The sequence below is a fragment of the uncultured Sphingosinicella sp. genome (genome assembly GCF_963974575.1).
Lineage (GTDB): Bacteria > Pseudomonadota > Alphaproteobacteria > Sphingomonadales > Sphingomonadaceae > Sphingosinicella.
Map to the genome: position 1 here is coordinate 220,919 of NZ_CAXBBQ010000001.1, position 56,409 is coordinate 277,327.

At 66.0% G+C, this 56,409-nt stretch carries 57 protein-coding genes and 2 tRNA genes (2 of these 59 only partly in view); 37 read left to right on the forward strand and 22 right to left on the reverse strand.

The genetic code is table 11. The features are described 5' to 3' along the window. Both hslV and hslU read left to right on the forward strand, forming a co-directional pair. Positions 1-485: the 3' portion of an ATP-dependent protease subunit HslV gene (gene hslV, locus AAC014_RS01150; RefSeq protein WP_339703133.1), read on the forward strand. It extends 67 nt beyond the left edge of the window; the window shows 485 of its 552 coding nt (coding positions 68-552); its start codon lies off the left edge, out of view; it ends in the stop codon at positions 483-485. Beyond that, positions 482-1,813, forward strand: a complete 1,332-nt coding sequence (gene hslU, locus AAC014_RS01155; RefSeq protein ID WP_339703136.1) for an ATP-dependent protease ATPase subunit HslU — start codon at positions 482-484, stop codon at positions 1,811-1,813. Before hslV ends, hslU begins: the two co-directional genes overlap by 4 nt. A 4-nt stretch (positions 1,814-1,817) precedes the next feature. Here hslU and AAC014_RS01160 read toward each other — a convergent pair whose 3' ends face one another. The 4 genes from AAC014_RS01160 to AAC014_RS01175 all read right to left on the reverse strand — a co-directional run bounded on the left by AAC014_RS01160 (position 1,818) and on the right by AAC014_RS01175 (position 5,326). Next, the gene (locus AAC014_RS01160) at positions 1,818-2,786 is read right to left on the reverse strand and encodes an I78 family peptidase inhibitor (RefSeq protein WP_339703139.1); all 969 of its coding nucleotides are present in this window, start codon (positions 2,784-2,786) and stop codon (positions 1,818-1,820) included. 58 nt (positions 2,787-2,844) lie between these two features. Continuing rightward, positions 2,845-3,375 carry a Smr/MutS family protein gene (locus AAC014_RS01165; protein WP_339703142.1) on the reverse strand — a complete coding sequence of 177 codons (531 nt, stop codon included), beginning with the start codon at positions 3,373-3,375 and terminating at the stop codon, positions 2,845-2,847. After that, on the reverse strand, positions 3,359-4,582 hold the full coding sequence (locus AAC014_RS01170) for an MltA domain-containing protein (protein WP_339703145.1): 1,224 nt from the start codon (positions 4,580-4,582) through the stop codon (positions 3,359-3,361). The genes AAC014_RS01165 and AAC014_RS01170 overlap by 17 nt, the downstream gene beginning before the upstream one ends. 87 nt (positions 4,583-4,669) lie before the next feature. Then, positions 4,670-5,326: a Tim44/TimA family putative adaptor protein gene (locus AAC014_RS01175; protein WP_339703945.1), complete on the reverse strand. Its 657-nt coding sequence runs from the start codon at positions 5,324-5,326 to the stop codon at positions 4,670-4,672. Positions 5,327-5,540: 214 nt separating this feature from the next. On the opposite strand from AAC014_RS01175, the gene secB reads away from it, so the two are divergent. The 22 genes from secB to AAC014_RS01285 all read left to right on the forward strand — a co-directional run bounded on the left by secB (position 5,541) and on the right by AAC014_RS01285 (position 23,531). After that, on the forward strand, positions 5,541-6,071 hold the full coding sequence (gene secB, locus AAC014_RS01180; protein ID WP_339703147.1) for a protein-export chaperone SecB: 531 nt from the start codon (positions 5,541-5,543) through the stop codon (positions 6,069-6,071). 22 nt (positions 6,072-6,093) lie between these two features. Then, a complete protein-coding gene (gene murJ, locus AAC014_RS01185) occupies positions 6,094-7,656 on the forward strand; it encodes a murein biosynthesis integral membrane protein MurJ (RefSeq protein WP_339703150.1) in 1,563 nt (520 codons plus the stop codon). A gap of 35 nt (positions 7,657-7,691) precedes the next feature. Further along, positions 7,692-8,711, forward strand: a complete 1,020-nt coding sequence (gene trpS / locus AAC014_RS01190) for a tryptophan--tRNA ligase (RefSeq protein ID WP_339703153.1) — start codon at positions 7,692-7,694, stop codon at positions 8,709-8,711. 82 nt (positions 8,712-8,793) lie between these two features. Next, a complete protein-coding gene (locus tag AAC014_RS01195) occupies positions 8,794-9,447 on the forward strand; it encodes a DUF4136 domain-containing protein (RefSeq protein ID WP_339703156.1) in 654 nt (217 codons plus the stop codon). A 91-nt stretch (positions 9,448-9,538) separates the two neighbouring features. Beyond that, the gene (locus tag AAC014_RS01200; protein ID WP_339703159.1) at positions 9,539-10,489 is read left to right on the forward strand and encodes a hypothetical protein; all 951 of its coding nucleotides are present in this window, start codon (positions 9,539-9,541) and stop codon (positions 10,487-10,489) included. Further along, the gene (locus tag AAC014_RS01205; protein ID WP_339703162.1) at positions 10,486-10,944 is read left to right on the forward strand and encodes a universal stress protein; all 459 of its coding nucleotides are present in this window, start codon (positions 10,486-10,488) and stop codon (positions 10,942-10,944) included. Before AAC014_RS01200 ends, AAC014_RS01205 begins: the two co-directional genes overlap by 4 nt. A gap of 83 nt (positions 10,945-11,027) precedes the next feature. Further along, complete coding sequence (locus AAC014_RS01210) at positions 11,028-11,585, forward strand: NifU family protein (RefSeq protein ID WP_339703165.1); 558 nt, start codon at positions 11,028-11,030, stop codon at positions 11,583-11,585. A gap of 36 nt (positions 11,586-11,621) precedes the next feature. Then, the gene (locus tag AAC014_RS01215) at positions 11,622-12,215 is read left to right on the forward strand and encodes a malonic semialdehyde reductase (RefSeq protein WP_339703168.1); all 594 of its coding nucleotides are present in this window, start codon (positions 11,622-11,624) and stop codon (positions 12,213-12,215) included. Further along, positions 12,215-12,826, forward strand: a complete 612-nt coding sequence (tsaB, locus tag AAC014_RS01220; RefSeq protein ID WP_339703170.1) for a tRNA (adenosine(37)-N6)-threonylcarbamoyltransferase complex dimerization subunit type 1 TsaB — start codon at positions 12,215-12,217, stop codon at positions 12,824-12,826. The genes AAC014_RS01215 and tsaB overlap by 1 nt, the downstream gene beginning before the upstream one ends. Beyond that, positions 12,823-13,281: a GNAT family N-acetyltransferase gene (locus AAC014_RS01225; protein ID WP_339703173.1), complete on the forward strand. Its 459-nt coding sequence runs from the start codon at positions 12,823-12,825 to the stop codon at positions 13,279-13,281. Before tsaB ends, AAC014_RS01225 begins: the two co-directional genes overlap by 4 nt. Positions 13,282-13,384: 103 nt before the next feature. Further along, complete coding sequence (locus tag AAC014_RS01230) at positions 13,385-13,804, forward strand: MucR family transcriptional regulator (protein WP_339703176.1); 420 nt, start codon at positions 13,385-13,387, stop codon at positions 13,802-13,804. A 79-nt stretch (positions 13,805-13,883) separates the two neighbouring features. Next, complete coding sequence (locus AAC014_RS01235; RefSeq protein WP_339703179.1) at positions 13,884-14,309, forward strand: Fur family transcriptional regulator; 426 nt, start codon at positions 13,884-13,886, stop codon at positions 14,307-14,309. 14 nt (positions 14,310-14,323) lie between these two features. Further along, on the forward strand, positions 14,324-15,631 hold the full coding sequence (gene miaB, locus AAC014_RS01240; protein ID WP_339703182.1) for a tRNA (N6-isopentenyl adenosine(37)-C2)-methylthiotransferase MiaB: 1,308 nt from the start codon (positions 14,324-14,326) through the stop codon (positions 15,629-15,631). Between the two features lie 2 nt (positions 15,632-15,633). Continuing rightward, positions 15,634-16,638 carry a PhoH family protein gene (locus tag AAC014_RS01245; RefSeq protein ID WP_339703185.1) on the forward strand — a complete coding sequence of 335 codons (1,005 nt, stop codon included), beginning with the start codon at positions 15,634-15,636 and terminating at the stop codon, positions 16,636-16,638. After that, positions 16,631-17,137, forward strand: a complete 507-nt coding sequence (ybeY, locus tag AAC014_RS01250) for an rRNA maturation RNase YbeY (protein WP_339703188.1) — start codon at positions 16,631-16,633, stop codon at positions 17,135-17,137. The genes AAC014_RS01245 and ybeY overlap by 8 nt, the downstream gene beginning before the upstream one ends. 13 nt (positions 17,138-17,150) lie before the next feature. Then, entirely contained in the window at positions 17,151-18,062 is a 912-nt protein-coding gene (locus AAC014_RS01255; RefSeq protein WP_339703190.1) for a hemolysin family protein, read from the forward strand. Beyond that, entirely contained in the window at positions 18,059-19,549 is a 1,491-nt protein-coding gene (gene lnt / locus AAC014_RS01260; RefSeq protein WP_339703193.1) for an apolipoprotein N-acyltransferase, read from the forward strand. The genes AAC014_RS01255 and lnt overlap by 4 nt, the downstream gene beginning before the upstream one ends. A 63-nt stretch (positions 19,550-19,612) precedes the next feature. Continuing rightward, positions 19,613-20,005 (forward strand): helix-turn-helix domain-containing protein, encoded by a 393-nt coding sequence (locus tag AAC014_RS01265; protein WP_339703195.1) that lies wholly within the window; start codon positions 19,613-19,615, stop codon positions 20,003-20,005. Positions 20,006-20,085: 80 nt separating this feature from the next. Next, positions 20,086-21,303, forward strand: a complete 1,218-nt coding sequence (gene metK / locus AAC014_RS01270; RefSeq protein WP_339703198.1) for a methionine adenosyltransferase — start codon at positions 20,086-20,088, stop codon at positions 21,301-21,303. 108 nt (positions 21,304-21,411) lie between these two features. Continuing rightward, positions 21,412-21,948: a sigma-70 family RNA polymerase sigma factor gene (locus tag AAC014_RS01275; RefSeq protein ID WP_339703201.1), complete on the forward strand. Its 537-nt coding sequence runs from the start codon at positions 21,412-21,414 to the stop codon at positions 21,946-21,948. Next, positions 21,945-22,532 (forward strand): hypothetical protein, encoded by a 588-nt coding sequence (locus tag AAC014_RS01280; RefSeq protein WP_339703203.1) that lies wholly within the window; start codon positions 21,945-21,947, stop codon positions 22,530-22,532. The genes AAC014_RS01275 and AAC014_RS01280 overlap by 4 nt, the downstream gene beginning before the upstream one ends. 21 nt (positions 22,533-22,553) lie before the next feature. Beyond that, a complete protein-coding gene (locus AAC014_RS01285; RefSeq protein ID WP_339703947.1) occupies positions 22,554-23,531 on the forward strand; it encodes a M23 family metallopeptidase in 978 nt (325 codons plus the stop codon). Positions 23,532-23,533: 2 nt separating this feature from the next. Here the strand turns inward: AAC014_RS01285 and AAC014_RS01290 are convergent, their stop codons facing one another. Next, positions 23,534-23,848, reverse strand: coding sequence for a 4a-hydroxytetrahydrobiopterin dehydratase (locus tag AAC014_RS01290; RefSeq protein ID WP_339703949.1), 315 nt, complete (start codon positions 23,846-23,848; stop codon positions 23,534-23,536). A gap of 20 nt (positions 23,849-23,868) precedes the next feature. Between AAC014_RS01290 and AAC014_RS01295 the strand changes: the two genes are divergently transcribed. After that, a complete protein-coding gene (locus tag AAC014_RS01295) occupies positions 23,869-24,267 on the forward strand; it encodes a metallopeptidase family protein (RefSeq protein WP_339703206.1) in 399 nt (132 codons plus the stop codon). Here AAC014_RS01295 and AAC014_RS01300 read toward each other — a convergent pair. Further along, positions 24,256-24,966 (reverse strand): NAD-dependent deacylase, encoded by a 711-nt coding sequence (locus AAC014_RS01300; RefSeq protein WP_339703951.1) that lies wholly within the window; start codon positions 24,964-24,966, stop codon positions 24,256-24,258. The two genes, AAC014_RS01295 and AAC014_RS01300, sit on opposite strands and share 12 nt — an antisense overlap. A 70-nt stretch (positions 24,967-25,036) precedes the next feature. On the opposite strand from AAC014_RS01300, the gene dapB reads away from it, so the two are divergent. After that, on the forward strand, positions 25,037-25,837 hold the full coding sequence (dapB, locus tag AAC014_RS01305; protein ID WP_339703210.1) for a 4-hydroxy-tetrahydrodipicolinate reductase: 801 nt from the start codon (positions 25,037-25,039) through the stop codon (positions 25,835-25,837). On the opposite strand, the gene AAC014_RS01310 is transcribed toward dapB, so the two are convergent. After that, complete coding sequence (locus tag AAC014_RS01310) at positions 25,838-26,287, reverse strand: DUF2244 domain-containing protein (protein WP_339703213.1); 450 nt, start codon at positions 26,285-26,287, stop codon at positions 25,838-25,840. 48 nt (positions 26,288-26,335) lie between these two features. On the opposite strand from AAC014_RS01310, the gene nth reads away from it, so the two are divergent. The 4 genes from nth (at position 26,336) to AAC014_RS01330 (ending at position 28,321) form a co-directional block, all read left to right on the forward strand. Beyond that, positions 26,336-26,971: an endonuclease III gene (gene nth / locus AAC014_RS01315; protein ID WP_339703216.1), complete on the forward strand. Its 636-nt coding sequence runs from the start codon at positions 26,336-26,338 to the stop codon at positions 26,969-26,971. 152 nt (positions 26,972-27,123) lie between these two features. Next, positions 27,124-27,519: a hypothetical protein gene (locus tag AAC014_RS01320; protein ID WP_339703219.1), complete on the forward strand. Its 396-nt coding sequence runs from the start codon at positions 27,124-27,126 to the stop codon at positions 27,517-27,519. Between the two features lie 70 nt (positions 27,520-27,589). Continuing rightward, positions 27,590-27,666 (forward strand) — tRNA-Arg (locus AAC014_RS01325). Positions 27,667-27,766: 100 nt separating this feature from the next. Further along, positions 27,767-28,321, forward strand: coding sequence for a GNAT family protein (locus tag AAC014_RS01330; RefSeq protein ID WP_339703222.1), 555 nt, complete (start codon positions 27,767-27,769; stop codon positions 28,319-28,321). Positions 28,322-28,398: 77 nt separating this feature from the next. Here AAC014_RS01330 and AAC014_RS01335 read toward each other — a convergent pair whose 3' ends face one another. After that, the gene (locus AAC014_RS01335; RefSeq protein WP_339703225.1) at positions 28,399-29,079 is read right to left on the reverse strand and encodes a GNAT family N-acetyltransferase; all 681 of its coding nucleotides are present in this window, start codon (positions 29,077-29,079) and stop codon (positions 28,399-28,401) included. Then, on the reverse strand, positions 29,076-29,573 hold the full coding sequence (locus AAC014_RS01340) for a MarR family transcriptional regulator (protein ID WP_339703228.1): 498 nt from the start codon (positions 29,571-29,573) through the stop codon (positions 29,076-29,078). The genes AAC014_RS01335 and AAC014_RS01340 overlap by 4 nt, the downstream gene beginning before the upstream one ends. Before the next feature lie 242 nt (positions 29,574-29,815). Here AAC014_RS01340 and AAC014_RS01345 point away from each other — a divergent pair, with 242 nt between their 5' ends. From AAC014_RS01345 to AAC014_RS01360, 4 genes are all read left to right on the forward strand, one after another. Then, positions 29,816-31,195 (forward strand): L-serine ammonia-lyase, encoded by a 1,380-nt coding sequence (locus tag AAC014_RS01345; RefSeq protein ID WP_339703953.1) that lies wholly within the window; start codon positions 29,816-29,818, stop codon positions 31,193-31,195. Positions 31,196-31,202: 7 nt separating this feature from the next. Further along, positions 31,203-31,781: an NAD(P)H-dependent oxidoreductase gene (locus AAC014_RS01350; protein WP_339703231.1), complete on the forward strand. Its 579-nt coding sequence runs from the start codon at positions 31,203-31,205 to the stop codon at positions 31,779-31,781. 4 nt (positions 31,782-31,785) lie between these two features. Then, positions 31,786-32,955 (forward strand): serine hydrolase, encoded by a 1,170-nt coding sequence (locus AAC014_RS01355; RefSeq protein WP_339703234.1) that lies wholly within the window; start codon positions 31,786-31,788, stop codon positions 32,953-32,955. An 82-nt stretch (positions 32,956-33,037) separates the two neighbouring features. Beyond that, positions 33,038-33,823, forward strand: a complete 786-nt coding sequence (locus AAC014_RS01360; RefSeq protein ID WP_339703237.1) for a GNAT family N-acyltransferase — start codon at positions 33,038-33,040, stop codon at positions 33,821-33,823. 3 nt (positions 33,824-33,826) lie between these two features. Here AAC014_RS01360 and AAC014_RS01365 read toward each other — a convergent pair whose 3' ends face one another. The 3 genes from AAC014_RS01365 to AAC014_RS01375 are packed head-to-tail and all read right to left on the reverse strand — an operon-like array spanning position 33,827 to position 39,175. Beyond that, on the reverse strand, positions 33,827-37,009 hold the full coding sequence (locus AAC014_RS01365) for an error-prone DNA polymerase (protein ID WP_339703240.1): 3,183 nt from the start codon (positions 37,007-37,009) through the stop codon (positions 33,827-33,829). Continuing rightward, a complete protein-coding gene (locus AAC014_RS01370) occupies positions 37,006-38,514 on the reverse strand; it encodes a DNA polymerase Y family protein (RefSeq protein WP_339703242.1) in 1,509 nt (502 codons plus the stop codon). The genes AAC014_RS01365 and AAC014_RS01370 overlap by 4 nt, the downstream gene beginning before the upstream one ends. Next, a complete protein-coding gene (locus tag AAC014_RS01375) occupies positions 38,414-39,175 on the reverse strand; it encodes a hypothetical protein (protein WP_339703245.1) in 762 nt (253 codons plus the stop codon). Before AAC014_RS01375 ends, AAC014_RS01370 begins: the two co-directional genes overlap by 101 nt. A gap of 152 nt (positions 39,176-39,327) precedes the next feature. Here AAC014_RS01375 and AAC014_RS01380 point away from each other — a divergent pair, with 152 nt between their 5' ends. Further along, a complete protein-coding gene (locus AAC014_RS01380; protein ID WP_339703248.1) occupies positions 39,328-43,116 on the forward strand; it encodes an autotransporter-associated beta strand repeat-containing protein in 3,789 nt (1,262 codons plus the stop codon). A 37-nt stretch (positions 43,117-43,153) separates the two neighbouring features. On the opposite strand, the gene AAC014_RS01385 is transcribed toward AAC014_RS01380, so the two are convergent. Then, entirely contained in the window at positions 43,154-43,810 is a 657-nt protein-coding gene (locus AAC014_RS01385; RefSeq protein ID WP_339703249.1) for an SdpI family protein, read from the reverse strand. Further along, positions 43,792-44,091: a metalloregulator ArsR/SmtB family transcription factor gene (locus tag AAC014_RS01390; protein WP_339703252.1), complete on the reverse strand. Its 300-nt coding sequence runs from the start codon at positions 44,089-44,091 to the stop codon at positions 43,792-43,794. The genes AAC014_RS01385 and AAC014_RS01390 overlap by 19 nt, the downstream gene beginning before the upstream one ends. A gap of 135 nt (positions 44,092-44,226) precedes the next feature. Between AAC014_RS01390 and AAC014_RS01395 the strand changes: the two genes are divergently transcribed. Then, a complete protein-coding gene (locus AAC014_RS01395; RefSeq protein ID WP_339703255.1) occupies positions 44,227-44,616 on the forward strand; it encodes a YbaN family protein in 390 nt (129 codons plus the stop codon). Here the strand turns inward: AAC014_RS01395 and mdoH are convergent. From mdoH to AAC014_RS01435, 8 genes are all read right to left on the reverse strand, one after another. After that, positions 44,567-46,411 (reverse strand): glucans biosynthesis glucosyltransferase MdoH, encoded by a 1,845-nt coding sequence (gene mdoH / locus AAC014_RS01400; protein ID WP_339703258.1) that lies wholly within the window; start codon positions 46,409-46,411, stop codon positions 44,567-44,569. The genes AAC014_RS01395 and mdoH overlap by 50 nt on opposite strands. Positions 46,412-46,493: 82 nt before the next feature. Next, positions 46,494-48,038 (reverse strand): glucan biosynthesis protein, encoded by a 1,545-nt coding sequence (locus AAC014_RS01405; protein WP_339703261.1) that lies wholly within the window; start codon positions 48,036-48,038, stop codon positions 46,494-46,496. A gap of 97 nt (positions 48,039-48,135) precedes the next feature. After that, positions 48,136-49,182, reverse strand: coding sequence for a phytase (locus AAC014_RS01410; protein ID WP_339703264.1), 1,047 nt, complete (start codon positions 49,180-49,182; stop codon positions 48,136-48,138). A 3-nt stretch (positions 49,183-49,185) separates the two neighbouring features. After that, on the reverse strand, positions 49,186-50,583 hold the full coding sequence (locus AAC014_RS01415; protein WP_339703267.1) for a metallophosphoesterase family protein: 1,398 nt from the start codon (positions 50,581-50,583) through the stop codon (positions 49,186-49,188). Between the two features lie 72 nt (positions 50,584-50,655). Continuing rightward, positions 50,656-53,496, reverse strand: a complete 2,841-nt coding sequence (locus AAC014_RS01420; RefSeq protein WP_339703270.1) for a TonB-dependent receptor — start codon at positions 53,494-53,496, stop codon at positions 50,656-50,658. Between the two features lie 83 nt (positions 53,497-53,579). Continuing rightward, positions 53,580-53,702, reverse strand: coding sequence for a hypothetical protein (locus tag AAC014_RS01425; protein WP_339703272.1), 123 nt, complete (start codon positions 53,700-53,702; stop codon positions 53,580-53,582). Next, positions 53,669-55,819 carry a catalase/peroxidase HPI gene (gene katG / locus AAC014_RS01430; RefSeq protein WP_339703955.1) on the reverse strand — a complete coding sequence of 717 codons (2,151 nt, stop codon included), beginning with the start codon at positions 55,817-55,819 and terminating at the stop codon, positions 53,669-53,671. The genes AAC014_RS01425 and katG overlap by 34 nt, the downstream gene beginning before the upstream one ends. 214 nt (positions 55,820-56,033) lie before the next feature. Continuing rightward, positions 56,034-56,108 (reverse strand) — tRNA-Gly (locus tag AAC014_RS01435). A gap of 160 nt (positions 56,109-56,268) precedes the next feature. On the opposite strand from AAC014_RS01435, the gene AAC014_RS01440 reads away from it, so the two are divergent. Next, positions 56,269-56,409 carry the 5' end (the start) of a tetratricopeptide repeat protein gene (locus tag AAC014_RS01440; protein WP_339703275.1) on the forward strand. It continues 765 nt past the right edge of the window, so only the first 141 of its 906 coding nucleotides appear in the window; it begins with the start codon at positions 56,269-56,271; the stop codon falls past the right edge of the window.

The window sequence follows — 56,409 nt, forward strand, 5'->3', positions numbered from 1 at the left end:
CAGGCGACGGGCAGGTCAGCCTCGGCAACACCGTGATGAAGGGCGACGCGAAGAAAGTGCGCCGCCTTGGCGACGGCAGCGTGATCGGCGGCTTCGCCGGCGCGACCGCCGACGCCTTCACGCTCTTCGAGCGGCTGGAGGCGAAGCTGGAACGCTTCCCCGGCCAGCTGAAGCGCGCGGCGGTGGAACTCGCCAAGGACTGGCGGACCGACCGCTACCTCCGCAGGCTGGAGGCGATGATGATCGTCGCCGACCGCGAGGTGACGCTGGTGCTGACCGGCACGGGCGACGTGCTGGAGCCCGAGCACAACGTGACCGCGATCGGATCGGGCGGCAATTACGCGCTTTCCGCCGCGCGGGCGCTGGTCGACATCGACGGGCTTTCGGCGGACGACGTGGCGAAGAAGGCCATGGCGATCGCTGCCGAAATCTGCGTCTTCACCAACAACAACCTCACCATCGAAACACTGGAGGCGGCCCAATGAACGTCGAAGCTCCCATCCGACCCGCCGAGACCATCGCGGCGCTGACCCCGAAGGACGTGGTGGCGGCGCTCGACCGCTATATCGTCGGCCAGAACGACGCGAAACGCGCAGTCGCGGTCGCCCTGCGCAACCGCTGGCGGCGCCAGCAGCTGCCCGAAGACATGCGCGACGAGGTGAGCCCCAAGAACATCCTGATGATCGGGCCGACGGGTTGCGGCAAAACCGAGATCAGCCGCCGCCTCGCGAAGCTCGCCGAGGCACCGTTTCTGAAGGTGGAAGCCACCAAGTTCACCGAGGTCGGCTACGTCGGCCGCGATGTCGAGCAGATCATCCGCGATCTGGTGGAGGAGGCCATCCGCCTGGTCCGCGAACAGAAGCGCAAGGGCGTGCGCGAGCAGGCCGAGCAGGCTGCCGAGGCGCGCGTTCTCGATGCGCTCGTCGGCAAGGACGCGAGCGGCGCGACACGCGACCGCTTCCGCGAGAAACTGCTGGCGGGAGAGCTTTCCGAAAAGGAGATCGAGATCGAGGTCGACGAGGCGCCGCAGATGCCCTTCGAGATTCCCGGCATGACCGGGCAGGTCGGCATGATCGACCTGGGCGGCATGTTCGGCAAGCTGGGCGGCCAGCGCACGAAGAAGCGCAAGCTGAAAGTGCGGCAGGCGTGGGAAGCGCTCGTCAATGAGGAATCCGACAAGCGGCTCGACCAGGAAGAGGTGAACCGCGAGGCGATCGTCTCCGCCGAGCAGAACGGCATCGTGTTCCTCGACGAGATCGACAAGATCGCGGTTTCCGATGTGCGCGGCGGGTCTGTTTCCCGCGAAGGCGTGCAGCGCGACCTGCTGCCGCTGATCGAGGGCACGACGGTCGCCACCAAGTATGGCCCGGTGAAGACGGATCACATTCTCTTCATCGCTTCGGGCGCGTTCCATGTCGCGAAACCTTCGGACCTGCTGCCCGAACTTCAGGGCCGCCTGCCGATCCGGGTGGAGCTGAAAGGCCTGACGGAAGCGGATTTCCGCCGCATCCTGACGGACACCGAGGCATCGCTGGTGAAGCAGTATTCAGCATTGATCGGCACCGAGGGCGTGAACCTCGAGTTCGCCGACGACGCGATCGACGCCATTGCGCGGATCGCGGCGCAGGTGAACGACCGCATCGAGAACATCGGCGCGCGGCGGTTGCAGACCGTGCTCGAAAAGCTACTCGAGGAGATCAGCTTCGACGCTTCGGAGCGCGGCGGATCCGCGGTGAAGATCGATGCTGCCTACGTGGACGCGCAGCTTTCCGACATCACGCGGGACAACGATCTGTCGAAGTACATTTTGTAGTCGATTACCCGCACGAAACGCGGGTGATCTTTCCACCTTCGTCGGTGGCGATGGTCAGCCGGTCCGGCCGGAAGTCCATCGTCACCGCGCCGTTCGGCGGCACGACGCGCGCGGTGCGGGCGCCGGTGGCCTGTTTGATCTTCGCGACGGTTGCATCGTCGGCGGGCTGGCCGATGAAGCTTTGCGCCTTCTCCACATCACAGACCATGGCGCCTTCCGGCTTGGTGAACTTGTAGACGACGCGGTCGGTCTTGCCGCGGACGGTGGGATCGAACACCGACTTCGCGAGGTCATCGCCGGACACGCGGAGCACATCCGATTCGCCATCGAAGGCGAAGCCGGCGCGCTCGAAATCGGCGCGGATCACGGCGGGATCGATGCGGTGCGTCTTGTCGACCTCGGCGCGCGTATCGCCGCTTGCCGGGCCGACATGATCGATCACCCCGACAATGCCGCCCGGCTTCATCGCGCCGTAGAGCTTCGCGAGCACGTCCGCCGGTTCCACGCGCACGAAACCGTATTCGGCGCTTTCCCAATAGGTGTCGTGATAGACGAGATGCAGCAGCGCGAAATCGAAGCTGGCGGGCGCAAGCGCAAGGCTGGGCAGCGGCATCGCGAATGCCGAAGCGTTCTTCACGCGGGCACGGACGCCCGCCCACGCGGCTTTCGCCTTATCATCCGCGGCGATGCCCGGCGGGTTCCACGCAACGACGGCGCCCTTCGGGCCGACAGCACGCGCCATGATCTCGCTGTAGTAGCCGCTCCCGGCCATAAAATCGAACGCACGGTCACCGCGTTCGAGCCCGAGGAACTTCAGGACTTCGGCAGGCTTTCGGCTCTCGTCGAGCTTCGTTTCGTCGGCCGGGCGATCCTTCGCGGCAACGGCGGCGGTGATGGCGGCAGGCGCGGCCTCTACGGGCAATGCGGGCATAAGCAGCGCGGCGGCAAGCAGCAGGAACGTCTTCGATTTCATCGGTGATCTCCCCTGAGTCCTGTTTCCGATCATGCCACCGGGGGAGATGACGGTACAGCTACCGCTTGCGCCGCAGGATCACATACCATGCGCCGCCACCGCCGTGGCGCGGGTGCGCGGGGCGGATCGCGGCGATAAAGGGCCTGAGCGCCGGAGTCGCGGCCCAGCGGGAGAAATTGGCGGCGATGACGCCGCGCGGGCGGCCGTCTTCCCCGGCGGGACGGGTCTTGCCGGTGATGACGAGCAGCGTGCGCACATCGTCGCGCCATGCCCGTTCCAGCGCGCCCGCGAGCGCCGCATAGGCTTCGTCCTGCGTGTGGCCGTGGAGATCGACGGTGCGCTCGGCCTCTATGCTGCCTTTACGAATGCGGCGATCCCAGCCGCCGTCGAGCGAGGCGTCCTCGGGCGCGGCGGCGGCGCGCTCGCGGGAAATTGCGGGCGCCTCGACCGGCTGCGGACGGACGTTCACGCGCGGACGCGGCGTTTCAGGCGGGGGTGCGGTGCGCGCTTTCAGCGGGCGGACGGAGGCAGTGACCTTCGCCCAGAGTGCGGCTTCGGCCTCCGAAGGCGGTTCAGGCCGCCGGGCCACGGAGAAGCCGCGCCGCCGCCGCTTTCGGCAGCAGAATGAAGGCAGCGCCCTCGCTGGAAAGTCCACCCGCAATGGTTCGCGCACGATCGCCCGCGCCCCAGAACAGATCGAAACGGTTCGCGCCCTTGATGGCGCCGCCGGTATCCTGCGCCACCATCAGCGCCGCGAACGGCTTCATGCCGCGATCGACATCGGTGTAGCGCGTTGAAAGCCAGACGGGCGCGCCCAGCGGCACGAACATCGGATCGGCGGCAAGGCTGCGTTCAGGCGTGACAGGCGCGCCCATCGCACCGAGCGGGCCTTCCCCGGTGAGTTCCTTGAAGAAGATGTAGCTCTTGTTCTCGTGCATGATCTTGCGGCCATCCTCGGGGTTGGCGCGCAGCCAGCGCATGATGCCCTGCATCGACGCCTCGCCGGGCGCGAGCACGTTCATCTCCCTGAGCCGCCGGCCGATGCCGACGTATTCGCGGCCGTTCTGGCCCGCATAGCCGATGCGCATGACGCTGCCGTCGGGCAGGCGCAGGCGGCCTGAACCCTGGATCTGGAGGAAGAAGAACTCCACTTCGTCCGCCGCCCACGCAATCTCGAGGTTGCGATCGAAAAGCGCACCGTTGTCGATATCCTCGCGCGTCCAGTAGAGCTGGTAGGCGCCGGTTTCGTCGATGCGGCCGGTCGCTTTCTTCATCTGACCGGGATTCGCCGGATCGGGTTGATCGACGCGCGTCAGATCGTCCGGAAGCCCGTAGATCGGCACCAGATAGCCGGGTCCCCGCGTGCGCGACCCTGCGATTTCCGGCTCGTAATAGCCCGTGACGAACGCCGCGCCGGTGCCGACGCGCACGGGCGTGAAATTCAGCTCGAAGAACGCGCGCGGATCGGTGGCGGCGGGCACGAGGTTGCAGGCCGTCTCCCAGTCCGCCGTGATGGTGAGGCCGCTGACGTCGGTGCGGCGCGTGACGGCGCGGCAGGATTTGCGGAAGGCGGCGAGGGTGGCCGCGAAATCGTTGCTTTCCCAACCCGGAATGTCCGCGAAGGTGGCCGGCGCCGCGCCGAGCGCGGCGGCTGTCGCCGGCCCGGCGGGGGCGGCAGGCGTCGGCGCAGGCTCGGCGCCCGGCGAAACCGGCCCCGTGGGCGTGGCGACGGGGCGCGGCGACGCGCACGCGGCGATCGCGAGCAGCAGCAGGACGGGGAAAAAGCGATGACGCACGCGAAACTCCAGCAAACCTGAACGAGGCGAAGGGCTAGCGGATTTCGGCGGCGTCTGGAATCCGCATTCGTCGAAACGACGCCGTAATCAGGCGTCTTCGTCTGTATCGATGAGCAGCCAGTTCGGGTCTGCAGCGCCGGTGTGGCGGCTGAATGTCCAGACATCGTGCGACTGCACGGCATCCGAGAGCGAGCCGCTGACGACGTTTCCGGCCTTGTCGCGCGTGACGGCGACGAGATCGGCATCGAAGCGCAGCGTTACCTCCGCCATCGCACCGCGAAGCTGCGCGGCAACGATTTCGACCTTTTCGAGCGACACGAGCCGGTTTTCGAGGGTGAGACCTTCTTCTTCACGCGCCTTGATCGCTTCGGCGAACTGATCGGCGATATCATCGGAGACGAGATCGCGGAGCGCGTCGGCGTCGCCCTTCCAGAAGGCTTCGAGCACCATGCGGTACGCCGCCTTCGCTCCTTCGGCGAAACGCGCCGGATCGAACGTGGGGTCGGCAGCGGCGATCGCGTTCAGCGATTCTTTCAGCGCAGGCGACATGTCGGCGGGAAGTTCAAGCGGCGCGGCAGGCGGAAGGTCGTAGCTGCCGGCACGCGGCGGCGTCTGCTGTTCTGCCGGGCTGCGGCGCACGACTTCGCCGGCGGGCTCTTCATGGCCTGTGCGGCGGCCAAGCACGTTGACCAGCCGAAGGGCGATGAACCCCGCGAGCATCGCCAGAACGACGATCTCGATCAGTCCGCTGCTGTCGCCCATAATTCTACCTTCAAGCGCCCTTCCAAACGCGTTTGCTTAACAGCGCCGCGCCGCACAGTCCACGCAGCTTAACCTGTTTTCGGTTAAGATAGGCTATTCCGGGCCGCATACAAGGAACAGCGCTGCCTTGCGCCGGTTCCATGCGCCTGCTAGCGAGCCCGCCGTATTCCTGTCCAACAGAATTGAGATCTGCATCATGGCCGAGAACGAAACGGGCGACGAAGGCTACATCAACGGCAACGGCAACGGCGGCGAAGCCCCGGCCGAAGCCCTGCCGCAGGTGAGCATCCTGGCGCAGTATGTGAAAGACCTGTCGTTCGAGAATCCCGGCGCGCCGGGATCGCTGCAGCAGGGCGCGGGCCAGCCAAAGATCGAGATCAACGTGAACGTCGGTGTCCGCCAGCAGGGCGAAGGCGTCTATGAGGTCGAGCTGAAGCTTTCCGCGAACGCCACCTTCGAGACCGGCAAGACCGCGTTCATCACCGAGCTGCTCTACGGCGGCCTGTTCGGCCTGCAGAACGTGCCGGAAGAGCACCTCGAGCTGTTCCTCGTCGTCGAGGCGCCGCGCCAGCTGTTCCCGTTCGCCCGCCGCATCTTCGCGGACGCGACGCGCGACGGCGGTTTCCCGCCGCTGATGCTCGACCCGATCGACTTCGCCCAGCTTTATTTCGCCCGCCAGCAGCAGGCGGAGCAGGCAGACCAGTCGGGCGAGATCGGACACGCCTGAGGCCAGGCAGGAGAACGCCACCATGTCGCTCGTCAAGAGCGTCGGCGTCATCGGAGGGCTGACCCTCGTCAGCCGCGTGTTCGGCTTTGCCCGCGACATGCTGCTCTCCCGCCTGCTTGGCGCGGGCGCGGGCGCGGACGCCTTCTTCGTGGCGTTCAAGCTGCCCAACATCTTCCGGCGCCTGTTCGCCGAAGGCGCGTTCAGCGCCGCCTATGTGCCGATGTTCAGCAAGGAACTGCACGGACCGGGCGGCAGGAAGGCGGCTGAGCGATTCTCGGCGAACGTGCTCTCTGTGTTCCTGCCCGTGCTGCTGCTCTTCACGGCGCTGTTCGAGATTTTCATGCCCGGCGTCGTCTGGCTGATGGCGAGCGCCTACAAGGAGGTGCCGGGCAAGTTCGAGCTGACGGTCGAGCTGACGCGAATCGCCTTTCCCTACCTACTGCTCATCAGCCTCGTGTCGTTGCTGTCGGGCGTTCTCAATTCGATGTCGAAGTTCGCCGCAGCCGCCGCCGCGCCGATTCTGCTCAACATCTGCCTGATCGCCGGCGTGCTGTTCTTCGGCAGCACGACGGGCGACAATGCGGAAACCGCGCGGGCGCTCGCCGTGGCCGTAACGGTGGCGGGCATCGTGCAGTTCTTATGGTTGCTGTGGGCGGTGCGCCGCGCGGGGCTGACGCTGCGCCTCCGCTGGCCGCGACTCGACCCCAAGGTGAAGGAACTTGGCCGCATCATCGTGCCCGCCACGTTCGGCGCGGGCATCTACCAGCTCTCGCAGCTGATCGACACGTTCTTCGCGACGCGACTCGAAGAGGGTGCGATGAGCTTCCTGAATTATGCAGACCGGCTGAACCAGCTGCCGCTCGGCGTCGTCGGCATCGCGCTTGGCACGGCCATCCTGCCCGCGCTCAGCCGGCTGATTGCGCGCGCGGACGCGGACGGCGCGCAGAAGCTGCAGGGCACGGCGGTCGAGCTTTCGATGCTGCTGACGCTGCCCGCCGCCGTGGCGCTGGGCGTCGCGGCGCACCCGATTGTCGAGGCGATCTTCCTTGGCGGGCGATTCACGGCGGAGCATGTGGCCGTCACCTCCGGCGTGCTCGTGGCGCTCGTCGCCGGGCTTCCCGCCTACGTGCTCATCAAAGTGCTGACGCCGGGCTTCTTCGCGCGCGGCGACACGAAGACGCCTGTGAAAACGGCCGCAGCCGCGCTCACCTTCAACGTTGCCGTCATCCTCCTCGTCATCGACCGCTTCGGCATCGTGGGGCTTGCCGCCGCGACCGCGGTTTCGAGCTGGTTCAACTGCGCGCTGCTCTACACGATCCTGCACCGGCGCGGGCACTTCACGCTGACCGGCGCCGTGATCCTGCGCGTCGGCAAACAGTTCGTCGCGGCGCTCGTGATGGCGGCCGGACTCTGGTGGGTGACGAACACGCTCGGCGATGCCTTCACCGGCGGGGCTTTGGCGCGAGCGGGCGCGCTCGCGACGGTCGTTCTGACCGGGGCGGGGCTCTATTTCGGGACGCTCTGGGCGATCGGCGGCTTTCACCACGAACACCTCGCCAAGCTGAAACGCGGCAACGGCGCTTGACCAGTAGCCCGCGCGGGGCCTAACGGCGGCGCGCTATGACACAGACTTTCGCACCGCGCGTCTTTTCCGGCATCCAGCCGACCGGCAACCTGCACCTGGGCAATTACCTGGGCGCAATCCGCAACTGGGTGGACATGCAGCACGAGCACGAATGCGTCTTTTGCATCGTGGACCTGCACGCGATCACGCTGTGGCAAGAGCCCGAAGCGCTACGCCGGGGCATCCACGAGATGGCCGCCGCGCTGCTCGCGAGCGGCATCGATCCCGACCGCGCCGTGCTGTTCAACCAGAGCCAGGTGCACATGCACGCGGAACTCTGCTGGATCCTGATGTGCACCGCGCGCATGGGCTGGATGCAGCGCATGACCCAGTTCAAGGAAAAGTCGGGCAAGGACAAGGAAGGCGCCTCGGTCGGCCTGTTCGGCTACCCGGTGCTGCAGGCTGCCGACATCCTCGGCTACAAGGCCACGCACGTGCCGGTGGGCGAGGACCAGAAGCAGCATCTCGAACTGTCCCGCGACATCGCGCAGAAGTTCAACACCGACTACGGCGTCGAGCTGTTCCCGCTTCCCGAGCCCGTGATCCAGGGCCCGGCGACGCGCGTGATGTCGCTGCGCGACGGCACCGCGAAAATGTCGAAATCCGATCCTTCGGATATGAGCCGCATCAACCTTGCCGACGATGCCGACGCGATCGCGCAGAAGATCAAGAAGGCGAAAACGGACCCCGAGCCGCTGCCCGGCGATGTGGCTGGCCTTGAGTCGCGGCCCGAGGCGCGGAACCTCGTTTCGATTTACGCGGCGCTTGCCGGAACCACCGCGCAGGCGGTGCTGACGGAGTTCGAAGGCAAGGGCTTCGGCGCGTTCAAGCCCGCGCTCGCCGATCTGACGGTGAGCGTGCTGGCGCCGATCACCGCGCGTTTCCGAGAGCTTTGCGCCGATCCGGGCTACCTCGACGCCGTGCTGGCGAAGGGCGCGGAACGCGCCGATGCCATCGCGGCACCGATTCTCGTAGAGGTGAAACGCACCGTCGGCTTCCTCGGCAAAGGGCTTTGAAAATTCAGGGATCGTTCAGCCGCGCACATGCACTATATAGAGATAGCGTGGGTGCGAACGAGAAAGCCCGTAGGTGATGAGCATGAAACTGCCGAAGATCCTGTTGTCGCTGGGGCTGCTGGCGCTGGTTGCCGCCTGCACGACGCCCTTCACTGCCGATGTTTCCCGTTTCCAGCGCCTGCCGGCGCCGTCGGGCGAAAGCTTCACGATTGAAGCGCGAGACCCGGCGCGCGCGGGCGGGCTCGAGTTCGCGCAATATGCGTCGTACGTCGAGAATAACCTCGTTCAGCAGGGTTATCAGCGCGCGGCCTCGCCCGAGGCGGCAACGCTTGTCGTCAAGCTCGACTATGGCGTGAACGACGGCCGCGAGAAGATCGACACCCGCTACACCGGCTTCGGCGCGGGCTACGGCTGGGGCGGCTGGGGCTGGCCCTATTACAGCCGCTATCGCTATCACCCCTATTACTGGGGTTCGTTCTACGATCCCTTCTGGGGCCCGGGCTTCGGCGGCGGCACCGAGGTTTACAGCTACACCGTCTACCGCTCGTTCCTGGACATGGACATCGTGCGCAAGAACGGCACCCCGGTGTTCGAGGGCCGCGCCGAATCGACGACGCGCTCGTCCGACCTCACCAAGCTGGTGCCCAACCTCGTAGAGGCGATGTTCCAGGGCTTCCCCGGCAATTCCGGGCAGACCGTGCGCGTGAAGATCGACCAGAAGAAAAGCGGTTACTAAGCGATCGCGCTGCGACAGGGCCTTCCCTGCTGCAGCGCTCATCGCCCAAAACCGGTTCCCACATTTGCCCGCGATGTTCTAAGAACAACGCGTGGGTATATTTGACATCTTCCGCCGCCAGACGGTGAATCCCGTTACAGCCGCCAGCGCGGACGCGAGCGGCACCAGTCTCATCGGACGGTTCACGGCGATGCCGCGCTGGATGCTGCTGATTCTCGGCGCGTTCTTCGCGGCAATTCTCTACTGGGGCGTCCTCGGCAGCCTGCTGTCGGACACGCGCGCTGATCTTACCGTGCGCCCGGATACGACGGTGCTGCCGCCCGGCGGAAGCGTTGCGGTCGCGACGGCCGCGATGCTGCTGGATCGGGCGCTGGACAAGGGCTGGACACCGAACGACAGCCTGCTGCGCCCCACGGGACTGCTCGAAGACATGCCCGCCTTCCAGCGCGGGCAACATTCGGCGATCAGCGCATTCGTCACCAGCTTCGATCAGGGCGTCGGCGGTGACCCCGAGCTCAGCGAAGCGGCGGACGCACTGAAGACAGCGCCGGAGCGCGGCTGGCTGCACAGCGATTTCCCCTTCATCGGCGGTTCCGCAGAAGGCCGCTACCGCGAGGCGGTGGATGCGCTGGCGCGCTACAACCGTGCGGTCGCCGAAAGCGAAGCGCCGGACGAGGGCGATGCACGCGAACTCCGGCTCGCCCTGCTCAGCCTTCACGCCGCGCTCGGCGAGGAGGCCGGCGCGGTCGACCGCATGATCGACGACAGCCGCGCGGGCAGCGCCGATGCACAGTATAACGAGGTCCGCGGTTCAGCCTATGCCGCCGCCATGCTGATGCGTGGCCTTCGCGAGGATTTCGGCACGACGATCGGTCAGCGCCAGCTCGCCGCGACGTGGGCCGAAACGACAGAGGCACTGGATGCCGTTTCCGAAAAGCGCCCGACGTTCGGGGTCGGTCGGCAGGATCTCGTCGAACAGGGCTATTTCCTGATGCGCGGGCGCGAATCGCTGCGCACGCTTGCGGCAGGCCTTGCGCGATGACGGAGCCCAACTACCTCGTCGTCGTCGACGACACGGACGAATCGGCGCTCGCCATGCGCTATGCCGCACTCCGCGCGAAGATGACGGGCGGCAACATCATGCTCGCGCATATCGTACCCAAGCCGGAATTTCTGCTTTCCGGCGGACTTCAGGACATGATCGCCGCCGAGGCACAGGAAGCGGCCGAAGCGCTGCTGAGCCGCAAAGCCGAAGAGGTTATGGCGCTTTCGGGCCAACGTCCGGCGCTCGTGATTCGCGAGGGCAAGGCGATCGATGAGGTCAGCCAGATGCTCACCGAAAACAATGTCCACGCGCTGATCCTCGGCGCCGCCGCCAAGGGCGCGCCGGGACCGCTCGTCAGCCACTTCTCGGGCGAACGCGCGGGCAACCTTCCCTGCGTGGTGGTGATCGTTCCGGGGGGCCTCGATCCAGACGCGCTTGACCGTCTGGCTTGATCCGGCGGGCAAGGCACGCCACATGAGACGCGTATCGGAATAAGACACTCGCCCCAGGACTCCCACCCCCAAGGATTCCAACCATGTTCATTGAAACCCAGGCCACACCCAATCCCGCAACCGTGAAGTTCCTTCCGGGCCGCGCCGTGATGCCTTCGGGAACCATAGATTTCAGTTCGCCTGAAGCCGCCGAAGCCTCGCCGCTCGCGACCGCGCTGTTCAGCCTCGGCGACGTGACCGGCGTGTTCCTCGGCAGCGACTTCATCTCAGTGACGCGCGCCGAAGGCGGCAGCGACTGGCGCGAGCTGAAGCCGCAGGTGCTCGGCATCATCGTCGATCATTTCGCGAGCGGCGCGCCGCTGCTGAATGAAAACGCCACTGCTGAAGACGAAATCGAGGACGATCCCGAAACCGCGGACATCGTCGTGCAGATCAAGGACCTGCTGGAAACGCGCATCCGCCCCGCGGTCGCGAACGACGGAGGCGACATCATCTACAAGGGCTTCCGCGAAGGTGTCGTCTACCTGCAGATGCAGGGCGCGTGCTCGGGCTGCCCGTCATCGACCGCAACACTAAAAAACGGCATCGAAAACCTTCTGAAATACTATGTGCCTGAAGTAACGGACGTCCGCGCCGTCTGATCGGTGCGGCGACGATAAAAACAGGGAGTCCCCCCCATGACCGATCATCTGCTGAGTGACCGCGACCTCGACCTTATCTTCCGCAGCGCGAGGACGCATAACGATTGGTCTGACCGCGCGGTCAGCGACGTGCAGCTGCGCGCCATCTACGACCTGATGCGCATGGGCCCCACGTCGGCGAATTGCGAGCCGGCGCGGATCGTGTTCGCGAAGAGCGCGGAAGCGCGTGAAAAGCTCGCCGCCTGCGCATCGGGCAACAATGCCCCGAAGATCCGGCAAGCGCCGGTGACCGCGATCATCGGCATGGACATGAAGTTCTACGACCAGCTGCCCAAGCTTTTCCCGCATACCGATGCGCGCAGCTGGTTCACCGGCAATGATGCGCTCATTCGCGAAACAGCGTTCCGCAATTCATCGCTGCAGGGCGCCTATTTCATCATCGCCGCACGCGCGATCGGCCTGAATTGCGGGCCCATGTCGGGCTTCGACAAGGCGAAGGTCGATGCGGCCTTCTTTGCGGGCACCGACATCGAAACGAACTTCATCTGCTCGGTCGGTTACGGCACCGAGAAGGACCTGTTCCCGCGCAGCCCGCGCCTGTCGTTCGAAGAGGCCGCGTCCATCATCTGATGCTGCTCGCCATTGAAACCGGCACAGCCGCCTGTTCGGTCGCGCTGATCGACGGGACCACCATCGTTGCAGCGCGGCACGAGATCATCGGCCGCGGCCATGCCGAGCGGCTTGTGCCGCTTGTCGAGGCCGTGCTTGCCGAGGCGGGCAGGCGCCCCCGCGCCATCGCCGTTGACGTGGGGCCGGGCAGCTTCACCGGGCTTCGCGTCGGCATCGCCGCAGCGCGGGGTTTCGGGCTCGTCTGGGCCGTGCCGGTTTACGGCTATTCATCGACGGTGCTGATCGCTGCAACTGTGCTGGCCACGCACGATGCCGCGCCGCTCACCGTCGTGATGGACGCCGGGCGCGGTGAGGTGTTCGTGCAAACCTTCGATCGAGACCTGAAACCGGCCGCGCCTGCCGCCGCACGGCCGATCACCGTCGTCGCAGTGCACGCAGGGACTCTTGCGGGAACGGGGACACCCTTGCTGAGAGACGCCGGCAGCACGGCGACGATCCTTTCCGAGGCGCCCCCCGATGCACGCAATGTGAGGCTGCTGCCGCCAGAACTCCGCAGCTTGCCGCCGACACCGCTCTATGTGCGCGCGCCTGATGCGAAACTGCCGGCATGAGGCACTACCGGGCCGTGACGATCGACGACGTCCCCGCGCTCGCGGCGCTGATGTCGCGCGCGTTCGATCCGCAGTATGGCGAGGGCTGGAACGGTAGCCAGCTGCTCGGCACGCTCGCGATGTCCGGCACGCGCGCCGAAATGGCGGTGGCGGACGGCGTCCCCGCCGGTTTCGCGCTGACGCGCCTTGCCGCCGAGGACTGCGAGCTTCTGCTGATCGCGGTTGAGCCCCTGCGCAGCGGGCAGGGTATCGGAACAGAACTTCTGAAAAGATCGATTGATCTTGCGAAACACGCGCAGGTCCGGCGCATGTTTCTGGAAGTTCGCTCAGGTAACAATGCTGCACGCGGGCTTTATGAACGTCACGGATTTATCTGCGTCGGACAGAGAAAAGATTATTACGTAGGTGAGAATCATTTGCGTTTCGATGCAATGACCATGGCGCTGACGCTCTAGATATTTCGCGCGCCCGCAAACCACGTTAAATCTTGCGAAAATCATCCGAACGCTACATAAATCCGGGCACCAACAACAAAAACGGTCGGGGTCATCGGGAATTATGAACGAACACAGCGATAATCATCAGGAACTACTTGCACTTACGGCAGACATTGTGTCGTCGCATGTCGCGAACAATACGGTGGCGGTTTCGGACCTGCCGGTCCTTATCGAGAACGTCTATTCGACGCTTGTAAAGCTTGGCGGGGTGGTGGAGCCTGCGAAGCCGAAGCAAGAGCCCGCGGTTTCTATCCGCGCGTCGATCAAGCCGGACTACGTCATCTGTCTTGAAGACGGCAAGAAGCTGAAGATGCTGAAGCGCCACCTGATGACGCACTACAACATGACCCCGGACGAGTATCGCGCGAAGTGGAATCTTCCCGCCGACTATCCGATGGTCGCTCCCAACTATGCATTGCAGCGCCAGGCGCTCGCCAAGAAGATCGGTCTTGGCACGAAGCGCGCCGGCAAGCGCAAGTAGCGCGAGCCGCCGCATTCAACGGCATTGAAGGGACAGGGACGGACTTGTCCGTCCCTGTTTCCGCGCCTAAACTCCGACAATGACAAAGATCGATATCGAAGCCATTTGCGCCGAGCGCGGCCTCCGCATCACAGAGCAGCGGCGCGTGATCGCGCGCGTGCTTTCCGATGCGGCCGACCACCCTGACGTGGAAGAGCTGTACCGGCGTGCTTCGGCGATCGATTCCGGCATTTCCATCGCCACCGTTTATCGCACGGTGCGTCTCTTCGAAGAGGCCGGCATCCTTGAACGTCACGACTTCCGCGACGGGCGTTCGCGCTATGAGCCGACCCCCGAGGAACATCACGATCACCTTATCGATGTTGAAACCGGCGCGGTCATCGAATTCCACGACAATGCGCTCGAAGAGCTGCAGCGTCTCATTGCCGAACGCCTCGGCTTCGAGCTCGTCGATCATCGGCTGGAACTCTACGGCCGCCCGCTCAAGACGAAGCCGGCAAACTGAAATCCGGACCCGGCGTGTCTGATCCCCGTTCCTATTTCGTCAAGACGTTCGGCTGCCAGATGAACGTCTATGACAGCGAGCGCATGGCCGAACTGCTGGAGGCGGAAGGCCACACGCAGGCCGCTTCGGCGGACGATGCCGACATCGTCGTGCTCAACACGTGCCACATCCGCGAGCGCGCGAGCGAGAAGGTCTATTCGGAAATCGGCCGCCTGAAACACCGCGACGGGCCAAAGCCGATCGTGGCGGTCGCAGGATGCGTGGCGCAGGCCGAAGGCTCAGAGATCGTACGTCGCGCGCCGTCGGTCGATGTCGTTGTAGGGCCGCAGGCCTATCACCGGTTGCCCGATCTGATCGCGCGGGCGAAGGAGCGACCGGTCGAGACCGACCTGCCGACGCTGGAGAAATTCGAAGCGCTCGGGAAGCGCCGCAAGGCGGCGCCTTCGTCGTTCCTGACGATCCAGGAAGGCTGCGACAAGTTCTGCACCTATTGCGTCGTGCCCTATACGCGCGGCGCCGAGGTTTCGCGACCGGCCGCCTCCATTCTTGAGGAGGCACGGCGTCTTGCCGGAGAGGGCGCGCGCGAGATCGTGCTGCTTGGCCAGAACGTCAACGCCTACCGTCACGACCATACCGATTTCGCGGCGCTCATCGCCGAGGTGGCGGCGATCGAGGGGATCGCGCGCATCCGCTACACGACGAGCCATCCCGCCGATATGACCGATGCGCTGATCGATGCGCACGCAGCCACGCCCAAGCTGATGCCTTACCTGCACCTCCCCGTGCAGTCCGGCTCCAACCGCGTGCTGAAGGCGATGAACCGCTCGCACACGACCGAGACCTATCTCGCCATCATCGAGAAGCTGCGCGCCGCGCGGGCGGATATGGCGATCTCGGGCGATTTCATCGTCGGCTTCCCCGGCGAGACCGAGGCCGAGTTCGAGGAAACGCTCGCGATCATCCGCGCGGCAAACTACGCGCAGGCCTATTCGTTCAAATATTCGGCGCGCCCGGGCACGCCCGCAGCGGAGATGGACGGGCAGATCGACGAGGACGTGAAATCGGACCGTCTGCACCGGCTGCAGGCGCTGGTGCAGGAACAGCAGCTCGCGTTCAACCGCGCCGCGCTCGGCCGCACCATGCCCATCCTGCTGGAACGCCCCGGCAAGCGCGACGGGCAGCTGATCGGCAAGTCGCCGTGGCTGCAATCCGTGTATGTCGATGCGGTTGGCACACACATCGGAGACATTGTGACGGTGGAGATTGAGGGCGCCTTCGCGAACAGTCTTGCAGGACGCATCGCATTCGCCGAAGCTGCCTGACGATGGCAAAAAAATCCGCTCCGCTCTCCCCGCCCGCCGCCAACGACCGTGTCCGACTCGAACTGGATTTCGACCGCGCCGAACTGCTCGGCGCACTGTTCGGCCAGTACGACCAGAACCTGATCGCTATCGAGAACCGCCTTGGCGTCTATATCGCCGCGCGCGGCAACCGGCTTTCGATCGAAGGCGAGGCGCACGCGGCGGCACGGGCGCGCGACGTGCTGACAGGGCTTTATAACCGCCTCGCGCTTGGGCAAGGCGTCGATATCGGCGATGTGGAGGGCGCGCTCGCATTGTCGCAGGATCCGTCTCTGGAGGGTCTGGTTCGCGCCGAGGACGGTGGCGGCTCACCGATCATCATCCGCACGCGCCGCAAGACCATCGTGCCGCGTTCGCCGACGCAGCTCCGCTATATGGAAGCGCTCGCGCGGCAGGACATCATCTTTGCGCTTGGCCCTGCCGGCACCGGCAAGACCTATGTGGCGGTGGCGCAGGCAGTGAGCCAGCTGATCGCGGGCTCGGTCGACCGGCTGATCCTGTCGCGCCCGGCGGTGGAAGCGGGCGAACGACTCGGCTTCCTGCCCGGCGACATGCGCGAGAAGGTCGATCCCTACCTCCGCCCGCTCTACGACGCGCTCTACGACATGCTGCCCTCCGAGCAGGTGGAGCGGCGCATCGCCAGCGGCGAGATCGAAATCGCCCCCATCGCCTTCATGCGCGGGCGCACGCTCGCCAACGCCTTCGTGATCCTCGACGAGGCGCAGAACACGACGCCCGAGCAGATGAAGATGTTCCTCACCCGCTTTGGGCAGGGCAGCCGCATGGTCGTGTGCGGCGATCCGAAACAGATCGACCTGCCGAACCCGGGCCGTTCCGGCATCAACGACGCCACGCAGCGCCTTGAAGGCATCGATGGCATCGCCGTGGTGCGCTTCGGCGCCGCCGACGTCGTGCGCCACCCGATCGTCGGTCGCATCGTGGAGGCCTACGAAGGCCCCAATGCTTGACGTTGCCGCAGGCATAGCCGGCGGCGCGTGGCCGGACGCCGACTGGACGACCCTTGCCGAAGCCGCCTGCCGCACCGCGCTCGCCGAGACCCCCTACGCGGGTCTTATCGATGCGAGCTTCTGCTGCGAAATCTCGATCCGGCTGACGGATGACGACGAGGTGCAGACGCTGAACGCGCAGTACCGTGGCAAGGACAAGCCGACGAACGTGCTGTCGTTTCCGATGGTGCAGGCAGACCTGCTGGAGAGCCTTGCCAACAGCGACGACGGCGAAGTGCTGCTCGGCGATATCGTGCTCGCCGACGGCGTCGTGGCGCGCGAAGCCGCCGAGCGCGGCATCATGATCACCGATCATGCGACGCATCTCATCGTGCACGGACTGCTGCATCTCGTGGGCTACGACCACGAGCAGGAGGCCGAAGCCGACGCGATGGAGGAGATGGAGCGCCGCGCGCTTGCATCGCTGGGGATTGCCAACCCCTACGCCGGCGAGGCATGACGGCTGGGAAACGATGAGCGACGAACCTCCGAGTAGCAGCGGCGACCAGCCGTTCCGACCCCTTCTCCGCGCCTTGCGGAGCCTGATCTTCGGCCGTGGCGGCGAAGCCACGCTGCGCGAGAGCATCGAGGAAGCCCTCGAGGACCACGCCGGCGACACCCCCGAAGGCGACGATCTTTCCGAAACCGAACGCCTGATGCTGCGGAATCTGCTGGATTTCGGGGAACGGCGCGTTGGTGACGTCATGGTGCCGCGCGGCGAGATCATCGCCTGCGATGTCGAGGACAATTTCCAGACACTGGTCGCAGCCTTCGTCGATGCGGGCCACAGCCGCCTGCCGGTTTTTCGCGAATCGCTCGACGACGTGATTGGCATGATTCACGTGAAGGATGTCTACGCCGTGATCGCGGGCGAAGGCCGCAGCGCCGTGGTCGATGCCGAAACGCTGCTGCGGCCGGTGCTGTTCGTGCCGCCCGCTATGCGCGTGCTCGATCTGCTCGCGCGGATGCGGCAGGGGCGCACGCACATGGCGATCGTCGTGGATGAATACGGCGGCACCGACGGGCTCGTGACCATCGAAGATCTCGTGGAGGAAATCGTCGGCGACATTTCTGACGAGCACGACGAGGAAGAGGCCGAAGCGATCACGCCGCTGCCGGACGGCGGCTTCGAGGTGGACGCGCGCGTTGATATCGAGGCGCTGGAGAAGGCGACCGGGGCGCCGCTTTCGGAGGCGGCGGACGGTGACGTCGATACGGTGGGCGGGCTGGTGTTCATGCTTGCCGGACATATCCCCGCGATCGGCGAGATCGTGGAGCATCCGGGCGGATGGTCGTTCGAGGTTACCGCCGGCGACGAGCGCAAGATCGAGCGCGTGCGCGCGTATCCGCCAGCAGCGGTTACGGCCGCGGCCCGCGGCGCGTGAGACATCCCGCGGGGCGGGCTGGCCTCCTGTTCCTTGCCGGAATCGCGAGCAGCCTTGGGTTTGCGCCGTGGAATCTCTGGCCGCTGACGCTGATCGGGATCGCCTGGCTGATCCGGGAAACCGCGACGACCGAGACGCTGCGTCAGGCGGCGAAGGCGGGATGGGTGTTCGGGTTCGGGCACTTCCTGCTGGGGACGCACTGGATCGCGCAGGCGTTTCAGTATCAGCAGGACATGCCCGCGTGGACGGGATGGATCGGCGTGGTGCTGCTGTCCGCCTACCTCGCGGTGTTCCCGGCGATAACGGTCGCGGTGGCGAGACGGTTTGGCACGGGGCTGCCGCGGGTGCTGGGCTTCGCGGGGTGCTGGACGATCGCGGAGGCCTTGCGCGGTGTTCTCTTTTCCGGCTTCCCGTGGAATCCGCTCGGCGCGGTCGCGCTGCCGATGGCGGGGCTGGGGCAGGGTGCGGCGCTTATCGGCGGGCTCGGGCTTTCGGCTGTGATCCTGCTGGCGGCGGGCGGACTCTCTCTCCTCCTTGAGCGGCAATGGCGCGCGGGCGCCGCGATCATCGGGCTGACGGCGGCGGCGGCGCTTGCCGGGCTGATCCCCCTGAGGACGCCCACGCCGCTTACGACCACGCGCCTCAACATCGTGCAGGCCGACATCGGACAGGACGAGAAATGGTCCGAAGACGGCGTCGCGCGCGCGGCCGCCAAATATCTGAAGCTGTCGCCCGCACCGACACGCGCGGCGCGTCTGCTCATCTGGCCAGAAGCCGCGATCCCCGACCTGCTCGACGAAATGCCCGCGATGCGGCGGAGGCTCGGCGCGCATCTGGGCCCCAACGACCTAATGCTGCTCGGCGCGCTGAAAGCGATCCGCACGGACGACGGCACCGCGATCGCGGCGCGCAACAGCCTGTTCGTGCTCGACAGCGAAGGCGCCATCCTCGCGCGCTACGACAAGAAACGGCTGGTGCCATTCGGCGAGTTCCTGCCCGCGCGCACGCTGCTCAACGCGATCGGGCTCGACCGGCTCGCGCCCGGCGCACTCGACTTCTGGCCCGGACCGGGGCCGCGTACGCTGCCGCTGCCAAGCGGCTTCCCGGCGGTCGGCCCACTGATCTGCTATGAAGTGATCTTCGACGGCCGCGTGACCGAGGCCGGATACCGCCCGGCGTGGCTGCTGAATGTTTCCAACGACGCCTGGTTCGCGGGCGCGGGCGCCGAAATGCACCTTGCGCAGGCGCGCCTGCGGAGCATCGAGGAGGGCCTACCGATGGCGCGCTCCACCCCCACCGGGATCAGCGCGGTGATCGACGCGAACGGCCGCGTGACGGCTTCGATGCCGCGCGGGCAGGCGGGCACGATCGACGCGCGGCTGCCGGAGGCGAACGCGCCGACGCTGTTCAGCCATGCGGGGCGCATCCTGCCGCTGCTGCTTGCCGCAATGCTGATGCTTTTGGGCTGGAGACTTGGAAAGCGCTGACAGCTTGCACGCCGGAACGGATGCAAATACACCCGCTATGGTTGTATCTCACCCGCCGGAGCCATGTCGAACGAGACCGTCCACCCTGTCGACCTTCACGTGGGCAAACGCCTGCGCGAAAGCCGCACGGCGTGCGGGGTGACGCAGGCCGAACTCGGCGCGGACCTCGGCATCAGCGCGCAGCAGGTGCAGAAATACGAAAACGGCAGCAACCGCATCAGCGCCAGCAAATTGTTCGAGATCGCCGGACGGCTCGGCACCGGCATCGACTGGTTCTTCGAGGGGCTGGCCGCACCGACGGCGCCGCGCCTTGCCGAGCCTGCCGCGCCCTTTGAGGCCGAACCGACGGCGCACGACCAGACACGCGCGCTCATCGCCGCGTTCAGGGCGCTGCCCGACGACACGGCACGCGCGGAGGCGCTGGAATACGTGCGAAATCGCGCCGAACAGACATAAACGATTCTTTATGTCCGCTTGCGCAGGCCGCGCAGCGGCGCTAGAGCGGAACCGTCCAAGAGCTGTTTCAGGAAAGATGCATGGCGCGCAGCGACTATCTCTTCACGTCCGAATCGGTTTCGGAAGGGCACCCCGACAAGGTCGCCGACCAGATTTCAGACGCGATCGTCGACCTGTTCCTGTCGAAAGACCCCGAAGCGCGCATCGCCTGCGAAACGCTGACGACGACGCAGCTCGTCGTGCTGGCGGGCGAAATCCGCTGCAAGGGTGTGTACGAAAACGGCGCATGGGTGCCGGGCGCGCTCGACGAGATCGAGACGACTGTCCGCGAGACGGTGAAGCGCATCGGCTACGCGCAGGACGGCTTCCACTGGGAGCAATTCCGCTTCGAGAACCACCTGCACGGCCAATCCGCGCATATCGCGCAGGGCGTGGATGAGGCGGGCAACAAGGACGAGGGCGCGGGCGACCAGGGCATCATGTTCGGCTACGCGACCGACGAGACGCCCGACCTGATGCCTGCGACGCTGGATTACAGCCACAAGATTCTTGCGCGGCTGGCGGCGGACCGCCACTCGGGCGCGGCGCCGTTTCTGGAGCCGGACAGCAAGAGCCAGGTGACGTTGCGCTACGCGGGCGGCGTGCCGGTGGAAGCGACCGCGCTCGTCGTTTCGACGCAGCACGCGCCGGGCTATTTCTGGCACGGCGGCGAGGGCGACCCGGAGAAGTTCAAGGTTCTGCACGACTATGTGATGGGCGTGTTCAAGGACGTGCTGCCGGACGGCTTCGTAACCGAAAAGACCGCGATCCACGTGAACCCAACGGGCCGCTTCGAGATCGGCGGACCGGACGGCGACGCGGGGCTCACGGGGCGCAAGATCATCGTGGACACCTACGGCGGCGCAAGCCCGCACGGCGGCGGCGCGTTCAGCGGCAAGGACCCGACGAAGGTCGACCGCTCGGCGGCGTACATCACGCGCTATCTGGCTAAGAACATCGTTGCGGCCGGGCTCGGCAAGCGCTGCACGATCCAGCTTTCCTACGCGATCGGCGTCGCCGAGCCGCTGTCGCTTTATGTCGACCTGCACGGCACGGGCACGGTGGACGAGGCGAAGCTGGAAGCGGTGATCCCGCAGCTCGTGCGCCTGACGCCCAAGGGCATCCGCGAGCACCTGGGCCTCAACAAGCCGATCTACAGCCGCACCGCCGCCTACGGGCATTTCGGGCGGAAGCCGGAGGGCGACTTCTTCCCGTGGGAGAAGACCGATCTGGTGGCGAAGCTGAAGGCTGCGATTTAGGCCGCACGCGCCTCTTTGACGGAGGCCGCCGCTCCACGGCGAATTTCTTTGTAAGACATCCCGCATCGCTGCGACTGTCCCTTCACGAGCCATGCGTGGAGTTTTTGGATGAGCGGCCCAGTAGGCCAGGGCGAGCGGCAGGATGCGCTGTATGCGGACGCGGCAGCGGCGCATGGCGGCATGATTGCGCGGCTTTCGGCGGGCTATGAGGCGGATCCGGCGCTGCGCGAGGATCTGGAGCAGGAGATTCACCTGCAGCTCTGGCGGAGTTTCGCAAGCTTCGCGGGGCAGTGCAGCCTTTCCACATGGATTTACCGCATCGCGCACAACGTGGGCGCGCGGCATGTGCACCGCGCTGTGCGGGCGAAGCCCGGCGCCTTCGTGGACCTTGACGGCATCGACATCGCCGACGGCCGCGCAGGGCCGGAGGAACGCGCCGACACCGGGGCGACGCTTGAGAGACTCTATGCGCTGATCTGGCGGCTGCGACCCATCGACCGGCAGGTGCTGCTGCTTCACCTTGAAGAGGTGGACGCCGCCGCGAGCGCAGAGATCACCGGGCTGACACCGGGCGCAGTCGCCACGCGCATCCATCGCATCAAGGCGCTGCTCGCCCGCCAATTCGCGGAAGGGAATCGGCCGTGACCGACACGAACGACACAAACGCAATGGGCGCATTGTGGAAGGCGCAGGCCGTGCAGCCGCGCGTGCTGCCCGCAGACGAGATTCACCGGCGGCACGCCGCGCTCGAACGCCGCCTGGGTCGGCGGAACCTCATCGAGTATCTGACGGCCGCGATGATGATCGTTGCTGTTGTGGGCCTCGTTCTCCTCGACATACGGCTCGGCGCGTTCGGCACGGGTTCGATCGGCCTGATCCTGCTGGGGATCGGCGGCGGCGTTGTGGCGTGGCAGCTTCATCGGCGCACGGGTGGGCGGGCCGCGATCGACGGCGCGCGGCCGAGCATCGAAGCCTATCGCGACACCCTTCGGCGAGAACGCGACGCGCTTGCATCCGTCGCGCGCTGGTACATCGGACCGATGGTGCCCGGCATGGCGACGATCTACCTGAGCGCGTTCCTGAAGGTGCCGCCAGGCGGGCGCCCGCTCGTGATCGCCCTTGCCGCAGCGACGGCGACCGCAATGATCTGGGTCATTCGCCTGAACCGGCGCGGCGCTGAGGCGATGACCGCCGAACTCGAAAGCCACGACCGTTTTTCGAACCTGTGAAGGAGTCCTGTTTTGCACGCAATGATCGCCGCACTGCTCGCCATGGCCGCAGCAGGCACTGCCCAGCCCCAATCCGCCACCGAGCGGGGGCGCGCGCTTTCGGATTGGTCATCGCCCGAGAGCGTGGCCGCGCTTGCGGCGACGGCATCCCCCGAACTGAAGGCGCGGATCGATGCCGGCGGCGGGCCTGCGGCCTTTTCCGCCGCCGTCGCAGGGCAGATGGGCAAGCAGACGCAGGTATTCGACGAGGTGGAAATGGCCATCAACGGGCTGACGTTCTACCAGCGGCTTGCCGCCTATGAGCGCGCACCCGCCGCGATGAGCATGGTGGTGTGGGACGAGAACGGCACTGTGGTCGCCGCGACCGTGCAGCCCTCCGCACCGCCGCCCGCAGCGCTCTCCGCGGGGGCAGGCGTGGCCGTGCGGCCGCCCTTTGCGCCGCCGCGCCAGGGCGAATGGTTCACCTTCTGGGGCGGACGCAACCTTGCGCGCAACTACCACATGGTCGCCCCCGCGCAGACCTATGCGTTCGACCTGCTGGTGGTGAAGGACGGCAAGAGCTTCTCCGGCCCGGCGAACGAACACGCGTCCTATTACTGCTGGGATGAGCCGGTGCTCGCGGCGGCGGAAGGCGTCGTTACAGAGGCGGTGGATGGGCTACCCGACATGCCGATCGGCGACATCAGCGCCAAGCAGGCCGCAGGCAACCACGTAATCGTCCGCGTGGGGCCGGAGCAACACGCGCTCGTTGCGCATCTGCAGAACGGCACGGTGAAGGTGAAGGCGGGCGACACCGTGAAGGCGGGGCAGCCGCTCGGCCTGTGCGGCAACAGCGGGCGCACATCGGAACCGCACATCCATTTCCACCTGCAGACGGGCGCGACGTTCGCCGACGGCGGCACGGGCCTGCCCGCGAACTTCCATGACATGCTGGTGGACGGCCGGCCGGTGCGCGATGGCGAACCGGTGCGCGGGCAAAGCATCGCGGTGACGGAATAGGCCTAAAGCGCGTCGATCGCCTTCGCCATTTCGATGTCGCGCATCGAAAGCCCGCCTGCGTCGTGCGTGGTGAGCAGGATATCGACGCGGTTCCAGACGTTCGACCATTCGGGGTGGTGGTCCGCCTTTTCGGCGAGCAGTGCCACGCGGCTCATGAAGCCGAACGCTTCGGAGAAATCCTTGAAGCGGAAGCTGCGGGTGATGCCGTCTCGCGCCGCATCCAGAGTCCACGCGGGAAGATCGGGGAGCAGCGCCGTACGTTCGGCTTGGGAAAGTTTCTTCGCCATCGCTGTCCTCCGGCTGGCGCGGCGGGGTATGCCACCCTATGTCTTGAGGCATGAGCGTTCGTCAAACCTTCGCGCCTTCGCTGGATGACATCGAAGCCCTGGCGCGTACAGCCATCAAACGCCTTCCCGAGCTTTTTCAGGCACACCTTGGCGCGGTGGTGCTGCGCATCGAGGACTTCCCCGACGAGGAGGTGTGCCGCGACATGGGGCTGGAAAGCGAGTTCGACCTGCTCGGGCTCTATCAGGGCCATGCGGTGGGGCGCTCCGTGGATGTTTCGGGCGCGCTGCCCGACACGGTCTATCTCTACCGCCGTCCGATGCTCGACCTGTGGGCCGAGGGCGAGGAGAGCCTGGAGCATATCGTGACGCACGTGCTGGTGCACGAGGTGGGGCACCACTTCGGGCTTTCCGACGACGACATGCACCGAATCGAGGATTCAGCGCTTTAGGAGTTCGTCCACCCACGCGGGCACGAGTTCGCCCGCGCGGCCGTGGCGAGCTTCATCGAAGAAGTGCGTGCCTTCGGACGGATCGAGATTGATTTCGAGGGTATGCGCGCCGGCGTAGCGGGCGCCCTGCACGAAGCCTGCCGCCGGATACACCGCACCCGAAGTGCCGATCGAAACGAAGAGGTCGCATGTGGCGAGCGCCGCTTCGATCCGGTCCATGTGATAGGGCATCTCGCCAAACCAGACGATATCGGGCCTCAGGCGCCCGTGCGCGGCGCAGCGGGTGCAGGGCGGACCGTCCGACAGGGTTTCGGGTGCTTCCTGCCGTTCGCCGCAGGCTAGGCAGAGCGCGCTTTTCAGCTCGCCGTGCATGTGCACCATGCGTTTCGCGCCCGCGCGCTCGTGGAGGTCGTCGACATTCTGCGTGACGATGAGGAGATCACCCGGCCACTGCGCATCGAGCCGGGCAAGCGCCGCGTGCGCGGGATTGGGGGCGACGCGGGCGAGCGCGGCACGGCGGGCATCGTAGAACGCCTGCACCAGCACCGGATCGCGGCGAAACGCCTGCGGCGTCGCCACGTCCTCTACGCGGTGGCCTTCCCACAGGCCATCCGGCCCGCGGAAGGTCGGCACACCGCTTTCCGCCGAAATGCCCGCGCCCGTGAGCACGACGATGCTTTGAAACCCCGCTGCCCGCATGATCTTGCGCACCGCTCCCCGATTGGCCAGAGATACGCCTTCGCATCAGCGTTCAAGGGGTTCAAGGTTTATGGCGAAGCGCGGCGGCACGGCACGGATCGGCGTTCTCGGTGCGGGCGGACGCATGGGGCAGAGCATCATCGAACAGGTGCTCGCCACGAAAGACGCCGTGCTGGCGGGCGCCGCGGAGAAGCCGGGGCACCCCGCGATGGGCCGCAGCATCGCGCCGAGCCTCGTCATCGGCGCGAACACGCTCGCGCTCGCGCACTGCGCCGACGTGCTCGTCGATTTCACGATACCGGACGCACTGGAGGAGAACCTCACCGCGGCGTGCGATGCCGCCTGCGCGATCGTGATCGGCACGACGGGCCTGACACCCAAGCACCACAAGCTCATCGACGAAGCGGCGAAGACGATTGCCGTGTTGCAGACCGCGAACACCAGCCTTGGCGTCACCATGCTCGCCGCGCTGGTGAAGGAGGCCGCAAGCCGCCTCGGCGACGATTGGGACATCGAGATCGCCGAGATGCACCACCGCCACAAGGTTGACGCGCCCTCCGGCACCGCGCTGATGCTGGGCGAGGCCGCCGCCGCCGGGCGCGGGGTCAAGTTGGCGAACGCTGCCGTGAAGGGCCGCGCGGGCGCTGACGCGGCGCGCAAGGTGGGCGAGATCGGCTTTGCCGCGCTGCGCGGCGGATCGGTGGCGGGCGACCACATGGTGATCCTGGCGGCGGACGGCGAGCGCATCGAACTCGGCCACCGCGCCGAATCGCGCGAGATCTTCGCACGCGGCGCCGTGCGCGCGGCGCTGTGGCTCGCGGGGAAGCCCGCAGGACGCTACACGATGAACGCGGTGCTCGGGCTCGGCTAGCTACCGCCCCGGAAGCGCGCGTTTCAGCATGGCATAGACCTCCTGCCGCTCGCGCGGGGTGAGGAAGCGGCCGATGAGCAGGCGACGCCCGCGCTCACCGAGCCACAGGCGGTTTTCGGGCGGGCTCAGCGCCTCCAGTTCGACGCGGGTGAACAGCGGCTCCAGCCGGAACTCGCGCGCGCTGCCGTCTGCCGCGACGCGACTGTAGAGAAGGCCCGAGGCATCGAGCCGCAGCCGCTCATAAGCGCGGGAGGCGCGCGCCGCCGCGCGGAATGCCCAGACGAGCAGCGCAAGGTCAGCAACCACGAACGGCAGGATCGGCCACGCGCCGAGCATGATAAAACGCACCGAGGCGAGCAGCATGACGAGCGCCGTGCCGCCGACGATCCAGAGCGCCGGGCGCGCGCCGAGCGGCGGCGGAGGCATCAGCTTCAGGTCGAGCGTCGTCATGGGTCTCTACTCTACCAATGCGCGCGCGGGTGCGGTAGGCGGGGAGACATGAAGCCGCAGACGATCACGCGATTTTTCGACCATCTCGCCGAAGCCGATCCCACCCCGGAAACCGAACTCGATTACGTGAACGACTACACGCTGCTCGTCGCCGTCGTGCTGTCCGCGCAGGCGACCGACGCGGGGGTCAACAAGGCAACGAAGGCGCTGTTTCAGCAGGTGCAGGACCCCGCCGCGATGCTCGCGCTCGGCGAGGCGGGGCTGAAACAGCATATCAAGACGATCGGCCTCTACAACGCCAAGGCCGCGAACGTGATCGCGCTCTCGGCGATCCTTATTGAAAAGCACGGCGGCGACGTGCCCCGCGACCGGGCGAGCCTGGAGGCGCTGCCCGGCGTCGGGCGCAAGACCGCGAATGTCGTGCTCAACGTGGCGTTCGGCGAGGAAACCTTCGCGGTCGACACGCATGTGTTCCGCGTTTCCAACCGAACGGGCCTCGCACCCGGCAAAACGCCGCTCGCGGTTGAGCTCAAGCTGGAGAAGGCGATTCCCGCGCCCTACCGCCGCCACGCGCATCACTGGCTGATCCTGCTGGGCCGCCACACGTGCAAGGCGCGAAAGCCCGAATGCTGGCATTGCCCTGTGGTGAGCGAATGCGCCTATGATGCCAAGACGACGGCATGAGCATCAGGGGGCATGAGCGATTCACTTCGCGTTCAGATGGAGACGTTATGAACAGTCCACATAGTGACATTGTAGCGTTTGCGTACCGCCGGACCGCGAACCCGCCTGATGGGGGGCGGTCCGGCACGTCACCCAGCGCGGAGAAACGCCCCATGACGCGGCGCGCCTCTGGCCTCACCGGCATATTCGCGACACTGGCGCTGGCCGCCTGTTCCACGCCCGAAGCGCCGGTGGAGCCCGCCCCGGCCCCCGTATCTGAGACCGCAAGCGGCGAGCGCTGCGTCGGCCTTGCCGCGATCCGGAGCACCAGAGTCGTCGACGATTCAACGATCGACTTCACCATGCGCGACGGCCGCATCCTTCGGAACACGCTGCCGCACGCCTGCCCCTCGCTCGGCTTCGAGGAGGCCTTCACCTATTCGACCTCGCTGTCGCAGCTCTGCTCGACCGATATCATCACGGTGGTGTTGCAGGGCGGCGGGCCCCGGCTCGGCGCCAGCTGCGGGCTCGGCACCTTCGTGCCCATCACGCCAACCAAAGCTGAATAGCAGCCCCGCGCTTTTCCCGCTGGCCTGCACGCCCGCGCTTTGTTAAGCGTGCCGGCCGAAACGGCGACCGGCACCCGTAGCTCAGCTGGATAGAGCGCTGCCCTCCGAAGGCAGAGGTCACAGGTTCGAATCCTGTCGGGTGCACCAAATACCCCCGATTGCCGCCGAAACTGCGCTTCTTCACCCTTGCCGGGTATCGCAGCCTACCCCGTGCGCGTCATTGACAGGCTTTTCCAGAGTATCGGACATGCAGATCATTGAAACCGAGCGCCTGATCCTCAGGCCCTTCCGGGAGGGCGATGCAGCGGACCTCTTCGCTTATCTGCGCGCGCCCACGGCTCCTTGTTTCCTCTCGCTCAAACTCGCGGACCTTGCCGGGGCGGAGGCCGAGGTCAGGAAACGCACGGTTGACGAGGGCAGCGTGGCGATATGCCTGAAACAAACCGGTCAGGTCATCGGCGATCTGTTCGGCGGGGCCGGAGACGAGGAGGAGGACGGGACCGCGTCGGTCGGCTGGCACCTCAATCCGCAGTTCGGTGGTCGGGGCTATGCGTTTGAAGCCGCGAAAGCCCTGTTCGACCATCTTTTCCGGGTAAAGGGCTTTCGCCGACTTTATGCCTATGTCGAGGACCACAACACGTCCTCGCAGCGCCTCTGCGAAAAGCTGGGCATGCGCCGGGAAGGCGTGTTCATCGAATTCGTATCGTTCACCAACGACGATGCGGGCAATCCGATCTACGAAAACACCATGCAATACGCCATCCTGCGCCGCGAGTGGATGTCTGGCGCTTCAGCCGTTTGACGGCCGCTTGGAGGGACCGGCCGCGTTGAATGCGGGTGATAACGTGGACGTCATTTTCCTCGTCTCCCGGCGAACGCTCAGTCCGCGCGGCGGAGGAAGGCGACGTTCATGGGGCGGCGCAGGGTGAAGCCGATTGACTCGTAAAGCGTGATCGCGGGCGTGTTTGATGCGAAGGCGTGGAGGAACGGCTGCGCACCGCTTTCGAAGATCGCCTGCATGGCATGGAGCGAGAGCCGCTTGCCGAGGCCCTTGCCGCGATGATCGGGATGCGTGCAGACACCGCTCAGCTCCGTGTAGCCGGGCTGGCGCATCCGTTCCCCCGCCATGGCGATGAGCGCGCCGTTGTGGCGCACACCCCAGAACCGGCCGAGCGCCAACGCTTCGAGCGAGAAGGGGCCGGGTTTCGTCAGTTCCGCGAGGGCGAGCATCGCTGCTGCATCGGCCCAGCCGAGGGGTACAATTTCCGCATCGGCAAGCGGCCGGGGCGGCTGTGCTGCTAACATCTGCACGCCAGGCGCGGACATTACGGTTTCGAAGCCCTGCGGCGGCACGACCGGATCGGCCATCAGCAGGACCAGGCTTTCACCCGGTGCAGCAAGCGCACCGAGCGCGGCGAGTGCGGCCGGGCTGTTGTCGATGCTTGCCGCCATTGGGCCGATCGACGTGCGGTAGCGGCGCGCCAGGGCACCGCCCTCTGCAACATCCGCGTGCGTTGTGCTGAGCGCCTGCCAGATCGGCCGGTCGAGAACGTGCGTCACAGTGCCGACTCCTCTTTCAGCGCTGCGATGCGTTCGGGCAGGGGGATTTCGTGGAGCGCCGCTTCCAGCGCATCGAGCTGATCGAGCAGCGGCCCTGCAAGCGGTGCACACAGATGGGCGACCGCGCGATCGATCTGCGGCCACATTTCGGCCCGCAGACGCGCCACGAGCGCCTTTCCGGCCGGCGAGAGCGCGACGAGGCGGACACGCGCATCGCCTTCGGATTTCAGGACTTCAAGAGAGCCCGCTTCGACAAGAATACCAACCGCGCGCGTGGCACCCGGTTGCGTGATGCCGAGCGCAAGCGCGAGATCGCCGACGGTGACCGGGCCGAGCCGCTCAACGGCCACAAGCACCGGGCACTGGCTTGCCTGAACGGAGAGCCCGCCCGCATCGAGAACGCGCTGCGTTTCCGATTGAAGCTGTTCCCCGATCCTTCGCAGCCTGGTGCCGAGGGACAAGTGACCGAGCGCGCGCACCACATCTTCGACCATGTTTCGTTCAATCCATAAGTAGATATATAACTACTTATATAAAAACACATGACGGCAGACAAGGGGCGAGACGCAAAGAGGTCGGCATGACATCAACGGCGATGGCGATGGGCGGCACGATCACGATGGCCTGAACGCCGCAGGTGGCGAGTCGAAGGCTTTGCGCTTAAAAGACCCTCGAAGTTGGACGAGGGACCGGAACGCGCATGACTTTGGAGCAGGCGGTGACAAGCACGGCGACGATGAGTGCCGCGCGCAGGGCGATGGCCGAGCGACCGATCAGCGTGACCGAGGTGTTCACGATCGGCATCGGGCCTTCCAGCTCCCACACGGTGGGGCCGATGCGCGCCGCGCTCGCGTTCGCCGAGGCCGCTGTGAAGCGCGGCAAGGTGCGCGCGGTCGCGTGCGACGTCTATGGCTCGCTCGCGCTCACTGGGCGCGGACACGCCACGGACACGGCGATCATCCTCGGGCTGGCCGGAAACACGCCGGAGAGCCTTGATCCCGATGCCGCTCCGGCAATGCTCGCGCAAATCCGCGGCGAAGACAAATTGCCGCTCGCGGGCGGACGCAAGGTGACATTCCGCCAGGCCGATCACCTGCGCTTCCGCATGGGCGAGTTCCTGCCCGGCCACCCGAACGCCGTGCGCTTCGAGGCGCATTATGAGGGTGGCGAGACGTGGATGGCGACCTATTTCTCGATCGGCGGGGGCGCGATTCTGCGCGAGGGCGAAACCGCGCAGCGCGTCAACATCCGCCTGCCGCATCCGTTCGAATCCGCCGCCGATCTGCTGCGGCTCGGCGAGGCGACGGGCCTTTCGATCGGCGACATGCTGCTTGAGAACGAACTCGCGTGGCGCAGCCGCGAGGAGACGGAAATCTTCCTCGACAGCGTGCGCGCGGCGATGCTCGGCTGCATCGAGCGCGGCTGCCAGTCGGTAGGCGTGCTGCCCGGCGGGCTGAAGGTGAAACGACGGGCAAGCGACATCCAGCGGTCGCTGACGGCGCGCGGACCGCGCATCGACCCGTCGGCCGTGTTCGAGTGGGTGAGCCTGTGGGCGCTCGCGGTGAACGAGGAAAACGCCGCCGGAAGCCGCGTGGTGACGGCGCCCACGAACGGCGCCGCTGGCGTGCTTCCCGCCGTGCTTAAATACTACGAGGTGTTCACGAGCGCGCCGACGCCCGCCGGAAGCCGGCTGCTGCTCGCGACCGCTTCGGCGATCGGCATCCTCTACAAGAAGCGCGCGTCGATCTCGGCAGCTGAGATGGGCTGCCAGGGCGAGGTCGGCGTCGCCTGCTCGATGGCGGCGGGCGGGCTCGTCGCGGCGCTCGGCGGCAGCAATCGTCAGATCGAGAACGCCGCCGAGATCGGCATGGAGCATAACCTCGGCCTCACCTGCGATCCCATCGGCGGGCTGGTGCAGATCCCCTGCATCGAGCGCAACACGATGGGCGCGATCAAGGCGATAAACGCCGCCTATCTCGCGCTGCACGGCGACGGGCAGCATGTGGTGAGCCTCGACGCGGTGATCGAGACGATGCGGCAGACGGGCGAGGACATGCGCTCGCAGTACAAGGAAACCAGCCTCGGCGGGCTCGCTGTCAACGTCGTCGAGTGTTGAGCGACACATGACGCGCATCCTCGTGATCGACGCGCATCCGGACCCCGATCCGGCGCGATTTTGCCATGCGCTTGCCGATGTCTATGCGGAAAGCGCCGTGGGCGCGGGCCATGCGGTCGAGCGGCTGGCGCTTTCAGCGATCGATATTCCCGTGCTCAGCAGCCGCGCAGACTGGGAGGATGGCGAGGCGTCGCCTGCCATTCGGGAGGCGCAGGCGATGATCGCGCGCGCCGAGCATCTGGTGATCCTGTTTCCGCTGTGGCTGGGCGATGTGCCCGCGCTGCTGAAGGCGTTCCTGGAGCAGGTGTTCCGGCCCGGCTTCGCGTTCCCGACAGGTCCGAGAAAGCCCAATGCGGGGCTGCTGAAAGGCAAATCCGCGCGCATCGTCGTCACCATGGGGATGCCCGCGCTGTTCTACCGCTGGGTGTATCGCGCGCACAGTCTGAAGAGCCTGCGCAGCAACATCCTGCGCTTCGTCGGCATCGGCCCGATCCGCGAGACGCTGATCGGCAACGTGGAAGGCAGCGCCGGGAACCGCACGGAGGCGCTGGCATTGATGCGGCGGCTCGGAGCCGACGCCGCCTGACGCGATGAGCGTGCCCTCCCCGATCGACTGGCGCGAGGCCGGGATCGGCATCGGCGAGGCCGTGCCCGAGGACCGACGCGTGACAGGCGCGAATTGGCGGACGTGGCCGTTCAATCGCTGGGCGTTCCAGCACACGCGGATGCTGGTGCCATCCGTGCCGCTTGCAGGCGCCGCCGCGCCCGCACCACTTGCCGAACGCGCGGCCGATCTTTCAGGGCTGCGCCTCGCGGGCGAGGACGGAGAGACGATCGACTGGGAAACCTATGTTGCTTCCACCTACACGGATGCGATGATCGTGCTGCACCGGGGCGCGGTGATCTACGAAACCTATCGCAACGGCATGACGGCGGCGACACCGCATCACCTGTTCTCGGTCACCAAGTCGATCGTCGGGCTTGTCGCGGAACGGCTGATCGCGGAGGGTGCGATCACGGCGGACCTGCCAACCGCGGCGGCGGTGCCGGAACTTGGGAAAAGCGCATTCGCGGGAACGACGCTGCGCCAGCTTCTCGACATGACTGACGGCATCGCCTTCGACGAGGACTACGCCAATCTCAGTTCCGACGTGCACCGCTATTCGGCGAGCTATTGGACGCCGGAGGTGGCGCCGGGCGGGACTTTGCCCGCACTGGCAACGCTCGACCGCCGCGAGGCCGCGCCGGGAACCGCGTTCCGCTACCGCACGCCGGTCGCCGATGCCGCCGCATGGGTGCTGCGCCGCGCCACCGGTCGTTCGCTCACCGATCTGGTGGCGGAGCATGTGTGGCGTCCGGCCGGATGCGCCGACGCAGCGCATTTCCTGCTCGATACGGGCGGCCACGAGATCGCCGGATCAGGCCTGAACGCCACCGCGCGCGATCTCGCAAGGCTGGCGCGTTTCCTGATGACGGGCGCCCCGGTGACGGACGCGCTGATCGCGGGTGGTGACCGCGCGCTGTTCGCGGCGGGCGCGGCAAACATGCGCCCGGACCACAGCTATCGCGGCTTCTGGTGGGTGAACCACGCGCCGCCGGCAGCATTGATGGCGATGGGCGTTTACGGCCAGCGATTGCACATCGAGCCGGAAAACGACCTTGCGATCATCCGGCTCGCTTCGACACCGCTTCCTTCCAATATCACCAGCGACCCCCTGCACGGCCGCGCTTTCGCAGCCCTGCGCGCACACCTTCGCTGACGCATTTCCGTCACCAGAGCGACGCTTGGCCGAAACACGCGCGTGCGAAATCCGCCATGGTCACACATCCGGGGGATACGCCATGCGTCTCATTGAAAACACGGCCCGCGACACACGTCTCAGCATCCGCCTTGCAGACAGCGAGGCCGACGTTCGCGCCGCGCAGGCGCTGCGCTATCAGGTTTTTTTCCGCGACATGGGGGCTGCACCGGGCAGCGGTGCGAGCGGTCTCGACATCGATCCCTACGACCGGTTCTGCGATCACCTGCTGGTTGAAGAGACGGGGGCAGACGGCGCACGCGTCGTCGGCACATACCGGCTGCTCCGCCAAAGTGTCGCCCATCATCACGGCGGTTTCTACAGCGCCTCCGAATACGACCTCGCCCCGCTCGAGGCGCACGCCGGACGGCACGGCGGCGAGCTTCTGGAGCTCGGGCGCTCCTGCGTGGCGCCGGAATATCGCGACACGGCGACGATCCAGCTGCTGTGGCGCGGCATCGGCGATTATCTGGCGCAGCGGAGCATCGGCCACATGTTCGGCTGCGCGAGCTTTCCCGGCACCGATCCCGATGTTCATGCCGCCGCGCTCGCCTATCTCTACCACAATCACCTCGCCCCGCAGGACCGCCGCGTGAGCGCGCACGCGCGGCACTTCACCGACATGGCAAGGCTTTCCATCGGCGGATACGATCCCAAGGCAGCCTGGCGCGCGCTGCCGCCGCTCATCAAGGGCTACCTGCGTGTCGGCGCAATGGTCGGCAGCGGCGCCTTCATCGACCGGCAGTTCAACACCATCGACGTGTTCATGATGATGCCGGTGGATGCCATCGCGGCGCGGTACGCGAAGCGCTTCGGCGCGGCGGCCTAGGCCTTAGTGGAAATCCCGCGAGCCGGGAAGGATGCGCACGTTTCGCGGATGCCCCCGGCTGCGCGCACGCACGGGCATGGCGGCGGCTTCGGAGAGGCGGGCGAGCTCGTCGCTGCGATCGATGATCTTTGAGGCCATCAGGTGGACGACACCCTCGCGGCTTTTCTGCACCTCGCCTTCCACCACCATCAGCCGCGCGGACATGACGGCGCGGCGATAGGGCTCGAACAGGCGCGCCCACAGAAGCGCGTTGGTGATGCCGGTTTCGTCCTCGAGCGTGATGAAGATGGCGTTGCCCTTGCCCGGACGCTGGCGGATCAGCACCACGCCTGCCGTACGCACGCGCGCGCCGTTTCGCGCCGCCGCGGTTTCGGCGCAGGTGAGAATACCCTCGGCGCGGAACACATCGCGCAGGAACTGCATCGGGTGCGCTTTCAGCGACAGGCGCGTCACCTGATAATCGGTGGCGACATGTTCGGAGAGCGGCATCGCAGGGAGCGCCGGATCGGGCTCGTCGCCGAGTTCGCGCGCGCCGGCGGCGGCGAACAGCGGCAATTCATCCTGCGGCATTCGCCGCGCTTCCCATAGAGCGGCGCGGCGATCGATACCGATGGAGCGGAACGCATCGGCATCGGCGAGCAGCCGCAAGGCGCGCTGCGGCAATGCGACGCGACGGGCGAGGCTTTCCACCGAGACGAAGGCGCCGCCGGCGCGCGCAGACATCATGGCGGTCGCCCAATCCTGTCGGAAACCGTCGATCTGGCGAAGACCTAGGCGGAGCGCGAGGCTGCCGTCGGGGCGGGTTTCGAGGCTATTATCCCAATCGCTTGCGTTGATGTCCGCAGCACGCACCTTGACACCATGCTCCCGCGCATCGCGCACAAGTTGTGCGGGCGCATAAAACCCCATCGGCTGCGAATTGAGGAGTGCGCAGGTGAATGCCGCCGGGTGATGGCATTTGATCCACGCCGAGACGTAGACGAGCTTCGCGAAGGACTGGGCATGGCTTTCGGGAAAGCCGTAGCTGCCGAAACCCTCAATCTGTTTGAAACATCGCTCGGCGAAATCCTGCGTGTAACCGCGCGCAATCATCCCCCCGATCAATTTGTCGCCGAAATGATGGATGGTGCCGACATTGCGGAACGTCGCCATCGCCCGGCGCAGACCGTTCGCCTCGTCAGGCGTGAAATCGGCGGCAACGATGGCAAGCTTCATCGCCTGCTCCTGAAACAGCGGTACGCCGCAGGTCTTCTGGAGGACGTCTTTCAGTTCGTTCGGATCATGCGGGGGGGCTGGAGACGGGAAGGTGACCGGCTCCTCGCCGTTTCGCCGCCGCAGATAGGGATGCACCATATCGCCTTCGATGGGGCCAGGGCGGACGATCGCGACCTGAATCACAAGGTCATAAAATCTGCGCGGTTTCAGCCGCGGCAGCATGTTGATCTGCGCCCGGCTTTCCACCTGGAACACGCCGATGCTGTCGCCCTTGCACAGCATCTCGTAGGTGGCCGGATCGTCCTGCGGCACGGTCTTCAGCGCGAAATCGCCGAGGCCGTGCGCGCGCATCAGATCGAAGCTCTTGCGGATGCAGGTGAGCATCCCGAGCGCGAGCACATCGACCTTCATGAGGCCGAGCGCATCGATATCGTCCTTGTCCCATTCGATGAAGGTGCGGTCTTCCATCGCGGCATTGTGAATGGGCACCATCTCGTCGAGGCGCCCTTCGGTGAGCACATAGCCGCCCACATGCTGTGAGAGGTGGCGCGGGAATTCGAGGAGCTGGCCGACGAGATCGCGGAGCCGCACGATCTCCGGATTGTCGCCGTCGAACCCGGCCTCTTCGTAGCGCCGGTCTTCCATGCCGCCGTAGCTGCCCCAGACCGATGAGGAGAGGCGTGCCGTCACATCCTCGCTGATGCCGAGCGCCTTCCCGACCTCGCGCAGCGTGCTGCGGGCGCGGTAATGGATGACGGTGGCGGCAATGCCTGCACGTTCGCGCCCGTAGCGTTCGTAGACGTACTGCATCACCTCCTCGCGGCGCTCGTGTTCGAAATCGACATCGATGTCGGGCGGCTCCCGGCGTTCTTCCGAAAGGAAGCGCGAGAAGAGGAGGTTCTCCTTCACCGGATCGACGGCGGTAACACCGAGCAGATAGCAGACGAGCGAGTTCGCCGCCGAACCGCGGCCCTGACAGAGAATGTCCTTGCTGCGGGCGAAACGGACAATGTCGTGAACGGTGAGGAAGTAATAGGCGTAGTTGCACTTGGCGATGAGGCCGAATTCCTCGTCGAGGGTCGCCTGCATCTTCGGCGGGATGCCCGCCGGGTGTTGTTTGCGTGCTTCCGTCGTCACCAGATGTTCGAGCCAGGCCTGCGGCGTCCAACCTTCGGGAACGGGCTCGTGCGGGTATTCGTATTTAAGCTGTTCGAGCGAAAACTGGATGCGGTCCAGAAGGCGGACGCTCTCTGCGACTGCTTCCGGGCAATCGCGGAACAGGCGGGCCATTTCAGCGGGCAGCTTCAGGTGACGTTCGGCGTTGGCGGCGAGGTGTCGGCCGGCGGCGTGAATGGTCGTCTTCTCGCGGATGCAGGTGAGGATGTCGTGCAGCTGTCGCTGCGCGGGCGTGGCGTAGAGCGCATCATTGGTGGCGAGGAGCGGCACGCCGGTGCGCGCCGCGAGCGCCATCAGCCGGGCGAGATGACGGCGGTCGGCGCCTGCGCGCGGCATCGCGGCGCCGAGCCAGACATTGCCGGGAGACGCCTTCGCCAGCTGCCGGAGCGCAAGCTCGTGCGCATCGTCCGCCATCGCGATGAGCAGCAGGTCCTCATGGTGATCGAGGAGGTCGCGCAGCGTGAGGATGCAGTCGCCCTTCGCGGCGCGGCGGTTGCCCAGCGTCAGCAGCCGTGTGAGCCGACCCCAGCCGTGCCGGGTTTCGGGATAAGCGACGATGTCGGGTGTGCCGTCCGCGAAGACGAGGCGGGCGCCGACGGCCAGTTTGAAGGCCCGAGTCTCGCCTTTCAGTGCAACCCACGCGCGGACCACACCGGCGACGCTGTTGCGGTCCGCGATGCCGATACCGGCATAGCCGAGCGACAGCGCTGCCGCCACCATCTCCGCCGGATGCGAGGCGCCGCGCAGGAAAGAGTAGTTGGTGGCCGCGACCATCTCGGCGAAGGCGGCGGTCATGCGAAGAGGCCGTGCAGATACCAGCGCGGGCTCGTTTCCTCGCGGCCGTAGAGGCCGTGGCGGAAGATCCAGAGGCGGCGGCCGCTCTCGTCCTCGACACGGTAATAGTCCCGCGTGAGACCGGGGCGGCGCCACCATTCGGCGGCGATGCGCTCCGGCCCTTCGGCGCGGACGATGTGGACGAAGTGGAGGCCAAGGCGAAAGCGGCGGGGCGGGCCGTCGGGCACGTCTGCGACGACATGCGAAAGCAGACGCGGCGGACGCAGGAGCGCAAGCGGGCGCAAAGGCGGTTCATCCGGGGGCGGAACCGGCCACGAACCGGAGGGGCTTCCGGGACGGAGCCGGGAGGCGCGCTCGGGTATGTGACTCGCGCGCGGATGAAAGCGCAGCAAACGGTCGGGGCCGAGCCGGGCCGCGAGACGATCCACGAGCGCATCTAGCGCGGGACCGGGCGGCGGTGCGCGGTCGAGATCGGGCTGGTCGGGGGCAAGCGGCTCGGTGACCGGCACGGCGAGGCGCACGGCATCGAAACCGAAGCCGGGGTCGAGCGGATCTTCAAGGCGCGCGAGACTGTGCGTGAACAGCTTGACGACCGGCGCCGCGTGGCGGACGGGGGCGCTGGTCTGGACGGAGACTGCCTGTTCCTTGCCGTCTGCGCGGGAAAACACCGCCTCGAAACAGCGCCCGCCCTCCCCGCGCGCCTCCAGCATCATGCACGCCTCTGCAAGCAGATCGGCGAGCACGCCGAGCACATAATCGGTGCGGGCGACCGGCTCCGGGAAACGGCGCTCGACCTCGACCGGCGGCAGCACGCGGCGCGGCGCGATGGGGCTTTCGGCATCGCCGACCATGCGGCGCACCGCCGTCGCCGCCTCCACCCCGAAGCGCGCGGCCAGACCCGACAAAGGCCGGCAGACGACGTCGCCGACGGTGTAGAGCCCAGCGCGGTGCAGCGCGGTTTCTCGCGCCTCGCCGAGGCGCAGCGCGGCGACCGGCAGCGCGGCAACAGATGGCACACCGAAGCGGGCAAGCGCCCACGCCGCATCGGGCGTATCCGCAAAGGCCGTGCGCACGGTGAAGCCGTGGCGTCGTAGCCGCGCGCGAGCATCGCGCACGAGCCCGTCCTCGCCGCCGAAAAGATGCGCCGTGCCTGTGATGTCGAGAATGAGCGTATCGGGCGGCTCCGGCATCACCATCGGCGTGTAGCGAATCGAGAGATCGGCGAGCCGTTCGAGCAGGCGCCGGTCCGCCTCCGCATCATGATCCGCCACGCTGAGACCCATGACGCGCGCACGCGCATCAGCAAGCGGCAGGCCGGGGAGCAACCCCAGCGCTTCGGCATGACGATCCGTGGCAGCGAGGCGCAGTGCGCCCTTCACCGCCTCCACGATGACGAGCGGTCGTTCAGGCGACCCCGTGCGCCCGGCGCGCGCCAGCCGCTCCGCCGGAAGCCACGGAAACCACAGCGCCAGATAGCGGCGCTTCACGAAAGACACGTGCGTCACGATCCCACTCCACGCGCCAGCCGAGGCCGGAGGGCCCGGCACGGCGGCGCAGCAATTCCACATCGAATGCCGGATGCCCCGGCGCATCCGCGGCAAGCGCCTGCGAAGGCGCCGCCGCAATGTGCCAGCGCGTTTCCGCCGCGCTCGGTGCTGCCTCCGCATCCAGCCGCAGCAGAAACAGCGGCACGCCCGAGGCTTCGGCGGTCAGCGCCAGCTTCCGCGTGCCGGTGAGCCCGAACACGCGGGTGCGGCCCACGCTTTCCGCGATGATCGCACCAAGCGCGGCAACACGCAGCGCATCCGCCGCCGCGGCAATGAGCGCCGCCTCGTCCGGCGCCTGCGCAACGATGCACGCCGCCGGATCGATGCCGAGCGCAGCAAGCCCCGGTCCATACAGCGGTGCCCGCCGCGCAGCCTTATCCGTCCGCAACCAGACGACAGGCGCGCCCTCCGCTGCGAGGAACGCCATCAACGCCGCGAACCCCGCAGCCGCGCCGCTGCCCCCGTCGCCGAACAGTTCATGCACCCGCCCGCGCACCACGCCTGCCGCATCGAGGCCGCGATGCCCTGTAGAGACCCCCTTCCCGCGTCCGTGCGCACGGCCTTCCATTTCAGCAACGAGGCCGCGCAGATCGGCAAGAGATGCAGGCGAATCGATCATGTTGTTCACTATTTGTTCTAAGATCATTTCCACGCACAAAAGAGTCAAGGCCGAACCGAAAACCGTTCAACTCATCGTAAATACCTTTTTAATCATCGAGACTTACCGCTGCTGGACGACACTTCCCCCGTCCGACACAGGAGTCCTTACTCGTGAAACTGCTGAAATCCGCATCCCTCTCGCGGAAGGCCGCACTTTATTCCGGCGCGGCGATCGCCCTGCTGGCTGCTTCTCCCGCCCTCGCCGCCTCGCTCGTGCTGAGCGGCGATTACATGAAGATCGGCCTGAACGACGGCGGCACGCTCGGCTATTCCGGCAACACTTCACCCGGTATTCTTTATGACGGCACGGGCACGGGAACCTTTAATGACGCCTACGATTATCTGACGCCGGGCACGCCGTTCGAAGGCTTCGTCGTTGCAGGCAACGGCGGTTCGGCCTTCATGCTCGCCAACAATAATGACGGCACACTCAACATCACCGGCGGTACGCTGACCGATTACAGCGGCGTCGCCTTCAACGGTGCGACCTACGATCAGCGCGCCGTGTGGACGGGAACCGCCGCCGGCCTGTTCACGATCACAAACGATTATTATTTCGATGAGGGCGATCAGCGGCTGAAGATCCGCACAACGATCACCGCACTCAGCGACCTTACCGACATCACCTTCTCGCGTCAGCTCGATCCCGATGCGGTCGCGGCGCCGGGCGATTCGAGCGTCACCAACAATTTCCGGGGCAACGGATCGGTTTCCGCGAGCGACCTCGTCTATGCCGAGGCGCTCGTTTCGAAGTATGTGATCGGCCTCTACACCGACACCAGCTACACGCACAATTCGGCGGTTACCTTCTGGACGAAGGACACCGCGTCCTATCTCAGCGGCACGGATATCGGCAACGGCGACAATACGATCGGCCTTGGCTTCGACCTTGGCGATCTGCTGACCGGCGCCACCATCACGTTCGATTATTCCTATATCTTCGGCACCGACATCAGCGCTGCGATCGGACAGAATATCACCGGCACCAGCACGACGAGCGACCTCACCAACGGCTCCGTCCAGCCCGTACTCGATGGTGGAACGCTGCTGGTGGATGCGCCGGGGAGCTACGGCGTCGATATCAGCATCACCGACAATGACGGCACGATCGATACCGACGGCAACAACGCCGCCTTTACCGGGGTGATTTCCGGTTCGGGCGGCCTCATCAAGGCGGGTGCGGGCACGCTCGTGCTGACGGGCGCCAATACGTATTCGGGCGGTACCACGATCACGGGTGGAACGCTTGTGGGCAGCACGACCAGCCTGCAGGGCGACATCGCCAACAACGCCGCGCTGATTTTCGATCAGGCGACGGGCGGCACGTTCGGCGGCGACGTTTCCGGTTCGGGCAGCCTCACCAAGGACGGCACCGGCACGCTGACGCTGACCGGCGCCAACACCTATACGGGTGGCACGACCATCACGGGCGGCTCGCTCGTGGGGAACACGACCAGCCTGCAGGGCGATATTGCGAACAACGCCGCGCTCGTCTTCGACCAGGCGACGAACGGTACGTTCGGCGGCGACGTTTCCGGTTCGGGCAGCCTCACCAAAACGGGTGCGGGCACGCTGACGCTGACCGGGGCGCACACCTATACGGGGGGCACGACCATCGCGGGCGGCACGCTCGTCGGCAACACCACGAGCCTGCAGGGTGACATCGCGAACGACGCTGCGCTCGTCTTCGACCAGGCGACGAACGGCACGTTCGCCGACGTCATCTCCGGTTCGGGCAGCCTCACCAAGGACGGCACCGGCACGCTGACGCTGACCGGCGCCAACACCTATACGGGTGGCACGACCATCACGGGCGGCTCGCTCGTGGGGAACACGACCAGCCTGCAGGGCGATATTGCGAACAACGCCGCGCTCGTCTTCGACCAGGCGACGAACGGTACGTTCGGCGGCGACGTTTCCGGTTCGGGCAGCCTCACCAAAACGGGTGCGGGCACGCTGACGCTGACCGGGGCGCACACCTATACGGGGGGCACGACCATCGCGGGCGGCACGCTCGTCGGCAACACCACGAGCCTGCAGGGTGACATCGCGAACGACGCTGCGCTCGTCTTCGACCAGGCGACGAACGGCACGTTCGCCGACGTCATCTCCGGTTCGGGCAGCCTCACCAAGGACGGCACCGGCACGCTGACGCTGACCGGCGCCAACACCTATACGGGTGGCACGACCATCACGGGCGGCTCGCTCGTGGGGAACACGACCAGCCTGCAGGGCGATATTGCGAACAACGCCGCGCTCGTCTTCGATCAGGCGACGAACGGAACGTTCGGCGGCGCTATCTCTGGAACGGGCAGCCTGACCAAAACGGGTGCTGGCTCGCTGAACCTGACGGGGACCAGCAGCTTCAGCGGCACGACGACGGTTGCCGCAGGCCGCATGGCGGTCAACGGCTGGCTTGCCGCATCCGACGTCGACGTGCAGAGCGGCGCGAACATCGGCGGCAACGGCACCGTCGGCGGGCTGATCGTGCGCACCAATGCGACCGCCGCACCGGGCAATTCGATCGGCGAGCTGACTTCGGCGACCTTCGTGGTTTTCGAAGCGGGCTCCACCTATGAAGTGGAAGTCGATGCGGCGGGGAATTCCGACCTGATCGTCGCCACAAACACCGCGACGATCGAAGGCGGCACCGTGTCGGTGCTGGCGGAAGACGGCGACTATCTGCCGCAAACCTCCTATCAGATCGTGACGGCAGGCGACGGCGTGACCGGCACGTTTACGGACGTGACCAGCAACCTCGCCTTCCTGACGCCGACGCTGAGCTATGGTCCGAACGCCGTGACGCTGACGCTGACCCGCAACGACATCACGTTTGCGGGCGCGGGCACGACGCCGAACCAGATCGCCACCGGCACCGCCATCGACAGCGCGTTCAGCGCGGCAAGCGCGGTGTATACGGCGCTCGTCGGTGCCTCCACGGCGGAAGCCGGGCGCGGGCTTGATGCCTTCTCGGGCGAAATCCACGCATCGAGCCTTTCGATCGCGTCCGAAGGCGCGGCGCAGCTGCGGCGTTCGCTGATCGCCCGCTCGCACGGTGCGGCAGCAGCGCCTGAAGGCCGTGGCATCGTGCTGTGGTCCGAAGCGGGCGGCAACTGGATCGACCGCGACGGCAACGGCAATGCCGCCGACGTGAACAGCTCCGGCTATTCGCTGCTGCTCGGCATCGAAGCCAATGTCGGCGACAATGTGAAAATCGGCATCGCAGGCGGCACGGCGGAAGCGGACGTGACGCTGAATGCGCGCGGATCGAAGGCGGACACGCAGAGCGTGTACGGCGCGGTCTACGGCAGCGCCGCCTTTGGCGCGCTGACGCTGCGCACCGGTGCAAGCTACGCCGACCTCGACACCGACACGACGCGCAATGTCGACTTCCGCAGCTTCAGCGAGGAGCTGACGGCGAGCTACGGTGGATCGGCCGTGCAGGTGTTCAGCGAGATCGGCTACACGCTGCCGCTCGGCAAGGGCTCTGTGGAGCCGTTCGCCGGGGTGAACGGCCTGTGGCTGAAGGACAAGGACTTCGCCGAGACGGGCGGCACTGCCGCCGTTGAAGGCGATGGCCGCCGCCGCAGCTACAGCTGGTCCTCCCTTGGCCTGCGGGCGACGATCGGCGACGCGGGCGCACCCGTTGTCGGCCGCGTGCAGGTGGGCTGGGAACACGCGCTCGGCGACGTGGACGTGACTTCGGATCTGCGCTTCGCCGCGGGCGGCTCAGCCTTCCGCATCGAAGGCACGCCACTTTCGAAGAACAGCGTGCACACCGAGGCCGGGCTCGACTGGCGCGCCACGCCGCGCCTGACGCTCAGCACGCGTTACACCGGAAACCTCGGCGACCAGGGCCAGGACCACGGTGTCCGCGCGACGGTTGCCTTCAAGCTCTGACGAGCTGGGGAGGCCGGACGCAAGCGCCGGCCTCCCCTTACATTTTCTGGCGGCGGTGCCAGAGAAGCCAGGAATAGAAAACGGGCGGAAGCGTGCTGACGAGCAGCGCACCCACGACGAGCGCGCCGCGCTGGGCAGGGGTGAGTGGGAGCAGCCCGGCGAGAAGCAGCGCCAGACCGCCCGCCATCGTCGTCCACGCGCCAAGGCGGTGCGTAGCGATCCAGTTGTCCGTATCGAGCAGCGCCCACGGCGTGCGGATGCCGACGAAAAAGCCCGGACGCGATTTCGGCAGGACGTTGCCCACGTAGATGAGCAACAGGCCCACGCCCACCAGGGGCATCATGATCGGTATGGTCCAGCCGAAGGCGGGAGCGGCGACCAGAAGCTCCACCATGATCATCATGCCGAGGAGGCCGATCCAAGCCGCGCGATAAAGCGCTGCGCTGCCTTCCATGCGGTTCTGCAACGGTTCGAGGCGCGGTAGAACGGCGAGGACCAGCGACAGCACGGCACACATCACCACCGGCGTGAACAGCGCGAACGCCGCATCGCCGTGGCGGTCCGCCTCTCCAGCGAGGTTCCAGTGCATGGGAAGCTGCGCGCCTTCGGGCAGGAGCGCGAGCGCCAGCGTTGCGATCGCGGCAAGAACCGCGACGGTGACCCACGAGATGACGATCAGTGCGTGCTCGCGCATTCCGCTGTTTCCTTCTCCGCTTCGCCCACCCCGACCCGGCCCATGAAAGCCATCACGACCTCCTCCAGCGCCGACAGGTTGAGCGTGTAGATGATGCTGCCGCCGCGGCTTTCACCCTGAATCAGCCCTGCCGATTTCAGCTTCGCGAAATGCGCGGACATCGTGGGCTTCGAAACGGGAAACGCATCAGCAAGCTGTCCGGCGGACTTGCCGCCGTCCTTCAGCATCTCCAGCACCTGCCGGCGGATCGGATGCGCCAATGCGTCGAAAACCGTGTTCACGAAACCTCGTTTGTTTATTAGCGAAACAGCTAAATCATAAAAATGCGTGCCGCGTCAATCTCAAACGCTCAACTGAGCGCGAATGATTGGCGATAGCGTATCGACGAAGGCGGCGTGCACGGCCATAACCGGAGCATGACTCGCCACATTTACCTTGCGCTCGGTTTCGTTTCGCTGGCGCTCGGTATCATCGGGGCATTTCTGCCGCTACTTCCCACGACGATCTTCATCATCATCGCGGCCTATTTCTTCGGGCGATCCTCAGAGCAGCTTGAGGCGAAAATCCTGGCGCACCCGAAACTGGGCCCGCCGGTGATCGCATGGCGACGCGAAGGCGCGATCGGCACGCGCGCCAAGATCGCGGCGTGTACGGGCATGGCCTTCGGCTATGCGGTTTTCCACCTGACCGGGAACCCATCGCCGCTGTGGCGCGTGCTTGCGGCGGCGGGGTTGGTCGCCTCGGCGATCTTCGTGGTTACGCGGCCAAGGCCGACGGCGGAGCGCGAAGTGGAACAGGCGCGGTAGACGCAGCCGCAAGCACGGGCCTGTCGGACACGCGGAACAGCACGGGAAGCGCAGACTGCCGTGCGGTCAGCATTTCGATCAACGGGCTGAGCACGAGGCCGACAGCAACCGGGAGCAGCCACAGCGACGATCCCAGACCGGCCGCGGCGAACGCCAGCATGGCGCCGCCGAGCAGCACGTGCGGGCGATAGTGGCGCAGCGCGTCTGCAAGCGCGATGCCGTCCGTCTCGCGGCGCTGCGGTGACCAGCCGCTGCTGCGGCCCATCAGGATATCGGCAAGGTTCAGAGTCTGCGTGAGCATCATCAGCGGCGCGACAAGCGCCGAGAGCGGTACGTCCACCACAACGCTCGCCGCGATCCGCCGCACGCCGCCGAGCGCGGTGCGGCGACGGCGATCGATGAGTGTCCAGACGAGGCCGAGCAGTTTCGGACCGAACAGCAACGCGAGCGTGAAGCCGAGCAGCCACGGCGCAGGTGCGGCAGCGGCGCCCTGCGTGACATGGTGCACGACACCCGCCACGATGAGCAGCAGCCACAGCGGCGAGGTGAAATAGGCGGAGCCGCCCATCAGCAACTGCAACCGGTTCACCCAGTGAAAGCCCGCGCTACCAAGGATGCGAAGGTGCTGGAGATTGCCCTGACACCAGCGCCGGTCGCGCTTCGCAAAATCGACGATGCTCGGCGGAAACTCCTCGGTGCTGCCGGGCGCGGCGACCATGTGCACCGCCCAGCCGCGACGACGGAGCAGCCCCGCTTCGACCATATCGTGGCTCATGATCGCGCCGCCGAACGGGGCGGCGCCGGGAAGCGCGGCGAGCCCGCAGCTTTCGGCAAAGGCGCGCGTGCGAATAATGGCGTTATGGCCCCAGAAGGTCGCCTCGCTGCCCGACCACCAGATCATGCCCGCCGTGGCGACGGGGCCGTAGAGACGCCCCGAGAACTGCTGCCAGCGCGCAAAGAGCGTGCGGGCATTGATGACGTCGGGCACCGTTTGGATCAGGCCGACGCCCGGATTGGCATCCATTGTGGCCGCCATGCGTGCCATCGTGCGGCCGTCCATAAGGCTGTCGGCATCGAGCACGAGCATGTAATCGTATGCGCCGCCGAACCGGCGCACCCAATCGGCGATGTTGCCGGGCTTGCGCTCGATATTCTGTTCGCGGCGGCGATAGAAAAGACGCGTCGCGAGCGCGGGGCGGAGCGACAGGAAGGCCGCATATTCGGCGCGGCCGTTCTCGACGCCCGAGTCGCTGAGCACGAAGATATCGAAATCGCGCGCGCGGCCTTCACGGGCAAGCGACAGCGCCATCGCACGGATGCGCGCGAAAACGGCCAAGACGTCTTCATTGTAGACGGGAACGAGAATGGCGGTGCGCCCCTCGGACGCGGTTTCCGCCACGAGATCGAAATCGCGCGTGCCGACGATCAAGCGAGCGAAGCCAGCAAACGCAGTGAGAAAGCCGAAGCCGATCCACGCGAAGAGCAGCACGAACAACGCAGCGATCAGCAGCTCTCCGAACGCAAAGCCGCCGAGCGCAGCAGCGTGCAGCATCTCGAAACCGCCCGTGATCGCGATCAGCAGCGCGCCCGCAATCAGCAGGAAACGGCGGACCGCAATGTTGCGGGGCGCGGTTTCGGAACGCAGCGGCAGGGTATCGCACGCGTTCCAATCCTGGAGCGGCATCGCAAGCGGCGCTTCCGGCGGCAAACCTTCGGCGCGCCGGTGCAAGGTATCGAAGGACACCGTGTCGTAACCACCCGACACGCCTTCAGCCAGCAGGACTTCATGACGCATAATTTCAATATCGACCTTGGTTCTGTTCCCGGCTCGCCGTCTTCACGCAGCATGGCCGACCCGTCCGTAATGCGCGCCGAGATCACCCGTTCCCGATCGTAGGTACTTGATACAGCCACGTTTCGGTGAGTTGTGCACCGCAGCAGACGAGCGCACCGCGCAGGTCCGTTACCACACCCATTCGAGGCGCGACATCGATCATCAGCCGCCAGCGATTCGATCGTTCCACAACCGGATAGGCCGCCTGCATCAGGATTTCGCCGTTTGTGTCGACTTGCGCCGTCACCTCGTCGCGGGCGCGGCCTTCCAGGCCTTCGCCTTCGAAATCGACGACGAGCTTGAGGACATCTTCCTGTGCCGAATGGCCCGGCCTGCCGCCTAGACCACGATACGTGCCGATGACGCGCGCCAGCGGCGAGGTATCGGGCTCGCCGCCGAGCCAGCGGAGGCGATAGGTGAGATCGTAGCGCATACCTGCGCGCGCCGGGGCCTTCGGCTGCCAGAAGGCGGCGATATTGTCGTCCGTTTCCCCGCGCGTGGGAATCTCGACGAGATCGACCGTGCCTTCGCCCCAGTCGCCGATCGGCTCTGCCCAGAGTGACGGGCGCTTGTGATAGAAGACGCCGTCATCCTCGTAATTGTCGTAATTCCGGTCGCGCTGCATCAGGCCGAAGCCACGCGGATTCTTGTCGAGGAAGGCATTGAGCGCGGTGCGCGGCGGATTGACGAGCGGACGCCAGAGCCGTTCGCCCGCGCCGTTCGCAATGAGAAGCCCGTCGGAATCATGGATTTCCGGCCGCCAGTCGCGGCGCGGGCCGGGCTCGGTTTCGCCGTACCAATACATGCTGGTCATCGGCGCGAAGCCGAGGCGTTCGACGTCGGCGCGCAGGCGAACGGAGAGCGTCACCTCCTGCATGATCTCGTTTTCGATCACGCGGTTCACGAAACGGTAGGCACCCGCCACGCGCGGACCATCGAGGAGGGCATAGACGGTGAAGGCATCCTCGCCCGGTTCCAGCCAAAACGCGCGGAACACGGGGAACTCCTCGGGCGTCGAAAGCCCCGTGTCGATGGCGAGGCCGCGCGCGGAAAGACCGTATTGGTGAAGCGGCCCGGCCGTGCGGAAATAGGAGGCACCCTGAAAGGCGAGCCAATCGCCGACATTGCCGGGGTTCATGACGCGGAAACCCGCGAAACCGCCGTTCTCCGCGGTGAGTGCGCGGGCCGGACTATCCGCAGGCATGTCATAGAGGTCGGGCGAATAGGAGAGCGACCGGGCGCGCCCGCTTTCCACGAGATGGATCGCGACAGGCTCGCGGGCATATTTGCCGAGCGGGAACAGGCGCACCGACTGGCCCGGCCGGTCCGGCCAGAGCGCGGCGGAATCCCGGTAGCGGATAGCGTTCAGCGCGTCGTAGTCGACGGCGGCGGCGGCCTCGACGCGGCGCAGCGGCACGAACGGGCGCTCCGACAGCGCCATCGCCTGCTGCTTCAGCCCCTCCCACGAGAAAGCTTCGGCCCGGCCCAGCCGCGGCGCAGCGAGCGCAGGCAGCGCAGGCAGGAAGCCGAGCGCGGCGAGGCCGGCGAGCGCATCCCGGCGCGACCAACGGGCGCGATCAAGGTTCATCCGTGTTTTCATTGCGTTGCCGCGAACGCACCGCAAGCGGAATGGATGCAAGGGGTCACGCGACAGGCGCGCGCAGCCCTGCGGCGAACGGTTGCTTTCAGGGCAGCGACAGTGCGCGACGCACCGCGCGCCAGTCGACGACCTTGAAGTTCTGCTGCTCGCCGCCGTCGTCGGTGTCGTGCATCGCGATCGCGCCTTCGGGGAAGGGGCCGATGGGGCCGCTCCATGCGTCGAGGCCATCCGTGCCCGTCACGTTGTCGATCGTGCCGCCTTCCACGGCGAAGCGGCCCTTGTAGGCGTAGCTGTCGCCGTCGATCTGCCAGACGGGATAGGTGGCGTCGCCCTGGCTGGAGGCGATCAGATATTTCGCGCCGCGATCCCGGAGGATCGACATGCCCTCGACATCAGCGGTGAGGCGTTCACCGTCCACGGCGGCGACCTTGATGCCATCGGCGGGCGCGCCGGGTTTCAGGTCAAAGCGCCAGATCGCGACGTCTTCCTCGCCGAGATAAAGCCGGCCGGCCTCATCATCGACGACGCAACCTTCGGGCTGACTGCCGACCTTGAAGCTGTAGGCGAGCGTCGCCGTTTCGAGCGGCGCGCCATTCGCGAGGCGCAGCGCGCGGACCTCGCCGGCCTTGTTGTTCGGGATCAAGTAGAAATCGCCGCCGAGCCTGCCCATGCAATAGCCGTAGGGCTCGCCCATACCGAGCGGCAGCACGCCGTAGCGGCGCGTTTCGAGCGTATCGGGATCGAAGAGATAGGCGATAACGGTGAAGTTTTTCCGCTCGGTCGCGGTGACGAGGACGTATTCCTTGCCGTTCACGGTGAAGCCGGTACGCAGATCGACGTTGTTGAGCGGGCCATCGGGCAGGAACTGACGGACCTTGCCGTCCATGTCGTGGACATAAAGCCCGTCGGTCTTGTCGGTGCCGAACAGCACGGCGCGCGATGTATCGCGCGGATCGGCCCAGAGCGCGGGATCGTCGGCATCGACGGCGGCGTCGGTGGTGACGACGGTTTCGACCGCCGCCGCAACGGGCTTCGCGGGATCGCCGCGCGCGGCGGTGCCCTGCGGCAGTTCGATCTCCGGCGCGGCACACGCCGCGAGGAGGACGAGGGAAAGCGCGGTCAGTGTCTTCATCGATCAGTCCTTGGGATCTGCCGTGCACGGTACGCCGTCCGGCCCTGCCTGTCCCGCGCAGCGGCGCACGGGGCCAGCGGCTTCGGCGATTTCGACGAGGCGGTTGCCGTCCGCATGGCGGATGAGATCGAAGCCGTCGTAGAGGCGGCCCGAAGCGGTGAAGGTGCGGAACTGGAGTTTGTTCGCAGCGACGTCGACGACCTGAAAGAGTTCGGTATCCTCGGCGACGCGATCGGGCTGCGTGCCCGCTCGGTCGTTAAGGCCGTACATCTTGGAGCCGGTAACCGACACTAGATAGACCGGCCCCTGCACCTTGCCGTCCGCGCGCGCCTTCGCCGACGCGGTCTTGCCGGCTTCGGCGGTGAGACGGCTGTAGCAGTGATCGTGGCCCTGCAGGACGAGATCGACCTTCCGCGCTTCGAACACCGGCTTCCACGCCGCCTTCAATTTCGCGGTGTCGTTCGGCCGCGCGCAGGTGAAAATCGGCTGGTGGAACAGCACGACGTTCCAACGCGCCTTGCTCGCCGCGAGCGTGCTATCGAGCCAGCGCGTCTGGCTTTCGAGCGCGCCGAGATTGAGCGCGGCGGTGCCATCGAGGATGATGAAGCGCACGCCCTGATAATCGACGAAGTACGTCGTCGCCTTCGCGGCATCGGCGCCGTTGCCGGGGAGCGCGAACTGGCGCGGCCAATGCGGCCCGAGCACGTATTGCTCGGTACCGTCCGGCAGTTCGTTGTCGACATATTCGTGATTGCCGGTCGCCGGGAGCTGCGGGACGATGCTGTAGTTATAGCTGCCCGCCTGCGTCCACTCTCCCCACTCGTCGTCGTGCGCGAGATTGTCGCGCTGCGCCACGAGGTCGCCTGCGTGAACGACGAGCGCCGGGCTCGCGGTGGCATAAAACGCCTCGCGGATAACGCGTGAGGCGATGCTGAGGATATTGTTCTGCGTGTCGCCGAAATAGAGGAAGCGAAACGGCCGCGCCTCCGCGCTCGCGGTGCGAAACTGCAGCCACTCGCTCCAGCCCGCGCTGCCCTTCACGCGGTAGACGTAGGCGCGGCCCGGTTCGAGCCCGGTGAAGCGCACCTGATGATAAAGCGCCTTGCCGTTTTCGTTCTCAATGGCTGAACTCGTGCCGACGACACGGACCGCACGCGCGGAGAGGCTGGGGCCGTCGATCGCGGGCGCGATCTCCGCCTCCGTCGTGGCCTGCGCCGTATCGGTGCGGAACGCGACCGCCATCTCGCGCGAAGGATCGGCGCCCGGCGTCAGCACGATACGGTCCGGAAGCGACTTCGCCGCATAGGGCAAGCCCGGCGAGCGGGGGATTGCGACCTTCGTTTCGGCGAAGGCGGGCGTGCCCACCGTGAGCAACAGCGAGAGGAGGAACGTTCGCAGCATGGCGCTTCCCTTATCGAGGCCTGACTGACGGATCGCTGACGGCGTGCGCGGCACTGCCGCGCACGTGCTTCATCAGAAGGTTGCCTTCACGCCGAACTTCGCGGTCCAGCTATATTCCTCGTACTGTAGAAGACGCCGCGAACCGCCGAAGTTCTGGTAGGCGAAATAAGGCTCGTCGGTGACGTTCACCCATTCGCCGAACAGCTGGACGTTTTCGGTGACCTTGTACTTGGCGCTGAGATCGATCTGGAAGTGGCTGGCGACGTAGCGATCCTGATCGGCCTCGTCGTTCAGCTCATCAAGATACTTGCTGCGATACGCGCCCGCAACGCGGAGGCTGAGCGGGCCCTTCTCGTAACCAAGCACGGCATTGAACGTGTGCTTCGCCGCCGAGGGCAGGCCGACGCGGCGCAGATCGCCCAGATCGCCGTCCGTCGCCACCCGGCCCTTGGCGTCCGTGTAGGTGTAGTTAAACTGTGCAAGCAGGCCATCGAACGGTGCAGGCAGGAAATCGAATGCCTGACTGTAGCTGAATTCAAAGCCGCGAATCTTGGCCGTGTCACCATTGATCCAGGTCTTCGCCTCGTCGAGCAGCTGGCCGTTGTAGGGGATGCCCGTGTCGCCGCCATCCACGGTGTATTCGATGATATAGTTCTTCACGTCCTTGTAGAAGACGCCCGCCGACACGGCGGCGTTGCGGCCGAAATAATATTCGACCGAGAGATCGGCGTTCCATGCCCGGTAGGGCTTCAGATCGGGATTGCCGAATTCGCCCTCGTTATCCTCGATGACCGCGCGGGGCGCGAGGCTCGACAGCTTCGGACGCATGAGGTTCTTGTAGCCTGCGGCGCGTAGCACGAGGTTCGCAGCAGGTTCGTAGCGGACTGTGAGGCTCGGCAGCCAATCGGTGTAGCTGCGGCTGAAACTCTGCGGCGTGACGAAGACGGTGTCGTCCTCAACCGGCTCGCCGCCGAATTCGCCGCCTTCCTCGACGAGCGTGACCACATTACCGGTCATGCGGTTCTTCGTGCGCTCCATGCGCACGCCGCCGATGATGCGAACCGTGCTGCTGTCCCAGCGGCCGAGCAGGTAGGCCGCGAGGATATCCTCATCGACGCTGTAGTCGGATTCGGCCGACATCTGGTCTGTGTCGAACGGATCGAGTTCGAAGGCGTCGCGATTGGTGCTCAAGAATTTCCGGAACGATTTTTCCCCCGGCATCGGCTCGATAAGGGCGAGGCCGTAATCCTGCTTGCCGAGCACATCGGCAAGCGTCAGATCGCTGTCGCCGTCGAAGCCGTCGTAAACCTCGAACGTGCCGTTGTAGAATTTCTCGCGCCAGCGCGACTTCACGCCGCCCTGCACGGTGAACTCGCCGGTGCCAAGCGCGAACACACGCGAGACATCCGCCTTCAGGGCGTATTCCTCGTCCTGCGCATCGCTGAGCGTGGTAATCTCCACCTTGTCGAATTCATATTCGGACGGGTCGAGGAAGAGATCGTTTCCAGCCGTGATCGTGTAGCCGGTGAACTTCGGCTTGCTGTAATCGAACTTGACGCCGAATTCGCCTGCATCTTCGAACTTGCGCTCGAATTTCACCGGGTCGATCGAGCCATTCTCACGCTCGCTCGATTTCGCCCAGCTCGCTGAATAGACGAGCTTCCACGGGCCCGTATCGGTTTCGCCGCCCATCGTCAGCGAGCGGATCTTCTGCGATTCAAAGCGATCCTTCAGATCGCGCTGCACGCTGATCTCGCCACCGTCGGAGAGGAACGTCGCGGTGGTGTCCGTGCTCTCCGAGGGGGCCTCGTCCATCTCGAAGGTGAGACGGCGGCGATATTCCTGATCGTCGAACTGGCTGTAGAGACCGCGGACATAAAGCGTGGTGCTCTCGCCCGCCTTGAAATCGAACGAGAGCGAGGCCGAAATGCGTTCGCGCTCCACATCATAATCGCGGTACTCGACCGTGTCGGCATAGACGACGCCATCGTTTTCGTCCCAGCCGTCCATCTCCATGTTGTCGGTCGCGAACTTGCGCTTGTAGTAGGAGATGCCGCCTGCGACGCCGATGTTGTCGCTGAGCTTGGTCGAGAAATCGACCGCGCCTTTGGGCGAGAGATGATCGGTGAGATCGTTGTAACTGCCCTCCGCGCTCAGCTTCAGCAGATCCTTCTTGCGCGCGAACGCGCTCGTCGTGTTGATCTCGATGGACGCGCCGATCGTGTCGCCGTCCATGTCGGGCGTCAGCGATTTTTTCACCTCGATCGATTCGATGAGATCGCTGGAGATCACATCAAGCGCGACCGAGCGCACGTCCGATTCCGGCGCAGGGAGACGGACGCCGTTCAGCGACGACGAATTCAGCTCGGGATCGAGGCCGCGGATCGAGACGAAGCGCCCCTCTCCCTGATCGTTGAGAATGTTGACGCCGGGAAGGCGACGCAGCGATTCCGCCACGTTCTGATCGGGGAACTGGCCGACCGCGTCGCGCGTGAGCACGGAGGAGACGCCATCCGCCGCGCGCTGCCGGGAGATCGCGCTGCCGAGGTTCGCCTGCTGGCCAATGACGAGGATGAGGCTGTCGTCGCCTGCACTGAGCGCAATATCGGTGCGCGTGGTGCCGTCTTCGGTGATGCTGACCGACGTGCGGCTTTCATCCGCGCCCGCATATGCGGCGCGAAGCGTGTAGCTGCCCGAGGGCACATCCGCGAACCGGAAGCTGCCGTCCGGCCCCGCCGACGTGCGGCGGCCGAGTTCGACGAGCTCGACCTCGGCACCCTGAAGACCACGAACGCCGCCAGCGTCGACGACGCTGCCAACGAGCGTGCCAGCGAAAGCAGGTGAGGCGAGCGAGGTGACGGCGAAAAGCGCAGCGGCGAGGCGGCTGCGACGAGCGCGAATACGGTGCGACATGAAATACCCCTTGTACGGGGCAGTCCCGATGCAGCCCCTTCGCGGCGAGGCATTAGGGACCGGGCGTTACGCGCGGGCGTCCTTTATGTGACGGCAAGATGCAGGAAACATTGCAGAATGGCGACGGCAAGACCCTGCGGCCTTGCCGTCGCCAGTGCACTGATCGCGGCGATCAGAAACGATCCGCGTTCATCACCTTCGTCCATGCGGCGACGAAATCCTTCACGAACGTCTCCGCGCTATCATCCTGCGCATAGACTTCCGCATAGGCGCGCAAGATCGAATTGGAGCCGAAGGTGAGATCGAGCTCGGTCGCGGTCCACTTCGCCGCGCCCGTCTTGCGATCGCGGATTTCGAAAATACCGTTCCCGGCGGGCACCCATGTGTTGGCCATGTCGCAGAGGTTGACGAAGAAGTCGTTCGTCAGCGCGCCGACCCGGCCAGTGAAGACACCGTGGCTGGTGCCGCCGTGGTTGGCGCCGAGCACGCGCATACCGCCGACGAGCACGGTCATTTCCGGCGCGGTGAGACCCATGAACTGCGTGCGATCCAGCATCAGCTCGGCAGGCTTCACGGCATAGTCCTGCTTCAGCCAGTTGCGATACCCATCGTGGATGGGCTCGAGCGGCGCGAAGCTATCCGCATCGGTCATCGCGTCGGTCGCATCGCCGCGGCCGGGGGTGAACGGCACCTCCACGTCGTAGCCTGCGGCCTTTGCCGCCTGCGCAATGCCGACGTTGCCGGCAAGGACGATGACGTCCGCGACGCTCGCGCCGCTTTCCGCCGCGATCGGTTCGAGCACCGAGAGCACGCGCGCTAGGCGGGCAGGTTCGTTGCCTTTCCAGTCCTTCTGCGGCGCGAGGCGGATGCGCGCGCCGTTGGCGCCGCCGCGCATGTCCGATCCGCGGAAGGTGCGCGCACTGTCCCACGCCGTCGTCACCATATCGCTGATCGAAAGTCCGCTCGCCGCGATCTTCGCCTTGACGGCGTCGACGTTCCACGATGTGCTGCCCGCCGGAACGGGATCCTGCCAGATCAGGTCTTCCGTCGGCACGTCCGGCCCGAAATAACGCGCCTTCGGCCCCATGTCCCGGTGCGTGAGCTTGAACCAGGCGCGCGCGAACACATCCCGGAAATAGGCAGGGTCGCGATGGAACCGCTCCGAAATTTCACGGTAGGCGGGGTCCATCTTCATCGCCATGTCGGCGTCGGTCATGATCGGGTTGTGGCGGATCGACGGGTCTTCGACGTCGAGCGGCCTGTCCTCTTCCCGAATGCTCACCGGCTCCCACTGCCAGGCGCCCGCGGGGCTTTTCCGCAGCTCCCAATCGTGGTTCAGAAGCATTTCGAAATAGCCGTTGTCGAACACCGTGGGGTGCGTCGTCCACGCGCCTTCGATGCCGCTGGTGATCGCATCGCGGCCCACGCCCGTGCCCCCCGGATTGGCCCAGCCGAAGCCCTGCTGATCGACGCCCGCGCTTTCCGGGTCCGGCCCGAGCTTGCCCGCGTCACCATTGCCGTGACACTTGCCGACGGTGTGGCCGCCCGCGGTGAGCGCGACGGTCTCTTCATCGTTCATCGCCATGCGGGCAAAGGTTTCGCGCACGTCGCGCGCCGTGCGCAGGGGATCGGGCTGTCCATCCACGCCTTCGGGATTGACGTAGATGAGGCCCATCATCACGGCGGCGAGCGGGTTTTCCAGGTCCCGGTCGCCCGAATAGCGGCTGCCGTCGCTGCCGCTCAGCGCAAGCCATTCCTTCTCGGACCCCCAGTACACGTCCTTTTCGGGATGCCAGATGTCTTCGCGCCCGAAGCCGAAGCCGAAGGTTTTGAGACCCATCGATTCATAAGCGACGGTGCCCGCGAGGATGATGAGATCGGCCCAGCTGACGGCGTTGCCGTATTTCTTCTTGATCGGCCACAGGAGGCGCCGCGCCTTGTCTAGGCTGACGTTATCGGGCCAGCTGCTGAGCGGCGCGAACCGCTGATTGCCCGTGCCGCCGCCGCCGCGACCGTCCGCAATGCGATAGCTGCCCGCCGCGTGCCACGCCATGCGGATCATCAGGCCGCCGTAGTGGCCCCAATCGGCGGGCCACCAATCCTGGCTGTCGGTCATCAGCGCGTGCAGATCCTGCTTCAACGCCGCTACATCCAGCGTCTTCAGCTTTTCGCGGTAATTGAAGCCCTTGCCGAGCGGATTGGTCTTGCCGTCGTGCTGGTGGAGAATGTCGAAATTGAGCGCCTCCGGCCACCAGTTCATACTGGACGACATCACCGTATTGCTGCCGTGCATCACCGGGCATTTGCCCTTGGGGCTCGTCATCTCGTTCATCGCTATCCTCCGGCATTGTGAAATACGGTCATTCGATCGCACGAGTGTGACGACGCCCGAATTATTCGGCAATCCGATTTATATCGTCACAGTAATCGATTGGAGCGATATGTCGCCGTGCATTTGCAGGGAGTATGCGTGCATGGGCGCACGGGAGAGCGCCGCACAAGAGACCGGAAGAGAATCGGGTTTCAGAGAAAAATACTGGAGCGGGCGAAGGGATTCGAACCCTCGACCCCAACCTTGGCAAGGTTGTGCTCTACCCCTGAGCTACGCCCGCTCGAACGTACGCGGAGGCTTACCTCCGCCAGAGGTCGCGGCTGCTAGCATGAGCGCGGCGAAAAGCGCAAGCGGATTCGCGATTGGGGTTGGACGGCGCGCGCGCACTTCCCATATGAACGCCCGGAACCCACCTTTGTCTTTCGAAAAGGGCACGCATCTTGGCCACTCTCAGCACCCCCGAATCCGAGCGGGCTTCGATCGAGGCCTTCAAGCGCGACGTGATCGAACCCTCGATGACATCGCTCGTCATCCTCGATTTCTATGCGGACTGGTGCGGGCCGTGCAAACAGCTTGCCCCC

Coding starts and splice junctions, on each gene's coding strand:
- secB (WP_339703147.1), top strand. CDS start 5,541: ATGGCCGAGAACGAAACGGGCGACGAAGGCTACATCAACGGCAACGGC.
- AAC014_RS01425 (WP_339703272.1), bottom strand. CDS start 53,702: ATGGACGAAGGTGATGAACGCGGATCGTTTCTGATCGCCGCGATCAGT.
- AAC014_RS01340 (WP_339703228.1), bottom strand. CDS start 29,573: ATGGTCGAAGATGTGGTGCGCGCGCTCGGTCACTTGTCCCTCGGCACC.
- AAC014_RS01360 (WP_339703237.1), top strand. CDS start 33,038: ATGCGTCTCATTGAAAACACGGCCCGCGACACACGTCTCAGCATCCGC.
- AAC014_RS01210 (WP_339703165.1), top strand. CDS start 11,028: ATGTTCATTGAAACCCAGGCCACACCCAATCCCGCAACCGTGAAGTTC.
- nth (WP_339703216.1), top strand. CDS start 26,336: ATGAAGCCGCAGACGATCACGCGATTTTTCGACCATCTCGCCGAAGCC.
- AAC014_RS01285 (WP_339703947.1), top strand. CDS start 22,554: ATGATCGCCGCACTGCTCGCCATGGCCGCAGCAGGCACTGCCCAGCCC.
- AAC014_RS01295 (WP_339703206.1), top strand. CDS start 23,869: ATGAGCGTTCGTCAAACCTTCGCGCCTTCGCTGGATGACATCGAAGCC.
- AAC014_RS01385 (WP_339703249.1), bottom strand. CDS start 43,810: ATGCGCGAGCACGCACTGATCGTCATCTCGTGGGTCACCGTCGCGGTT.
- AAC014_RS01225 (WP_339703173.1), top strand. CDS start 12,823: ATGAGGCACTACCGGGCCGTGACGATCGACGACGTCCCCGCGCTCGCG.
- trpS (WP_339703153.1), top strand. CDS start 7,692: ATGACACAGACTTTCGCACCGCGCGTCTTTTCCGGCATCCAGCCGACC.
- AAC014_RS01310 (WP_339703213.1), bottom strand. CDS start 26,287: ATGACGACGCTCGACCTGAAGCTGATGCCTCCGCCGCCGCTCGGCGCG.
- AAC014_RS01235 (WP_339703179.1), top strand. CDS start 13,884: ATGACAAAGATCGATATCGAAGCCATTTGCGCCGAGCGCGGCCTCCGC.
- AAC014_RS01405 (WP_339703261.1), bottom strand. CDS start 48,038: ATGAACCTTGATCGCGCCCGTTGGTCGCGCCGGGATGCGCTCGCCGGC.
- AAC014_RS01415 (WP_339703267.1), bottom strand. CDS start 50,583: ATGCTGCGAACGTTCCTCCTCTCGCTGTTGCTCACGGTGGGCACGCCC.
- AAC014_RS01195 (WP_339703156.1), top strand. CDS start 8,794: ATGAAACTGCCGAAGATCCTGTTGTCGCTGGGGCTGCTGGCGCTGGTT.
- AAC014_RS01320 (WP_339703219.1), top strand. CDS start 27,124: ATGACGCGGCGCGCCTCTGGCCTCACCGGCATATTCGCGACACTGGCG.
- AAC014_RS01160 (WP_339703139.1), bottom strand. CDS start 2,786: ATGAAATCGAAGACGTTCCTGCTGCTTGCCGCCGCGCTGCTTATGCCC.
- tsaB (WP_339703170.1), top strand. CDS start 12,215: ATGCTGCTCGCCATTGAAACCGGCACAGCCGCCTGTTCGGTCGCGCTG.
- AAC014_RS01395 (WP_339703255.1), top strand. CDS start 44,227: ATGACTCGCCACATTTACCTTGCGCTCGGTTTCGTTTCGCTGGCGCTC.
- AAC014_RS01205 (WP_339703162.1), top strand. CDS start 10,486: ATGACGGAGCCCAACTACCTCGTCGTCGTCGACGACACGGACGAATCG.
- AAC014_RS01215 (WP_339703168.1), top strand. CDS start 11,622: ATGACCGATCATCTGCTGAGTGACCGCGACCTCGACCTTATCTTCCGC.
- AAC014_RS01230 (WP_339703176.1), top strand. CDS start 13,385: ATGAACGAACACAGCGATAATCATCAGGAACTACTTGCACTTACGGCA.
- murJ (WP_339703150.1), top strand. CDS start 6,094: ATGTCGCTCGTCAAGAGCGTCGGCGTCATCGGAGGGCTGACCCTCGTC.
- ybeY (WP_339703188.1), top strand. CDS start 16,631: ATGCTTGACGTTGCCGCAGGCATAGCCGGCGGCGCGTGGCCGGACGCC.
- AAC014_RS01350 (WP_339703231.1), top strand. CDS start 31,203: ATGACGCGCATCCTCGTGATCGACGCGCATCCGGACCCCGATCCGGCG.
- AAC014_RS01330 (WP_339703222.1), top strand. CDS start 27,767: ATGCAGATCATTGAAACCGAGCGCCTGATCCTCAGGCCCTTCCGGGAG.
- hslU (WP_339703136.1), top strand. CDS start 482: ATGAACGTCGAAGCTCCCATCCGACCCGCCGAGACCATCGCGGCGCTG.
- AAC014_RS01300 (WP_339703951.1), bottom strand. CDS start 24,966: ATGCGGGCAGCGGGGTTTCAAAGCATCGTCGTGCTCACGGGCGCGGGC.
- AAC014_RS01255 (WP_339703190.1), top strand. CDS start 17,151: ATGAGCGACGAACCTCCGAGTAGCAGCGGCGACCAGCCGTTCCGACCC.
- AAC014_RS01420 (WP_339703270.1), bottom strand. CDS start 53,496: ATGTCGCACCGTATTCGCGCTCGTCGCAGCCGCCTCGCCGCTGCGCTT.
- metK (WP_339703198.1), top strand. CDS start 20,086: ATGGCGCGCAGCGACTATCTCTTCACGTCCGAATCGGTTTCGGAAGGG.
- AAC014_RS01365 (WP_339703240.1), bottom strand. CDS start 37,009: ATGACCGCCGCCTTCGCCGAGATGGTCGCGGCCACCAACTACTCTTTC.
- AAC014_RS01345 (WP_339703953.1), top strand. CDS start 29,816: ATGAGTGCCGCGCGCAGGGCGATGGCCGAGCGACCGATCAGCGTGACC.
- AAC014_RS01355 (WP_339703234.1), top strand. CDS start 31,786: ATGAGCGTGCCCTCCCCGATCGACTGGCGCGAGGCCGGGATCGGCATC.
- katG (WP_339703955.1), bottom strand. CDS start 55,819: ATGACGAGCCCCAAGGGCAAATGCCCGGTGATGCACGGCAGCAATACG.
- AAC014_RS01410 (WP_339703264.1), bottom strand. CDS start 49,182: ATGAAGACACTGACCGCGCTTTCCCTCGTCCTCCTCGCGGCGTGTGCC.
- AAC014_RS01265 (WP_339703195.1), top strand. CDS start 19,613: ATGTCGAACGAGACCGTCCACCCTGTCGACCTTCACGTGGGCAAACGC.
- mdoH (WP_339703258.1), bottom strand. CDS start 46,411: ATGCGTCATGAAGTCCTGCTGGCTGAAGGCGTGTCGGGTGGTTACGAC.
- AAC014_RS01275 (WP_339703201.1), top strand. CDS start 21,412: ATGAGCGGCCCAGTAGGCCAGGGCGAGCGGCAGGATGCGCTGTATGCG.
- AAC014_RS01375 (WP_339703245.1), bottom strand. CDS start 39,175: ATGATCGATTCGCCTGCATCTCTTGCCGATCTGCGCGGCCTCGTTGCT.
- AAC014_RS01245 (WP_339703185.1), top strand. CDS start 15,634: ATGGCAAAAAAATCCGCTCCGCTCTCCCCGCCCGCCGCCAACGACCGT.
- dapB (WP_339703210.1), top strand. CDS start 25,037: ATGGCGAAGCGCGGCGGCACGGCACGGATCGGCGTTCTCGGTGCGGGC.